The following is a 57,671-nucleotide window of genomic DNA, read 5'->3' on the forward strand; positions in this document are numbered from 1 at the left end:
GAAACCTCAATTTGCATAGGGGAACCTCGACTTTACAGGCATAGTTTTCCTTATTGTATAACCTGTAGGTTATTTAAACAACTTGTTTGTGTGATTTTGATTATAAACTGTAATAAATTCATGTGCTCAACCCAGTATTTTCCCAAATTCGCAAAGACAACTTGCGTATGAGAGTAGAGCTAGAAGGCATCCCACGCTGCGCATCCACGCCAAGAACTTGGAGAGTGCAGGGAGGCTAAGATAGCTAGTTTGAAACAAGTGAGATTAACTGGGGCGGAAAGATGCAATTGTTGCGCTAGGAGTGAGTGGAAAGTAGCTAACCCCCTGAGATGTTGTATTCCATACAACATTATTCGGGCTTTCAGGGCTAAATCGCCCATGATGTTGTATTCTGTACAACATTAGTAGGCGTATTGCCCGAAAGTAGACCAAATCAGCCAATAATGTTGCACAAAATGCAACATAGGGACCCAAATGAGCTGTTTTCCATCAATAATGTTGTACAAAGTACAACTTGCGCGCACGGGAACTAGGAACAGCAGATAATCAGACGGGTGAGGAGGGTGGCCTCTCGTCCACCCCTCCTCACAACAACCGCTGCCAAGCCCCATCACTCAGCACATAATGCCGAGCATAAGCTCCACCGCCTGATTGCTTGTGGAGGACTCCTTTCGCAACAAGGCTGCTAAGCCACTTACGGGCTGTGCGAAAGTTAACCTCATAACAGATAATGATATCCTTCGGCCGGATGGGTCTGCTGAGATTGATGGCAAGCCGAAGTACTTCTTTTTCTTCTGGAGTCAATGTCGCTCCTGATGTTTGCCGAATGAGATGGGGGCCGATCACCAACTGGAGCAGCATACGGCACACTTCGGGACGGTTCTGGATATCGTCGAAAGAGAAATGAATCATCCGCCAGCCCATCCCTGTAAGAAAGGTGTCGCGATTCAGCGCATAGCTAAACTTTTCGCGATCCATGTCTTTGATGTGACTCTGAAATCCGTCGCATTCAATCCCGAAACGCGTTGAGGGCGTAAGGTAAGCGAAGTCGAGAAATTGGGACTTTCGATTCCAATCGTAGATCTCATACTCAGGATGCAGGTTGTCCAAGCTTTCGAATAAGGGCCACCATACCTGCTGCAGGAACAGCTTTTCAGCATGGTTGTGCCCACGAAGTATGCGCCCTTTTCGTTCTCCAGCACGACGAGCTAGGTGATCTTCGATAAAAGCTTTATGAGCTAGTACAAATGACATATTGCGCTGTTCGCCTCCTTTTATAAACAAAAAAACGCCCCTCAGCCAAATTGGCAAAAGGACGTTCTTCGTCTAAAAATAGTGTAACATGATGGCTGAGCTATGAGCTATTATTATTCTAAATATAAGTAATTCATAGGAGCAACGGCTTTCAACTGGGGAACGGGCCCTACCTGACAGCCGAAGCGAGCATCGTCGGAAACACCGTCGTGGTGTGGCACCCAGATATCGCTAAGCCAACTAAGGCGCGATATGCTTGGGCCAATTACACAGAGGCCAATTCCGTCAATGGTGATGGTTTACCAGCGGGAACATTCCGCACGCACGCTACGCGAAAATAAATAAGAAAACATCCTGCCAGAGGCTTCAATCGCCCCGAACAGGATGTTTTTCATTGTTCAGCGACCGACAGGAATCTCGCTCCACGAGCTGACCGTAGATCGCGATTTTCGCGGGACTGCCGCCATAGTCAATTTTACGAATCAGGAAATCAACCGCTTCATAGCCGAGCTGCTCACGCTGCACTTGAATCGTGGTCAATCGCGGGAGTATCATCTGAGCCGCCTCAATATCATCGAACCCGACGATCGATACATCCTCAGGTACGCGATACCCTTTGGCGATGAGGATTTGGACAAAAGCAATCGCGATCCGATCATTGGCGCAAAACCACGCCGTCGGCATGGAGGTCATGGCATCCAGATGAGCGGAAAGCTCCGCTGGGTTGGAGTTCAGCATATCTAAGGGTGAGGCACTAATGATACAGTGACTTGGATCAATGGTTAAGCCTGCGTCCGACATGGCATTCTGGTATCCGGTCCAGCGCTCCTTGAAGCTTTTCGTCATCTCAATCGCTCCGATGAAGCCGATCTGCCGGTGTCCTTGATCGATCAGATGCGAGACGATTTTGAAGGCTTCTTCTACGTTCGCGGTTACAACGGCATCAAGCTGCAGGTTGTCGTAGTAGTGATCAACGGTGACAAGCGGGATCTCCAGGTCATAAATTTTGCGCACATAGTTGAGAGAGAGGACGCCGACGAGCAGGACGCCTTGAAAAATAATTTCGTTGTACAGCTCAGGCAGCGTTAATTGCTCTTCCATCTCTTGCGTGACACTGCACATAATAGCGGTATATCCGTTCTCTTTGGCACGTTTTTCAATGGACCAGAACACTTCATAATAGAATATCGTATCATTCCTTATATACTCAGGTAGTAAAACGAGAAGGTTGCTGCGCTTCTTTTTATTGGATTTCGTTTCGGTACGGTAATTCAGCCGATTCGCAGCTTCAAAAACACGCGCACGCAGCTCCTCGCTGACGCCCGCTTTGTGGCTCAGAGCGAGGGAAACGGCATTTTTGGAAATGCCTAAGTGGTCGGCGATATCTTGCATGGACGTTTTGGTGTTCATGGGGGACGCTCCTTGTGCCTTGTGAAAGTAGAATCATAGTTGAAATTGTATAGTTACAAGTTATTTTTGTAAAGTTAAAATAAAGTAAAGTCAATTTACGTTTACACTCGTGTAAATCTGTTGGTAATCCAGATCAAGACAGAATAAACTTCGCTAGCTCATCTTCTCGCTCATCCGTCAAAGACTCCGAATTATTCCAATACAGGAGAGATGAGGGTTCCATCCGCCAAGTAACCTCTCTGCGCTGCAGCGAAGAATGGAATTGCTCCCAATTCTCCAATTTCCAGACATCCAAAGCGGATCCTCTCATACGAATACGCTCTTGATAAGCTTCCTCACTTGGTAAATAAACATAAATCACTCTGACACTCACGTCATGCACCGTAGCACCGATCCGAGCAAGCTCCCCTTCCAGCCACAGCGGGTCCCCCTGTTCCTTGGTAAAAGGCCCGATCACGATGGCATCCTGATCAACTGCGAGCTGTTCGAGCGCAGCATCCAGTGTAATGCGATACCCCAAATCACGGCAGTGTGCTTTGTAAAATGGCGAATCCCGATCATTCGGATCTTGCCCGGCAAGGGTCATGATCGCTTCTGCAGCGGGGCGCAGCAAGGTATCCATATCCAAGAAGGCCCCGCCACGTCGGCGCACCCAGGCCTTCGCCAGTGTTGTTTTGCCTGCTCCTGCAGGACCGATGAAAAAGATTAATTTGCGCATAGGTAACCTCCGAGAAAATGCGGTTAAAGAATGGTTTCATTAATTGTAACATACGGAAGTCAAGAGGTTCGCATGATCCAAGGGGAAGGGTATGTTTCCATGCTTCCGGCGCTGGTCAGTCATGCAGTGCGCTTCCTGCGAAGGAGTTGAAAAAAACCATCAGTATGCGCGGCAATTTGGCGCAAGCTGATGGTTTTCTTGTCTGCAAGGTGTGATCTTACTTTCTTATCACCGGTATCCATATTTCACTTCGAAACGTAGGCGAAGTAGTATCCTTATCCGCATTCCACAGCATTTCCGGACCCGCTATTTGCTCATAGTTAGAGGAGGGGAACCACTCCGAGTAGATGCGTCCCCAGACATTTTGCAGCGTTTCAGGGAAAGGTCCGATCGCATCGAAAACCGCCCACGTTGAGGCAGGCACGTCAAGCTGTGTTAGGTTTTCTGGACACGGGTTCGTCGTGGCGACGCCGATATAGTGATCGAGCTCCCCTTTTTCCTCCATTCGGCCTTCGGAGAAGTTTGTAGATGCGCTAATCAGTCCAAGTGGCTCGACATTTGAAAGCTGCTTAAGGGTAGTGATGATGTCCATATTCAAACTTTGCCACATTGCGGCAATTTCTGGGTTAACGCCGTTAAAGATAATCGGAACTCTTTTCTGAATACCGACAATTCCAAACGCCTCTTTTTCCTCAATACGATAATTCATTTCATTTCCCCCTTGGATGGTGATTTGGAAGGTCATAGGCGGATAGGCTTTCAATGATTGCCCATTATTCCTGGCCTCTGAGGGTGTAACCCCATGTAAATTTTGAAAAGATCGCGCGAACGAATCGGGTGAGTTGTACCCATATTTGATCGCCATATCAATGACCTTAATGCTGCTATCTCTAAGCTCAAAAGCGGCAAGCGTAAGACGCCTGCGGCGGATATACTCCGATAGTGGAATGCCTGCAAGGAAGGAAAACATTCTTTTGAAATGATATTCAGAGCATAAGGCCAGCCGCGCTACTTCTTTGGCATCTATCGTGTTCGTCAGGTTTTCTTCAATATACTTCATTGCACCGTTCATGTTTTTAAGCAAATCCATCGTTCTGACCTCCTATAACCATAGAATAGCAGGCATGGAAAGCTGACGCCCGACATTTCGTGCACAAGTATGTAGGACTTTTCGAGGGGGACGAAAAGGGAATACTGGTAGTCCATGGAATTTATTCTATATAGAAATTAATTAACCTTATTAAATAGAGGAGTAGATACGATGGAGATTACATGGAATCAATTTGTCATCAGTGATAATAAAGAAAGACTAGATGTAGATGTAATCAAAGGCTTCCTCTCACGAAGCTATTGGGCAAATAAACGACCGGAGGAGAGGACGTTGCGCTCGATGGAGAACTCCGTATGCTATGGCGTGTATGAGGGGCGCAAACAAGTTGGCTACGCTAGAATCATTACGGACCACGCGACTATGTATTATTTATGCGATGTATTTATCGATGAAGATTACAGGGGAATGGGGATCGGAAAGAAACTGGTTGAAAGCTTGACCACCTCCGATGAATATAAAGATCTCATGGGATTGCTCGGCACAAAGGATGCGCATGAGTTGTATAAGCAGTATGATTTTGAATCGGATACGGAACGGTTTATGCGGAGAGTACCTGATTATATACGAAATATGAAAAGTACGACGTAGAAATATCTGATTTTAATATAGATAGAAAGCAGGTCAGATCACCTATGACTCTACCAATCAGAGAAGCAACCATCGACGAATCCGATCTCATTTACCAAGTCATGTTAGCATCTTTCATTGAATACGATGGCAAGCTCAATCCACCTTCAGGTGCGCTTTCCGAAACGGTGGAACACACGATCAATGTGTTCAAAATCGGCGGCGGAGCGGCACTCGCATGCGAAGGCGCTAGGGTGGTGGGGTCAGCAAGGTATAAGCCCGTTGCTGATTATATGTATATTGGCAGGGTGTCTGTGCTTCCCGAGTTTCGGGGAAAAGGCATTTGCAAAGCCCTTTTACAATTCGTAGAAAACAAAGCGCGAGATCAGGGCATTAAGGAAACAAGAGTCGAGGTGCGGCTATCTATTCCGGAGAACATAACCATGTACCAGCGAATGAACTACGAGGTCATCGAGCACAAATTTTATCCGGAGCGGATAGATAGTTGGTATGTGATGCGAAAGTGGTTGTAGCGGCGCGTGAAGGAGGAGATGAGGGATGGTATTTAGGGCTAGGTTAATGACATTAAGTATTCTATTCCTTATAAATATGCTACTGCTTGTGTGCATCCATCTTTTTACGTTTAAGCCGCACGCCCACCAAGGAACTTCGGGGAATGGTAATTTGGGACTCTTTTTTGATGTGCTACTAATCCCCTTTTATATCTGGTTTCTTGTTCTAGGCAGTATCTCGCTTTATCGAATGGTTCCAACACATCTGATTACGAAAAGGAATCTGGTAATAGTCTCGGTCATTCTCGGCGTGATGTTCGTTTTTGCGCTAAATGGGCAGGTTCAATTTTATCAGGAACAGATCGTGAGTATTGGCGGGGATACGAAGAATCCAAGTTCGATCATTTATCGGTACGGTGCCTTGAATCAATATACGAATACCCTATTTTTCAACGGCTATACGTTTGTCATGGGGGTTTGCTTGGCCATTTGGACGGTATGTTTACTACGCTATGTCAAATATACAACACGTAGCTGACAGGTGATTTAATGTTGGGTATTTCACTCATGAATTTGAAGGGAGTCGTGTGGCGACGGTTTAATAGGATACGACGCTTTTTTCTTTTCCTTCTCCAGATGTAGTAGAATAGAGCCACAGCAACAAGAAGGGGAGTAAAATCGTGACGACAAGAAGCTTTAACGATTATCAATTAAGCGAGGATATCACTCGTGCTTTAACCACACTAGGCTATACGCAGCCGACGGATGTGCAGCATAAGGTGATACCGATCGCGCTGCAGGAGCGGGATCTTACTGTCAAATCGCGTACAGGGAGCGGGAAGACGGCGGCGTTCGGTATACCCATCTGCGAGATGGTGGAGTGGGAAGAGAATAGGCCGCAGGCGCTCATCCTGACGCCAACACGGGAGCTTGCCGATCAAGTGAAGCAAGATATGACCAATATCGGGCGCTTTAAGCGGATTAAGGCGGTAGCTTTGTACGGGAAGCAGCCTTTTGCCAAGCAGAAGCTGGAGCTGCACCAGAAATGCCATGTGGTTGTCGGTACACCGGGGCGTGTGCTGGATCATATTCAAAAAGGGACGCTGGACGTAGAGCGGCTGAAATACCTGGTCATTGATGAGGCAGACGAAATGCTGCGGATGGGCTTCATCGAGCAGGTGGGAGCGATCATTGATGAGCTGCCGACGGATCGGATGACGATGCTCTTCTCGGCTACGCTACCCAAAGATGTGGAGCAGTTGTGCCATCAGTACCTGCGCAATCCCATCGATATCGAGATTGAGACGCCAGAAGCCGCGAAGGTTCAAATCGAGCATTCCCTCATCACCGTTCGAGAGAACGATAAGTGGCCATTGCTGCAGAATGTTCTCGTTATAGAAAACCCAGATAACTGCATTATTTTCTGCCGGACACAGGAGCATGTCGATCACCTTTTCCGCCAGCTAGATCAACTGGATTTTCCGTGCGATAAAATCCATGGCGGCATGGTGCAAGACGATCGCTTCCTCGTCATGAATGCGTTCAAGCGCGGAGAGTTCCGTTTCCTCGTGGCCACGGACGTCGCGGCGCGAGGGATCGATGTGGAAGACATCACACATGTCATCAATTACGATCTCCCGATGGAGAAAGAGAGCTATGTTCACCGGATCGGTCGAACAGGCCGAGCTGGCAAGACGGGAAAGGCGATTACGTTCGTAACGCCGAATGAGGACAAGTTCCTCGCTGATATCGAGGGTTATCTCGGTTTCGAGATTCCGAGGAAGGATGCTCCCGATTCGGAGGAAGTTGCCGCGAAGCAAGCTGCCTTCGATCAGAAGATGCAGGCTACACCTGTCATCAAGCGCGATCGCAGTGACCAATTGAACAAGGGCATCATGAAGATCTATTTTAACGGTGGCAAAAAGAAAAAGATTCGCGCTGTCGACTTCGTCGGCACCCTCGCCAAAATTGAAGGGGTTACCGCAGAGGATATCGGCATCATCACGATTCAGGATAATGTGTCGTACGTCGACATTTTGAATGGCAAAGGGCCGATGGTGCTCAAAATCATGAAGAACACGACCATCAAGGGGAAACTATTGAAGGTGCATGAAGCGAATAAGTAGTACAGAGTGGAACCAGAATGCCATTAAGGCGTTCTGGTTTTTTGCCGTGCCTCATCCCTTTTTCAAATAGGAATCCACCCCGCAGGTTAAAATATTACTCGAAAGGGTCAATTCTGTGACTTATCCGTGAATCGCTCACAAGGTAGACTATAGAAAACACGACATGGGGTGAATTTCATGGCTAACCATATACAATCACAAGCAAGTAGTATGCCAACAACCAAAGTGAAGACGAAGCGGTCGAAGCAGCAAATTCGAGAGAATTTGGCCGGATATGCTTTTGTCAGTCCCATGGTACTCGGCTTAGTTGTATTTACGTTATTTCCAATTATTGCGTCATTCTTCTTAAGTTTCACGAATTGGAACTTTGTTGCTGGGTTCTCGAAGGTGGAATTTCTCGGGTTGGACAACTTTACAAAGCTGATTCATGATAGCGTATTCCTCCTTTCACTCAAAAACAACATGATTCTAATGATTGTTGTTCCCTTAACGCTTATTATTTCGCTTGTATTAGCGGTTCTGATCGATAAGCAAGTGTATTTCAAAGGATTTTTCAAAGTTATTTACTTCATTCCTTACATCTCCAGTGTGGTCGCGGTGGCAATCGTGTTCCAAGTGCTTTTCCATCCAACCTACGGTCCAATTAACCAGACGTTAATGGACTGGGGCTTCGTGAATCCGCCGAAATGGCTAGCTGATCCTGATTATGCGTTGTACTGTGTGATGGGCCTCATGGTTTGGATCAACATCGGATACAACATGATTATTTTTATGGCGGGGCTTCAATCCATTCCGAAAGATCTGTATGAAGCAGCGGATATTGACGGTGCATCGAAATGGAAGCAATTTTACAGCATTACCGTGCCTTTATTGTCACCAACGACGTTTTTCTTGCTCGTATCCGGCATTATCGGAACGTTCAAAGTATTCGATGTCATTTCCGTACTTACGAATGGTGGTCCTGCCAACTCGACGAGCGTAGTTGTGTACCGCTTATACGAAACGGCCTTCATTAATCTGCAATCCGGCTATGCTTCTGCCATGGCGATTGTGCTTCTGATTCTCGTTCTCTTGATTACGTTAATTCAATGGTTTGGCCAACGTAAATGGGTCAACTATTAAACAAGAATGGAGGTTAACACATGGATAAGAATAAACGTTTCAAAAAGATGATTTTAACGATCGTGATGGCTCTCTTCGGCATCCTGTTCATGACGCCATTCCTTTGGATGATATCCGCTTCAATGAAGCCCGAAGCAGACGTCTTCATCTTCCCTATTCAGTGGATTCCAAAGCATTGGAACCTGATTGAAAACTATAAAGCCGTATGGACGACGAAATTTCCGTTATACTACTGGAATTCAATCAAGGTGTCGGTCATTACCACGGTCTTGTCCGTTCTGTTTTCATCAATGGCTGCTTACGCCTTTTCCAAAATTAAGTTCCGCGGTTCGAATGTGCTCTTCATTCTCGTTCTCGTTATTTATATGATTCCAAGTCAGGCGATTCTCGTGCCTCAATTTCTTTTACTCCGCTGGATGGGCTTGTACGATAGTCATTTGGGACTTATCCTTCTTGGGTCCTTCAGCGTACTCGGAACCTTCATGCTGCGTCAGTTCTATCTAGGTATCCATGATGAGTACATGGAATCTGCAAGGATTGATGGGGCAGGTCATGCCCGCATTTTCTGGACCATTTGTACGCCGCTTGTGCGTCCTGCGATTGCAACCTATGCGATCCTGCGCTTCATCTGGACATGGAACGATTACCAGAATCCGTTGATTTTCTTAAGAACGAAAACCTTATTTACGCTTCCGCTGGGGATTCACTCTTTTGCCGATTTAAATGGCGAGTTCTACTCCCTGATCATGGCGGCTTCCGTTTCTGCCATCTTACCTTTGCTTATCATTTTCATCATTGGTCAGAAGCAAGTTATCGAAGGTATTTCCATGGGTGGCGTTAAAGGTTAATCTCTGGTTCGCAAGCAAGATGTCAAAATAAGAGTACATGAGGTTAAAATATTGCCTCGTGTGCGCCAACTAAGTTTGTTACGATTCGTCATGTAAAGGTTTTCAGTGTTCGAAGCATTTATAAAAATATCTTCTTGGAGGGGTTCATATGAAAAAGAGTTTACTCGTATTCAGCGGTGTTCTAGCAATCAGTACTGCGCTTGCAGGTTGTGGCAGTAAAAGTGAAGATAAACCAGCTGAAACTGGTAGTGCAGCAACTGCATCAACAAAAGCGCCTGTTACGATTAAAGTACAAGCTTGGTACACAGAAGCGCAAGGGAACTGGAACGCGACGGTTGAAGCTTACAACAAGACTCACCCGAACGTAAAAGTCGTATATGAGAGCATGTCCGAGAAGGGCGATTCCCAAGAAGGTATGAAAAAACTAGATCTACTAGCTGCTTCCGGCGAGCAAATGGACGTTGTCATGTACTCCAGTGCATCTGATTTTGCACAACGTGTTGGCGCAGGCATTCTAGAGCCTCTTGATGAGTACTTGAAAAAAGATAACATTGTCGTAAAAGATGAATATAAACTTGATCCTATTGTTAATGGGAAATACTATGCGCTTCCTGGTAAAATGATTGAATGGTTTGTCCTGTTGAACAAAGACAAATTGGACGCAGCTAAGCTTCCTGTTCCAACAGAATGGACTTGGAATGACTACGCGGAATACGCGAAGAAATTGACTTCCGGTGAAGGCGCTGCGAAACAATACGGTTCCTACTTCCATAACTGGAAAGACTACGCACTACTTGCTTTGAACAACAATATGGACAACCCGTACCTGGTTAAATCCGATGGGACAGAAAACATTGATAACCCACAGGTTCGTTTCTCCTTGAACCTACGTAACCAAATGGAAAACATTGATAAAACATCCGTGCCATACTTCGAAGTTGTTTCACAAAAAATGGCTTACCGTGACGTCTTCTACGCGGGTAAAACAGCAATGCTAGCAACAGGTAACTGGATGGTTGGCGAACTTGCACAAAACGCGAAGTTCAACACGGTATTCGCTCCATATCCGAAATATGATGCGAAAGATACAAACGGTCTAACGGAAGTTGGCGCTGACTTCATGGGTGTAGCGGCGAACTCCAAAAACAAACAAGCCGCTTATGACTTCGTGAAATGGTACACAACAGAAGGTATTCAAACGCAAGGTCTATTCTTCTCAGGTTGGAAGAAAGCTGATATTAATGCAAACGTAGATGCTATTCTAAAAAGCGGCAAACCAGAAACAGTAGCTAAAATCGATAAAGCATCCTTGTTGTCCACATTGAAAGTAAACAAATCAACGAAATTGGTTGTTCCTCCAACGTATGCTTTGCAACAAGAGAAAGAATACACTACGCAAGTTGAGTTGTTTTTAACAGGTAAGCAAGATCTGGAGAAAACAATTTCATCGGCGAAAGCCAAAATTGAAGAAATCAGAAAAAGTAATGCGAAGTAATCGGTAACATCGATTCGTCTAGCTTTACTGGAATAATGTGTATAGGAAGCAAGAGGAGGCCATGGGCCCCTCTTTTTTCCCATTTTATTGGAAAAGGCGGGAAACGTTAGTGCTGCAATGGTTTCGTACAGTATCTCTTCGTAATAAATTAGTGCTAACGATTCTGATTTGTCTAGTTCTGCCTTCCATCGTTTCGATGAATGTGTCGAATCTGTTCACAAGGGATGCAGTGCGCTCGCAGGTAGCAGACAGCTCGCGGCAGTCGATGCGCATTGCGAATCAGATTGTTACGGGGCAAATGAAGAACATGGTATATATGATGAATTTCATTCAATTTGATGAGGATCTACAGGAGCCTATCCTGAATTTAAGTCATGCGGATGCAAACACACCCATTGGGGACATCTTTTTAAATCAGAAAACGATCAACAAGCGGATCACAACCGTGATGAATCCAATTGGGAATTTAAATTTGACCTTGCTCCTCCCGAATGGGCAGTATTATGCCACATACACAACGATTAATTTCGATCCGAAATCGTTCTTGAAGAAAGAATGGATGAAGGATGTTAACCAAGTAACGGGGTACAATGTGAAATGGATTGGCGCTGAGCCCAATTACAGTCAGGAGTCGAATCAACCCTATTTGTTAGCAGCAGCGAAGCCTCTCCGATTAAATGGCTCAACGTATGGCTATGTGATTGTTGGACTTGAGCCCAATGTTCTTCAAGATTTATTTGCACAATATCAGGATAATGAATCGATGGTTATTATTGATGAAAACGGCCGAATCTTGGTGGATAAGGATTCTAGTCAGATCGGAAAGCCATTTACTTATTTTGACCAGCTTCCTTCTGAGGAGGGATCCTCTTTTGTGAAGGTCGCAGGGGAAGAATATATTATGCAAAGTGATCAAATTACGCCAGAATGGAAGCTCGTGAATATGACGCCATACAAGGCGGCCGCACAGCAAATCGAGTCGTTTCGAAAGACTGATTTTGGGATTCAGCTGCTGTTTCTGATTTTGTTCGCGCTTGTGCTCCTCTATGTGGTAGGCACACTTACAAAGCCTATCGCGAAACTTGTTCAAACCGTTGTCCGTATCGAATCCGGCCAATTGAGTGAACGTTCGAATATTAGTGGCGGGGATGAAGTTGGTCGCCTTGGTTATGTGTTTGACCGCATGATTGATCGTATCGAGCTGACGCTCTTCGAGAATAAGCGAGAGCAAGAGCTTAAGCGCAAAGCGGAGCTGGCAATGCTGCAAGCACAGATTAATCCGCATTTTCTTTTTAACGTATTGAACTCCATTCGGTTGAAAATCATGATGAAAGGCGACGAGGAGAATGCGGAGCTGCTCAGCTCCTTATCCGCTCTTCTACGTATGACCATCAATCGCAACAACGCCTACATCACCTTACATGAAGAGATTGGTATCAACGAAAACTATGTGCGACTCTTAAATTCACGGCATGGCGATCAAGTTGTCCTGCGGGTATCCGCGGCGTCTGACACCCTTCTGATCCAAATACCACGCTTCCTTTTGCAGCCGCTCATCGAGAATGCGTATATTCATGGCCTTAAAAGTAAAGCAGGTGAAATAACGATTGCCTCCCGTATTGCAGAGGATGGCAGACTGAAGATCGTGATTAAAGATTCCGGTGTTGGCATGACGCCAGAGCGCTTATTGGAGCTTCGCGATCACTTAGAGGAAGCACCAACGATGGCTGTGGAGGAAGAGGCAAGTAGTCCTTCCCTATCAGGGATTGGTTTACATAATGTATTTGAACGACTTCGCATGATCTATGGACATCGCTTCGATTATGACATTGAAAGCAGACTGGGGCATGGAACTCAGATCAGCCTGCGCTTTCCACAGCAACCCGAGAAGGAGGTGTGACCATGTATACCGTCATGATTGTAGATGATGACATTCCTGTACTTGAATTTCTGAAAACCACAATGAAATGGGAAGAGCTGGGCTATCAGCTGATTGGCGTATATGCCAATCCGTTGGATGCGTTGAAAGCGGGCAAGCAAGCCAAAATCGATGTGCTGATCAGCGATATTGGGATGCCGGAAATCAACGGACTCGAGCTGATCAAGTCTCTCCGCGAGGAAGACCCAAACGTGAAGGCCGTCATTCTCTCATGTCACGATGAATTCCACTACGCGCAGGCGGCAGTTAAGCTTTCGGTTAGTGAATACATTTTGAAGGAAACGATGAATGTCAGCAATATTACCGAGGTACTGACTCGGCTCAAGGAACAGTTGGATGCGGAGGATCGGCAGCAGTTGAAGAGCCGTAAGCTGGAGAAAGAGGTCTCCCAACAACGGGGAGCATCAAAGCGCCAATTTATCCGAAGTACGGTAAATGAGCCGTTATTTGATGCTGCTGAATGGAGTGCCAAAGCGGGAGACTTCGGCATTCAGCTGAACAAGCACGCCGTACTGCCCGTATTCGGCTATGCCAATCGGGTGAAAGAGGCGAATAGCCGGTTTCAATCGACCGATTTGTTCGAATATACGATTCAGAATATCGTGGAAGAGCTGCTCGTGGATCAAAAGGAAGTAACCTTATTTACCTATGATACGGGAGAAATTGTCCTGTTATTTCCGCACTTCTCTGAGCTGCATGTGAACAATAGTCAGAAAATGGAGCAGACACTTCGGCAGCTCCAGACCTGCCTGCAGAAGTACGCGAAAATCTCATTTTCGTTCATCACAGGAACTCCAGTGAAGGATGTCCGTGCCTTGAAGGATCAATTGATCCGCATGGTCGAGGCTAGGGCGTTGCGATTCTATTTACCAGAATCCTCGATCAGCAAACTGGATCATTTGCGGGAGGGATTCGGAGACGGGGGAGAGCTGCTAGCTCAGTACGCGCAGGCGCTGGATGAATTCCGCAGCGTTGTTTTCGATGAGAGAGGGGATGCGATCGATTCCTTCGTCTCGAAGTGGGTCGATTACATCCAATACAACCGGTTCCGTCCCTTAGAGGTCAAGGATTGGCTGCTCAAAATGATCCTCGACGTGCGGATGCGCCTGAAGTCGTTGCAGCACTACCAGTCGACGTTTTCCTCGGAGCTGCTGCACCATGATGTGCACAAGTTGTCCTCCATCCGTGAAATGGAGCTGTGGCTCAAAGACTATCTGCAGCAGGCGATCCAGTGGGCGGGGCAAGTGTACAGGGAATCGCATAATCGCGAAATCCTGGAGTGTCAACGGTTCGTGTACAACCATCTCGATACCAAAATATCACTCGAAGATGCCGCGGCACATCTGCATTTGCATCCCAGCTATTTGAGCCGCTTGTTCAAGCGGGAAACGGGCGAGAACTTCATCGAGTACGTGACGCGGATGAAGATGGAGAAAGCGAAGGAGCTTCTGGAGATCACCGACAAAAGCGTGGAACAAATCTCTGACATGCTCGGCTACGAGAATAAGAACTACTTCGGCAAGCTGTTCAAAGCGCACACGGGCTTCGTGCCTAATGCGTATCGGGGGCAGACGAAGGGGAGTTCGTAGTCGTGAGGAGGATTAAGCCCGCAAAAGCATGCAAAAGTGCATGCTTGGGTCCGCAAGCACAAAAGCACAAAAGCCTTTGAGCAGGCTTTTGTGCTTTTTCCACGTATAAGTGTATCCTCGAGCAGCCCTGTCAACTATTGTTCAACACATTCAAGCAGGAACTGATGCTGAAGAGGAACGTAGATGCCCTATTTGTTCGATTTTTGAGGCATTGGGGCAGTTTTCGGACATATAAGGCACTCAGGTTCCCTCACTCTGTTCATTTAACTCAGTTAGCGGCAGATAGTGCATCCTCGTTCCCTCTAACGGTGGAGTGGCTTCATGTTTCTCTTTTGCAGTCGGTTACTACCCCATTCTCATTTCCCGGTAGAAGATCAAGCCGAAGAATCCAGTCAAACCCACGGTAATTCCATGAGTTTATTGTTTACGACAGCAGAGCTGGTGCCACCTACCCTTGATTGACTGCGCTTGAATCCATATAGAAGACTTCCCAAATATGCCCATCCACATCTTCAAAGCTCCGTCCATACATAAACCCGTGATCATACGGATCTGTGGAAATTTTCCCGCCAGCTGCCAGCGCCTTATCGACCAGCTCGTCCACTTGTTGCCTGCTATCCGCAGCTAGCCCAAGAATCGCTTCTGTGCTGCGGGATGCATCTGAAATTTCTTTTTTCGTGTACGCTTTGAAAAAATCCTCAACAAGCAGCATAGCAAAGATATGCTCGCCGATCACAAGACAAGCCGCTTTCTCATCGGTAAATTGAGCGTTGAATTCAAAGCCCATTGCGCTGAATAACGCCATCGATTTCTTCAAATCTTTGACCGGTAAATTCACAAAAATCTTGTCCATATTCACTGCCATCATCGATCACCTCATCATTTAATGTGTATGCTTTCATAAACATAGACACACAAGCCCCTGAATTTCTATCACGCTTGTTCAAATTATTTTTCGGTTACGTCGGGATGGTGCTCGTTTGTTCTTTCGTAAGCATTTAGAATGGAAATGAGCAGACCTGGGAATCTTTCTTCTAGATCATCCTTTCGTAATGACAAGAAGCGCTGGGTCCCATGCACGCGGACGTGTACGACGCCTGCTTCACGCATCGTACGCACATGGTGAGACAAGGTCGATTTCACAACGGTAACGTCTACGCCGCCGCAGGTGCATTCCCCAGATTTGTGGATTTCCGAGACGATGGATAATCGGACGGGATCGCTTAACGCATAGAGGACGGACGAGAGATGCATATCCGCTTTGTCCGGGTGATATAGTATTTTCAAGATGCTTCCTCCTCGTTAAAGCGTAGTGATTGCATTTTACCATACTGCATGTTATATTTCTATCGTTCGATAATAATCGAATAAATAAATGAATTAAGTGCGGGAACGCATGTCATAAGCAAGCCCTACAGAAAAAATGGAGTGGAGGAACAACTATGACGAATCCTAATACGAATCAAGCGACGAATTCCCATTCTGTCGATGTGTTATTCAAACCTTTTACGCTAGGCAATCTCAATTTAGCTAACAGAGTCGTGATGGCGCCGATGACACGAAGCTTTTCACCGGGAGGTGTGCCTGGAGCTGACGTGGTGGATTATTACCGTCGTCGTGCAGAGAATGGTGTTGGCCTTATCATTACAGAGGGTACACTGATCAACCATCCGGCGGCTACCGACGATCCTCGAATCCCTAACTTTCATGGAGAAGAAGCGCTCGCAGGCTGGAAACGTGTCGCCGATGCGGTACACGAAGCGGGAGGGCGTATCATGCCACAGCTCTGGCATATCGGAATGACCCGCAAGGATGGTTCGCTTCCGCATCCGGAAGTACCTTCGATTGGACCATCAGGACGTAATTTAGCGGGCGAACAGGTGAATGAACCGATGACGCAGGCGGAAATCGATGGAGTGGTGCAAGCATACGCCCAAGCGGCAGCCGATGCGAAACGCATTGGCTTCGACGGCATCGAGCTCCATGGTGCCCACGGTTACCTGATCGACCAGTTCCTGTGGGAGAAAACGAACCAACGCACGGATAAATACGGTGGTGATGTGGTGGCTCGCACGCGGTTTGCCGTCGAAATCATTGAAGCTTGCCGCCGCGCAGTTGGACCTGACTTTCCGATTATGATTCGATTGTCGCAGTGGAAATCGAGCGAATATACGGCCAAACTTGCCGCCACGCCAGAGCTGCTCGGACAAATGCTCGCGCCGCTCGTAGAAGCAGGAGTGGATATTTTCCACTGTTCAACCCGCAGGTTCTGGGAACCCGAGTTCGAAGGATCTAGCCTCAATTTTGCAGGCTGGGTGAAGAAGCTAACGGGCAAGCCTACGATTACCGTAGGGTCCGTTGGTCTCGATGATGAATTCTTGGGCTCCTTCAGAGGAAAAAGCTCGGGTACGACTGACATCAACGAGTTGCTTGTTCGTTTGGAGCAGAACGAATTCGATCTCGTCGCCATCGGACGCGCGCTGTTGGTTGACCCTGAGTGGGCTGAGAAGGTTCGCAACGGACGTTTCACTGAATTGCTTCCATTCTCCGTTGATGCATTAAGACGGCTATACTGATTATAATTATATCTCTCCACAAAGCAAAAAGAGATGGCCATAATGCCATCTCTTTTTGCTTTGTGGTTTTCCTGTCTTAATCGCTAGTTAGTCTATTTAGTAATTCGTACGCGTAAACGTCGCATCACTTTTCAACGTTGCCGAGCTGGAGGCTCTTTTGGAAAACAAGCTAGTTATTTGTCATTCAAAACAAATTTTCCATGTCTTTACAATAAAATAGCAAATTTCGCAATTGTCCTATGGTAAAATAAGGTGGTTCTAAAATAGCTTGTCTATCCGATAAGCTGGCGCTTATGTAGAAAGGTTTTGACTCAGCAAATAAGCTAAGGAGGAATTGTATTGAGTAAGCTCAAAGGATGGAAGACGAGATTATGGAAGACAACGTTGGCGTTGACATTGGCATTACCATTTCAAGTGCTGGCTACTAGTAGCTGGCAAGCGGCACTGGCAGAGGGGCCGACAGATCCGGCACCATTCATTGAAGCCAAAGTCGTGAACGGAAATGCAGGGAAGAAAGTGCTTTTCGACAATACACACGAGCAGACAGCTGGAGCAGCGGATTGGGTCATTGATGGGGCTTTTTCGGATTTCGGCAATGCGTTAGCGAATAACGGTTATTATGTAAAAGAACTGCGCAAAACGACGCCAATTACGTTGGCTGATTTGAGTGGTTATGATGTTTTTGTAGTAGCGGAGTCTAATGTTCCGTATAAAACAAGTGAGCAAAACGCCCTAGCCCAATATGTGGCGGCGGGCGGCAGTATTTTCTTCATCGGCGATCATTACAATGCCGACCGTAACAAAAACCGCTGGGATGGCTCCGAGGTTTTCAATGGGTTTCGCCGAGGTGCCTGGACGAATCCAGCAGCGGGGATGAGCACGGAAGAGGCGGCTTCCTCTGCGATGCAAGATGTTGCAAGCTCGGACTGGCTGGCGACGCAGTTCGGTTTGCGTTTTCGATATAACGCCCTCGGCGATATTAATGCGAACAACATCGTAGCGCCTGCGCAGGCTTTTGGCATTACGACTGGCGTCTCCAGTGTGGCGATGCACGCGGGATCCACGCTCGCGATTATCGATCCGACCAAGGCGAAGGGCATTGTGTACCTGCCGCAGACGAATGAGGCTTGGGCGAATGCGGTTGATCAAGGTGTGTACAATGGAGGCGGCGTTGCGGAAGGACCGTATGTGGCTGTTTCGAAAGCCGGCGCAGGGAAGGCAGCCTTCATCGGTGACTCCTCGCCGGTTGAGGACGCAACGCCGAAATATGTACGCGAGGATACAGGCGCGAAGAAGACGACGTATGATGGTTTTAAAGAAGTGGATGATGGGACGCTGCTCGTAAATATGGTGAATTGGCTTTCTACGAAAGAAAGCTATACCAACTTCTCCGAAGTGAGCGGCTTGCAGCTGGACCAGCCGACAACGTTGCTGCCTTTCGAAGCTCCAGCGGCATCGACGGAACCGCAAGCTGAGCCTTGGGCGGCGCCAAATGCCGGTTATAAATGGTACGACCGCTCGACCTTTAAAGCAGGCTCTTACGGTGGACCTGCAGCAACAGCGAATACCACGTACAGCTTCGTGCACCAAGCGGTATTGCCGAATGCGGCGGACTTCCCGGTCAGAGTCGTTGTGGATAACTTACCGCCTTCGACAACGGTAACTGGCTTCTCCATGGGGATCTATCTGGTCAGCGGTGGTTCCCAAATCGCCAAGGTGCAAAATACGGACGGCACCTGGCCGACAGCTTACGGGTACAGCTCGACATTCAGCGTGACTGCAGATGTCAACGGGCACGCGACGAAGGATCTGAATGTACGCGTTGTTCCGGGAACGACCGCTGCGGCAAATCTGCGCTTGCGTATCAATGGGTCGAATATCAAAACCGAGAGTGTAACGCTAGGAAACGTACCTGCAGAAACCTTGCCGGAAGAGCAGAATCCGATTCCTGCCAAGATCGCCATCTCTGACGCACGTGCCAAAGCAACAGGTACCTTGGTGACGGTTGAGGGTGTTGTTACGACGGAGCCGGGTGCTTTTGGCGGGCAGGCCTTCTACTTACAAGATGCGACAGGCGGCTTGTATGTGTTCCAAAGTTTGAGTGGCTTCCACCTAGGCGATACAGTAAAAGTGACGGCTTCTACAGCGCTATACAACACGGAGTTGGAACTCGCAGATCCTGTTGAAATTACCAAAACAGGCGTCGCTGCGCTTCCAACACCAACCCCAGTTTCCGCTGTAACAGCGGACAATCAAGGTCAGCTGCTTTCTCTTAGCGATGTGACGATCAGCAATATCATTAGTGCGACACCGGCGGGTTCCTTTGAATTCGACGCTGTAAAAGACTCCGTAAGCAACCACATTCGTGTCGATACACGAACTGGTTTGTCTTTAAGCACCTTCCCGTACACGGCGGGGCAAAAGGTGACAATTCAGGGTGTTGGCGCTATTTTCAAAGGTGTTTATCAATTGAAGCCAAGAGGCTTGAGCGATTTCAGCATGGCGGCAGATACGGTCGCACCTGTAACGACGGCAGCTTTATCAGGTGGTCCGAATGGAGCAGGTTGGTTCAAGGAGGATGTCACAGTTACTTTAACTGCTGTAGATGATCAGTCAGGTGCAGTGCTCACCCAATATGCCCTCAATGGCGGAACTTCCGCTGCCTACACAGCGCCAATCACGATCAGTACCGAAGGCACAACGTCAGTTAGCTATGCCTCCACGGATAGTGCGGGCAATGTAGAAACTGCGCAAGCTCTGGAAGTGAAATTGGATAAAACAGCGCCAGCAGCTGCCCTAACCGAGTCAGGGCATGCGGTAACGGATGTGACAGATAAGACTTCGTTGACATTCAACTTGGCAACCAGCGATGCACTTTCAGGTGTGGCAGAGCAATCCTTGACCTTGGATGGCAGTACCATTACAAGCGGTCAAACGATTGCCGCAGGCAGCCTGGCAGTAGGTGCACATACAGCGGCATACCTTGTAGCGGATGCTGCAGGTAACACGACGAGTGCGTCACAGGTATTTAACGTAAGTGCATACGTGTTCTTCAGCCAGGCAGCACTGACAGCCGATAAGGTCGCGCTAATCCTAGGGGAAACTACGGCTACGCATCTTACAGGTACGATGAGTAATGGTGCTTCTGCTGATCTTAGCGGGGCTAGCGTGATCTATAGCACATCGAATAGCGCTGTTGCGACAGTCAATGCTCAAGGTAATGTGAGTGCTGCGGGGCAAGGGACAGCGCAGATTACAGCCTCCGTCACGTTGAACGGAACGACGGTAGCGACTAATGCCGTGAGCATCACGGTTACAAAACCATTATCTATCGGCGCTCCTGGTCAGCCCGTTTTATCATCCAATAATGGTTATTCCGGTTTAAAAGACGGCAACTACACGATCACGATGAACATGTGGTGGGGGAATAATGGAATAATTTACAAACTGTACGAAAATGGTGTGTTGATCAGCACGAAAACCCTGGCAGATGCCTCCCCAGCGGCTCAAATCGCCAAAGTGGATGTTTCTGGTAAACCAAACGGCACGTACACATACACAAGTGAACTTATAAATTCCTTCGGAACGACAACTAGTCAGCCTCTCGTTGTAACCATCACAGACGCATCCCCAGGTAAGCCAGTCTTATCGCAGAATAATTGGGATGGAGATGGCAACTACCAAGTCACCACGAACATGTGGTGGGGCACCAACGCCACAGGGTATCGCCTCTACGAGAATGGTGTGCTCATCGATACCAAAAGCCTGCAAGCCGCTTCGCCTAGTGCTCAAAGCGCAGTAACAGCAATCGCTGGTCGCGCAATTGGTGTTTATCAGTATCGCGTCGAGCTATTCAACGCCGCAGGCGTGACAGCGAGCGACGTGTTGACAGTCAAGGTTACGAAGTAGCCGGAGGCACTGCATGTAATAACAGCCCTTCAGGTCGTAGACCTGAGGGGCTGTCTTATTTTCCGAACGAGGACGGGAAGTCCTTGTTGTTCGCGGCTCCTCTCGCGCTAGCGAGGATGTCTACCGCTCGCCCTTGCTTCCGGCGTTTTCGCACCCACCTTTCACACACCAGCCCGACCCGCTCGCACCCGCCTTTCACCCGACCCCCTCGCACCCACCTTCCACACACCAGCCCGACCCGCTCGCACCCGCCTTTCACACACCAGTCCGACCCCCTCGCACCCGCCTTTCTCACACACCAGCCCGACCCGCTCGCACCCGCGAGCACGCTCCCCCAGTGCACGCGAAAGGGAACGAGAGGACACTATTTCGCGAAAATCACAGTTTGTGGCGCGGTTGCGGAACGAGGGTACGCTATTTCCAAGAAAAGCGGCGATTTTGCCCCGAAATAGCACGAATAACGTATCTACGTTCCCTTTCGCTGCCGAAACAGCTATTTTATAAGAAATAGCGCACCTACGTTCCCCTTCTTGTCCCTTCACGGCTTAGAAGTGGAGCTTATCCCTTCTTGGGGAATCATCTAGACAAATCCAAATCCCAATGGTAGGTTAAATGAATTACTTAGGAAAGTTTGTGATCTCTTATGTCTATTGCTTCGCAATCCCAAGAAATAACGAGCGGCAGCCGATTATGGATGGTGCTGGTGCTCGGTTTACTCGCATCTTTTGGGCCGCTTTCTCTCGATATGTACCTACCAGCGCTTCCCGTGATTGCGGGTGATCTCCATACAACAACTTCACTGGCACAAATGAGTCTAACCGCCTGCATGCTCGGTCTCTCCGTTGGACAGCTTGTTGCGGGTTCTGTGAGTGATGTGCGTGGGAGGCGCATGCCTCTCTTAGTGGGTCTCTTGGTGTATGGCGTTGCATCCGTACTCTGTATGATTGCCCCATCGATCTGGGCATTCCTCATCCTGCGATTCGTGCAAGGGATGGCGGGAGCCGCAGGGATCGTGATTTCTAGGGCTATTGTTCGTGATATGTATGAAGGCGTGGCGTTGACGAAGTTTTTTGCGCTGCTGATGCTCGTTAATGGTTCAGCTCCCATCCTTGCTCCGATTATCGGGGGACAGCTTCTGCAATATACCTCATGGCGCGGTGTGTTCCTTGTGCTCAGCCTGATCGGTGTCGTGATGCTCATTATTGTTGTGCTTGGTCTAAAAGAAACGCATCCACCTGAACGACGCTCCAAAGGCGGGCTTACGAACACGCTGCGTATTTTCCGTGGTCTGCTCACAGATCGTTTGTTCATGGGCTATGCGTTAACGCAAGGACTCGTTTTCGCTGGCATGTTCGCTTATATTTCGGGGTCGCCGTTTGTTTTGCAGGATATATTTGATGTGTCACCACAAATGTTCAGTGTGATCTTCGCCGTGAATGGCGCAGGTGTGATTCTTGCCGGTCAAATTACGGGGCGACTAGCCGGCAAAGTTAGCAATCACCGCTTGCTTGCTGGCGGTCTCGTATTAGCCGTTCTTGGTGGATTGTTGCTGCTCGTTGCAACGCTTAGCGGGGCAGGGCTGTATCTGATTTTGCCAGCGTTTTTCCTCATCGTTTCCTGTATAGGTCCGGTTTCCGTATCTACGTCATCCCTAGCCTTGCAGAATCAAGGCCAAACTGCCGGCAGCGCCGCAGCCTTGCTAGGCTTGATGACCTTCGTCATCGGTGGTTTAGTGGCTCCCCTTGTTGGTCTTGGCGGCAGCCAAACCGCAGTTCCGCTAGGCATCATCATCGTCATCATGGAGCTAGGCAGCGTGCTTTGCTTCGTTCTTCTAACACGTAAAAAAGTATGAGAAGAGGCCGCTTTTTAGCGGAAATTCAAAGATTTTTCACAATTAGCCTTTATACTGAAGAAGAATCGACCAATTTTTGAAAAAGGTGGGCAACTCGCATGAAGCGCATTCATAAAACGTGGCTTATCGGCACACTCGCAGCTGGATTATTGATCAGTGGCGGCTTCGTACTTCAGCATAATCAAGCATTTGCTACTGACACAGGCACGACGACTCCTGCACCTAAGAAGTTTCAGGATAAACATAACATCGAGAAACGACAAGCTCCTAAGGGTGGTTTTGATTTTGGTAAAGGCGGTATTGGGGGCGTAATGGATTTTGCGTCCATCCTTGGCATCGATCAGAGCGTCCTGAAAGAGCAAGTCAAAGCAGGCAAATCGCTCGTTCAAATTGCGCAGGAGAAAGCCAATCTCAGTGAGGATGAGCTGCTTGCCAAATTGACGGAAGCCGAGACGAAGAGAATCGATGCAGCACTTAGCGCGGGCAAAATCAAGCAAGACCAGGCGGATAAGCTCAAAGCAGGTCTCGCCGATCGATTGAAAAAAACCGTCGAAACCACGCCGAAGGCGATGAATTTCGATAAAAAGCTCATGCCTCGCGGCGGTAACATGTCTATGCCCGGTGGTGTATGGGGCGATTCGAAAGAAATCGCTGCTATACTTGGTATCACGGAGGAAGAGCTAGCTGCCGAGCGTAAAGCAGGGAAGTCCCTTGCGGAGATCGCGGAAGCGAAAGGCATCACCGAAGATCTGCTGATCGCCAAGCTCAAAGATGGCATGACGGATAAGCTGAAAAGCTTTGTCGAGCGCAAAGGCGGCGATCGTCCAGTACCGCAGCCGCGCGGTGATGGCGGTTCGTTCAAAGGTAAGCCTGGCCGCGGTGAAGTGCACAAACCTGCAGCCACGGCGACGCCGTCGGCTACTTAATTCCTGGCTGGATGAGTAACATTTCGAAGTAGTTAACAACGTAAAGTAATAGCAAAGAGGTTGCCACTTTCGATGACATCGAGCGAGGGCAACCTTTTTGTGTCGAGTAGGGATATGGAGGGAATTGGCTAGAAGGCGTAGAAGTTTTTCGGGAGCATATTGTGGGGTATAGAGTAAAAAGAATAGTTTTGAAGGAGGAGAAGCCGGATGGAAGAGCTCATCGGACATTGTTGCACATGTAAGAAGCCAATTTATTGCAAAATGGGATTTCTGGACGGTATCGTGCAGGCGGATAAGTCTTTAGTATGCTTCGATTGCTCGGGTGAAGGACTTGAGGAGGAAGTGGCTTCAGGACCGCATAAGTGAAAGCCGGCACCTTCCCCCTCTCTTGACCTCATTAGATGGAAAAAGTGAATGCAAGGAAATGTAAGAATACCTAGGTTTGAAAAAGAATCATTTGGTGACCGGTTAGACTGACAGAAACGGAAGTGTATCCTTCTTCGTTCGTCCTATGAGGTATCATCGTCATCTCAGGCAGCAGCATGACTTGTTTAACCTTCTCATCCAATTTGATCTGTACGGAGATATCTTTTAAAGTTAGCACATCCTCGATGACCTGGGTATCTCCGCGCAAGATAGGAACGGCATAGAGCAAATGCAGCACGTAATCAGTCCCTTTAGATTGACGGGTCAAGTTTACTTTCCCAGCAGAAGGCAGATCGGTTATCACAGTTGGAGCTGAGATAATCTGTTTCACACACACAAGGAATAAGTCCCTATACAACTGCACGCCGTGCTTCCGATATAACCTAAATAGGGGTTGGGCGATATAGATGATATTGCCGTGTTTCACAACAGCTGGATAATCCGCTTCTTCTTTGGCCGGAGCATGAAGATGCGAACAGAAATGCCCGTACCTCCGGTTGAAATAAGGCCTGTAGCTCTGGGCCAATACTTCAGCTCTGTTCACCTGAACTTTGTAACCCGATTCATAATTGAGAAAAGGAGATCTCACAAGCGAATCGGTTAGTTGATCAGTGACTAGGGTATAATCCACATCCCACTCTGATTTCCCTTTGAACTCCACGCCTAGATCCAGAGCGAATTCAGGGCGGTCCGACCGAAGTCCGCTTTCTGCACTCAAAATCACATTTCCGCCGCCAGCTATATAATCTTCGAGTTTACGCTGTAAGGCATCCGATACTCGAATACAGTCGGGAAGTACGATAATTCGATAGGCGGAGAAGTTCATTGAGTCATCAATGATATCGAACAAATAGTGGCCTTCTTCAAGCATCATATAAGCACCCATATCGCTTGTACGGCTATCTTCAGCATCCGTTAGTGCATTGGCTGAAAGGATAGCAATTTCAGATACGCTGGTCGTATCCTTACACCACGGTTCTTTGGCTGCAATCCCATCGAAAGCTTCCCCAATAATCCGGTAGGTTTCTTCGTCCATACGTCCATCGGGGTGAAGCTGATCCCCAATACAAATTCTTGCTCCGAACGCTAGCATCTGCTGGCATTCATACTTCAGAGCTGCCGGATTTTTGAATCCGCCGAATTCTCCCCACGATTTGTGGAATTTCCCTGTCATTCCTAAATACTGAAAGTCTTGTTTGCGAATGTACCGAACCATGCTGGTGAAGTAATCATAACCCCATCCGCCTGTCGGCAGTGATTCGATGTCATAATGCGAATAGTAAGGGTAGTATTGTTTTTCACCCATTTTTTCCGTGCAGCAGTTATGATACAGTCTGGTTTCCGGGTTAAGGGACCAGATCAATTCGGATGTTTGCTGCAAGTAATTCAAATACACTTTTTTGGCCAATTGCTTGCGGTGATCCGGGTTGTTTTCGTCAAGACCCATTTCTTTGAGGCTGTCGCGGCAGTAAGAACATACGCAAGGATATTCTCCGACGATATCGTAAAAGATTCCAACAGGCTGGAATCTCTCCATGACTTCCTTCGTGTAGTCCAGAAGGTATTGTAAATACGGTGTATTCAGACATAGCATATGCCAACCGTCAAATCCGGTCGAACGGGGGGCATCTGGATCCGATTTCGGTGGACCGTAGGGGTCATCATCTTCGGGGGCGATCGCCACCCAATCAGGGTGCTCGCGGGCAGAAAGCTCGTTAAATCCGACCGTTATATAAATCGGAGCTTCGATGTCATTTGCGCTGCAAGCATCTAACATACGCGGCAGCAAATTCGTTTCCAAATGAGGATGAGGCTTCCCGACTTTCGTGTCAAAATAGCTCCAGCCATGATGGCACATGGCGAAGACGTTGATTGTATCCACTTGAGCACGTTGCAAACAAGAGATGAATTGTTCCTCATCAAAATTTTTACCAATGCCGGTAATGTGCTCGGACGTATGAAAGTCCAGATGAACTTGGCGGTAACGAATAGATTTAAATGATTTCATAGATTCACATTCTTTCTAAGTATATTGTTATTCCGTGTGAACCATCAATCTGGATGGAAACTCAAATTTAGAATAACAAAAGCGTTGTGAACTGTCTTTGAAGGAATGTGCTCAATTTGTACAAAACTATCCTAATCTTTTAATATCCCTCCCTTAAACGTTTACGGTAAGATGAGGGGGACTCGCCGAAATTTTGCGTAAATAATCTCGAGAAGTAGTGTATGGAACCAAAACCAAGGTCTTCCGTGATATCAGTGATAGATAGATTGGTCTCCCGTAGAATCTTCTTGGCTCTCTCAAGCTTGCATTTAATCGCATAAGAATGAGGGCTCATACCTATTTCTTGGATAAATAACTTATGTAGATAAGAGGTGCTTAACCCTAGTTGGGAAGCCCATTTCTCGATAGAAATATTATGCTGAGGAAATTCCTTCATTTGCTTCATGATCGATTGCATTCTTCTGTCACTTTTAAGGGTAGGGTTTCGCCAGAGATTCGCTAATTCTGAAACAAATTGCTCAAAGGCAGCCCTTCTGAAAAGTTTGGCATCTTCCTGTGTCTGTTCGATATTTTCGATGACATGAAGATATAATTCCATCCATCTCATCTGCTTGGGTGCGTGTACTTTGGTAGGAATCGTAGGCATATCCTGAAATTCGACGTTTGGCGAGCACGCGGAAGGATCACAGATCTGGTCTCCGAAATGAAACAAAGACATATCTCCCACTCGAGGTATCGTGTTGATCCAGTCAAAGTAAATCGAAGCATGAACCATCGGATGCTGGTGATCCGCATGAAACGAGTGAGGCAGGCCTGGCGGAATGTAAAATAACTCTTCACTAGTACAGGAATAAACGGTTGTTCCAATGGTTATTGAACCTTTGCCTTCGTATATGTATACAAACGAATGCACGAGCGATTTGCGAGGACCAATGCGTTCATTCGGACGAAACGGAAAGTAATCGGCTCGATATATTTGTGGAACAATGTTGGAAAGTTGTATCGTTTTCACTTCTAGATTCATGTATGTAATGTCACCTCGATCACCTTAATATTTGTATAATACAATACTTTATGAACGAATGAGATGCGTAGGTTGAAAAGTTTAACCACTTGTAAATTTATTCCATTGTCAAAAGAAGATAATCGATTTATACTATGAACCAGAAGTACAGATAACGTTCTGGTATCGATACCAGAAATCGCAGTAGTTATTCAAAGTGTCATCCATTTGGGTATTTATTGCGAAGCATGGTAGCGATACCAGATTGTTGCAATCTTTCACAGGAAGGTGGTTAGCCCCTGCAAACGAATCATAAATGACCTCTATTCTGGTATCGATACCAGAAATAATTATTCGAAGTTATGCTTATGCTAATGGGAAATCAAGAGGGCATCCTATATGGTTGGGGAAAGCTGAAATGAGCCTTGGAATTACAAATGTCTGATATGATTGTCAAATTTCGTTTAATCGGAGGAACAAGACTATGAAATTTAAAACATTGTCCAGTGTGCCATTAGCTCTTAGTTTGATTCTTGTCGTTTCTGCCTGTGGTGACCAGAATAATACGAGTACTTCGACGCAAAAACCAACTACGACGAGTTCAAATCAAAATGAAAGCGCTTCTAATCAAAAGGTTTCGTTAACGATGTGGTATTGGAATGGTGCGATATCCGATTCAACCATTGAAGCAGCTAAGAAAAAATTTCCGAATATTGATTTGCAAGCACAGAAGCTTCCGTCAGGAGGCGATTATGCGACCAAATTAAAAACGACGATCTCCGGTGGAGGAAGCGGGCCGGACATCGTGGCGATGGATAGCTGGATTACTTCCATGCTGCCTTACAAAGAAAAATTCGTCAATCTATACGATCAAGGCGCTAAGGACATTCAACCTCAGTACCTCGATTGGAAATGGAAAATGGCCGCGACAGCAGACAATAAATATTTGATCGGTTTGCCGATCGATGTCGCTCCAGTTGTTATGTACTACCGCAAAGATTTGTTTGAGAAAGCGGGAGTGCCGAGCACGCCGGAAGCCATTAAGAGTCAAGTGAAGACGTGGGGCGATTACTTCAATCTTCAGCAGAAAGTGAAAGACGCAACAGGATCGCAATTATTATCCATTGTAGATGTTTTCAGAAACATTATAGGCCAGAATAGCCAAGGTTATTTTACGGAAGATGGGAAATATATCGGTGATCAGGCGCATATCAAAGGTGCTTGGGATATGGCTGTGAAAGCCTACCAATCGGGCTTAACGTACCCAAATGTTAGTGATGCTGAGAAAAATGCAGCAACGAATAACGGCAAAGTTTCTTCTTTCATCGGTGCATCTTGGGCTGTTGGTGATTTGATTGGCGCAGCTCCTGACACGAAGGGGAAATGGCAGATTGCTTACCCGCCTGGTGGTGTTGGTAATCAAGGAGGATCTTTCTTCGGATTGTTGAAATCGACGAAAAATCCGAAAGAAGCTTATGAAGTTATTAAATTCCTTACAAGCCCTGACAATCTGGTTGCTGGATATAAGGAATTCGGTAACTATCCGTCTACACCGGAAGTTTACACGAAACCCGAAATGGTCAATAAAAATGAATTCTTCGGAAACCAAGATTTGAGTCCGATATTCGCTGACGCGGCAAAAGATGTAAAAATCGCACCTGTCGATGCAAGAGACGATATGGTCGGTACTTCTTTGACCGATGAAATTGGTTTAATTGACACGCAGAAGAAAGACCCAGAAAAGGCTTGGAAAGATGCGCAGGATAAAATTAAAAGGCAGCTTTCACGCTAAGCCGGATGTGGCAAGTAAATGAATGAAATAATGGATGCAGGTGAGGAAGGAGGCTTCCTCGCCTCGTCCAATCAGCGGAGGAATAGCATGGGAGGTCTTTTTAAAGAAATTTATAAGAGCAGAACACTATATCTATTTATTTCTCCATTTTATATTTTGTTCCTGATTTTTTCTGTATTTCCCATTTTGTTCTCGATGTACTTAGCCGTACATAAATGGGATGGGATTGGGGAAATGAAATATGTTGGATTCAAGAATTTTGATTATATGCTCCATGATCCGACTTTTTGGAAGGTATTAGTCAACAATATCGCACTTTGGATATTGGGGAACGCCCCGCAGCTTCTGTGCGCATTGGTAGTCGCTTATATCATCAATTTATCCATCGTAAGATTCAAGGGTTTTTACAGAATTGCCTATTTTCTTCCGAATGTAACAGCTATGGTGGCTGTTGTCATTATCTTTCAGTCCTTGTTCGGCAACGAGTACGGGCTAATTAACTATTTGATGGAAAAAATCGGCCTTCATAAGATAGCATGGTTAAATTCTGAATTTGGAGCCAGAGTCGTTATTGCAGCCATGATTTCTTGGAGATATATGGGGTATAACGCCGTCATCTATTTATCGGGCTTGCAAAGAATTCCAAAAGATCTATACGAAGCAGCTGAGTTGGACGGCGCTACATTATTTCAAACTTTCACTAAAATTACGATCCCCATGCTCAGACCTATCATCTTGTTCTCAGTGATGATGTCTACGATCGGCGGGTTTCAAATTTTCACAGAACCTCAAGTATTAGCTGGAAATCAACCGCCATACCCGGGTACCGATACGATTGTTCTCTATATGTTCCGGGAAGGTTTTAATTATCAGAATTATGGTTATGCAGCTGCGGTATCATGGGTGTTATTCATCATCATCGGCTTATTATCCGTCCTCAATTGGAAATTTTTCAACAGATCGGATGATTGATAAAAAGGAGAATACAAGATGACTGTTGAAGTGTTGACCAAAAAGATAATCGTAAATACTTTTTTGATGATCGGTGTCGTGATTTCTATTTTCCCGTTTTACTGGCTTATCGTCATGTCCACGAATGAGACAAGTGCGATGTTTGCTTTTCCTCCGAAGTTAACGTTCGGAACTAATTTAATGAATAACTTTCATCATGTATTAGAGAAAAGCAATTTTATTCGTGCATTCTTCAACACGGTTTCCATTGCCTTGATTAGCTGCACGCTTCAGTTGTTTTTCAATTCATTGACTGGATTTGCGTTTGCAAAATTTAAGTTTCCGGGTTCTAAATTTCTCTTTTTTGCCATGATGGCCACGATGATGATTCCTGCGCAAATGCTGCTCGTTCCGCAATTCATCATTATTAAGGAGTTCGGGTGGCTGGGAAGTTATAAGGCCTTGATTATCCCTGGCATGGCAAGTGCATTCGGAATTTTCTGGATCAGGCAATATGCGCTAGCGATTCATGATGATTTGCTCGAGGCTGCGAGAATCGATGGCTGTAATAAATTTGGACTTTATTGGCATGTTGCTTTGCCGATATTAAGACCTGCGCTTGCCTTTCTCGCTATCACGACGTTTATGGGCGTATGGGAAGATTATTTGTGGCCTTTGATCGTATTGACGGACACCTCCAAATTCACATTAATGTTAGCCTTACAGCAATTAAAATCAGCTCATACAGCAGACTATTCCATGGTCATGACTGGAGCGCTCATGGCTACTCTTCCATTGATTGTCTTCTTCCTCATTGTGAGCAGACAATTCATCGCTGGGATCACGGAAGGTGCGGTTAAAAGTTAAGATTTACATTGGAAGAGAACTAGTTTTTCAGAAGGTAGGGTGACAAGGTTGGCTCCGAAAATTAAGGATGTTGCCAAACAAGCGGGCGTTTCCGTAACTACGGTTTCGAGGGTGCTTAATGGAGAGAAGTATGTCAAGGATGATCTAAAAGCTAGGGTGAAAAGAGCTATTGACGAGCTTGGCTACGCGCCTAGTCATATCGCAAGGAGTCTGGTACGGAAAAAGACAAACCTTATCGGTGTCATTGTCCCAGACCTCACATCAAGTTTTTATTCCACCATACTAAGCAGTATTGAAGAAACGGCGAGCCTTAATGATTACAATCTTCTGGTGTGTAACATTATTGAAGATACCGATAAAGAGTTCAAATATTTAAATGTATTTAAAGAAATGCGTGTAGACGGCATTATTATTATGCATGAAAAATTGAATGATGAAATCCGGGCATTTTTGAATAAACTGGATATTCCGATCATTTTCTCAAGCGTTAGACCAGCTGATCAAAAGTTCGTATCTGTGATCATTGATGATTACGCGGCGGCCTTCGATGCTACGAATTATTTGATAGAGCTTGGACATCAACGAATTGGGTTTATTGGCGGCGATATGAGAGACGTGACTTCCGGCCAAAATCGCTACATCGGCTACTGTGGTGCTCTATCCGAGCGCAACATCCCAATCGTAGATGAGTACATTCGTTTCGGTGATTATAAAATACAAAGCGGATACAATCTCATGAAAGAGATTCTGGCTTGCGGTACCCATCCAACCGCTGTATTTGCGGTGAGTGACGATATGGCTGTAGGGGCTATGAATTGCATTCATGACCATCAGTTGAAAGTTCCGGACGACATTTCGATCATTGGATTCGATGGAAGCCAGTTGACGGAGTTGGTTCGTCCACAGTTATCCTCGATGGAACAGCCTATCCAGGATATGGGGAAAGTTACGGTGGAAACGCTGCTTGATTTGATTACAGGGGATGCGAAAACGCCGAAGGAAGATATCATTTTGAAACACAAGCTAGTTGTCCGTAATAGCTGTGGGACTTATCGTGAAGACAAATAAGCATAGAAAAGCATAGATATAGAGAAGCGTAAAAGCATAAATATGTATCTGGATTGAGAGAGGGAGAGTATATTGAAAAAATTTGATGCGGTGGTCATCGGTGACGCCAATATAGATCTCGTTGTGGCAGGACTTAATCAAATTCCTCAGCCTGGTCAGGAGATTTTCGTTGATAATATGACGATGCACGTTGGCGGGGGGGCTGCTTTGTTCTCGATTTCACTCGCTAAGCTAGGGCTTCATGTAGCTTTTAACGGTGTTCTGGGAGATGATGGCTATGGTCATTATGTCCGAGAGCAGTTTGGCCAATATGGTATCGATACCAGTTTAATTAAAACAAGCAAAACAAGTAATACGGGTATCACAATCGCGATTAATCCTGAAACGGATCGGTCCTTTATCTCTTATGCGGGAACGAATATGGAACTTCAAATTGGTCAGCTGGACTTGTCGCAAATCGCTCAAGGGAAACATGTCCACGTGACCGGATATAGAGGTAGACGCAACCACGAAGAATTCATAGCGATGGCCAAACTACTTAAGGAGATGGGCGTTACCCTCTCCTGCGATGTAGGCTGGGATGATTCCGGCGAGTGGTTTAAGGGTGTGTTCGATTTGATGGGTTACTTTGATGTGTTTTTAATGAACGAAACGGAAGCTTTTCATTACACAGGCTTCGATCATATAGAAGAAAGCTTACGCTTTATGGCAAATTACTCCAATCATATCGTGGTTAAACTCGGTCCAAAAGGGGCCGTAGCCATGAAGGATGGCCAGATAACGTACCACTCGGCATTTCCTGCAGAGACTGTAGATACAACTGGCGCGGGAGATTCCTTTAATGCTGGTTATATCTATGGACATTTGACAGGTCAAAATGTGGAAACATGCTTGCAGTACGGAAATGTTTGCGGAGCACTATCTGTCGGCGCTCATGGCGGCAGCACGGGTACACCGGACAAGGATGGGCTTGAGGCCTTTATCCTTCAATTCGGAAATCACATCAAAGAACGTATGGAGGCGTAATTATGAAATTGACCTTAATCGGAGGCGGCGGGGTTCGCGCCGTTTTATTTACAAAAAGTTTAACATTAAAAGCAGAAGATGCCGGGATTACTAAGCTTGTTCTTCACGATACGGATGAGGAGCAGCTTGCTGTTATTTCGAAATTATGCCAAATCGTAATTGATCGCAGCGGAATCAACCTTCAGCTGGAGACGACGACAGATAGCCGCGAAGCGATTAAAGGTGCGGACTACATTGTAACTACGGTACGTGTAGGTAAGGAATGGTCGCGGTATGTAGATGAGCAGATCGCTCTAAAACATGGCGTGATCGGTCAAGAAACGACGGGACCAGCGGGTTTCTCGATGGCGATTCGGACGATTCCAGTTCTGATGGAATATTGCGAGATTGCTAAAGAGCTTGCACCTCAGGCCTGGATCTTTAACTTCTCGAACCCGTCTGGACTCGTTACGCAAGCATTGCGACATGCGGGTTACGATAGGGTAATCGGAATCTGCGATTCGCCAAGCCATACGAAGCTGCGAATGGCGGAAGCGCTAGAGATCGATCCGAAGGAGCTAGAAGTTGAATTTTTCGGACTTAATCATTTGTCATGGATGACCAAAGTGATTTACCAAGGCAAAGACATTATGTCGGAGCTTAAGAATAATCCCGATTTTACAAGTCGAGTGGATGAATTCAAAATGTTCGACAGCGATTTACTGAAATCACTTCCTTTTCTGCCGAATGAATATTTGTACTATTATTACCACCGCGAGAAGGCCTTCGCCAATATTGTCAAAGCAGGAATGACGCGCGGCCAGATGATCGCTGAGAATAATAAGGAAATGCTGGGTATCTTACGTAAGATGGATATTGAAAGCAATCCGGATGAAGCTATTCAAACCTATTTGTACTATACGCAAAAAAGAGAAGCTTCCTATATGGCGATTGAAACCAACTCGGAATCGAAGCCTGTTCTACCTACAGATAAGCTGGAGCTTCCTAACTCACTTGGCTATGCAGGTGTCATGCTGGATTTTGTGGAGTCGCTGCAAACGGGTGAAACCAATAACATTGTTCTATCGGTACCGAATGAAGGCAGTATCGAAGGGTTCGCAGATGATGACGTCGTTGAAATTTCTTGCATAATCACGAAAGACGGGGCAAAGCCGGTTCAGATCGGTTCTGTGCCGGAGGAAATGAGCCTTCTGATGAAAAATGTGAAGCTGTTTGAACGTCTGACTGTTGAAGCTGTAAAGCATAAATCTCGTGATTTGGCTATCCAAGCACTCACTGTTCATCCGCTTGTTAATTCCTATTCCATTGCTAAGCTGCTTGTCGATGATTATTTGGAAGCCTATAAGGATATTCTGGGGGATTGGAAATAATGACCTTGCCTAAATCTGTCACTTCTTTGCTTGAAGAAGCGGAGATTAAGCTTGCAGGACATCCGAAACTGCGGGCCATGTTCAAGAACTGCTATCCGAATACACTCGAAACAACCACCAAGATTATGAAAAATAACACCGCATTTGTATTTACTGGAGATATTCCAGCAATGTGGTTAAGGGATTCCAGCGCTCAAGTGAGGCATTATATACCGCTTACGGCCGAAGACAAAGAACTGCAGGAAATAGTGGCTGGCTTGATTCGCAGGCAAATCGCTTATATTCATATCGATCCTTATGCCAATGCGTTCAATGAAGAAGCGAACGATAACCGATACGATCAAGATCTGACAGAGCTGAATCCGTGGATTTGGGAACGCAAATACGAAATCGATTCACTCTGTTACCCGATTCAACTGTCTTACTTGTTTTGGAAGGCGACCGGACGGACGGATATGTTTGATGATTCCTTCCGGGCAGCGGTTCATACTATCATTTCGCTATGGAAAACCGAACAAAGACATGCTGAGCAATCTCCTTACCGGTTCGCCCGTACAGATTGTCCGCCAAGTGATACGCTGCGAAATAATCGGATGGGAATGCCCGTTAATTATACAGGAATGACTTGGTCTGGATTTCGGCCAAGCGACGATGCTTGTACGTTCGGCTATTTGATTCCCGCCAATATGTTTGCGGTCGTGGTGCTCCGATACATCGAGGAAATTGCCCAGATCGTATGGGACGATCAGGAATGCGTACAGCTTGCGGCGGAGCTTCGCGAAGAGATAGACTTTGGCATTCAAACCTACGGTACTTATCTTCATCCCAAGTACGGAAAGATCTATGCCTATGAAACAGACGGATTCGGCAATTACAACCTGATGGATGACGCCAATGTTCCCAGTTTGCTGTCGATTCCTTATTTGGGTTACACGACCTCAGACGATCCGGTGTATCAGAATACGCGTAGATTTGTGCTAAGCAGTGACAATCCAACCTACTTTAATGGGAAATATGCCAAAGGGATCGGAAGCCCACATACGCCGGCAGGCTACATTTGGCCGATCAGTCTGGCGATGCAGGCCCTTACCTCAGAGGATGAAGCAGAAGTAAGAGAGCTTCTGGAGATGCTGCTGCGGACGGATGCGGGTACGGGGTACATGCATGAAGGGTTTGATCCGAATTCCCCGACCGATTATACGCGTCCATGGTTTGCTTGGGCCAACAGCTTGTTCGGCGAGTTGATCCACCGAATGATGGTAAAGGGTTACTTTATTTAATAGATGTCTTGACGAAGGAGAGAGTGGCCACATTGATTCGCATCAATCGATATTGGGAAGACTTAAGCGTTTTGCAGGTGAATAGGGAGGCTCCCCGAGCCCATTACATCCCTTATGCGGATGCGGGATCGGCAAAATCCGGAAAACGCGCGCGTTCCCCTTTTTATCAGACATTGAACGGAAGTTGGAAGTTCCAATATCATCGCAGTGTTAGGGAGGTAGAAGAAGCTTTCTACGAGGAATCGGCGAATGTCAGCGCGTGGGATGAATTAATCGTTCCATCATGCTGGCAGGTGAATGGTTATGATCAGCTTCAATACACCAATATCAATTATCCTTTTCCTTGTGATCCTCCTTATGTGCCGGATAACAACCCAGCGGGGCTGTATGTGAGAGAATTCAACGTCTCGGGTCACTGGGATAAAAAAGATAAATATATCGTCTTTGAAGGGGTTAACTCGTGCTTTTACCTTTGGGTAAACGGCAAGTTCGCCGGATACAGTCAAGGCAGCCGGGTACCTGCTGAATTCAACGTATCTTCCTTGCTCCGCGAAGGGAAGAACCGCATTGCCGTCATGGTGTTGAAATGGTGCGATGGTTCTTATCTGGAAGACCAAGATGCGTGGCGCTATTCCGGAATCTTCCGGGATGTGTATTTGCTTGCGCGCGATTCCGTCCATGTCCGAGATGTGTTCAATAAACAAACGTTCGAAGACGGTTTCCGGAAGGTTACTCTTCTGACAGAGCTGGAGACGACGGGGCAGGTTACGATCCGAGCAGAGTTGAAGGATACGAAAGGTAACATCGTGGATACAGACGAAGCTGTTGTCGATGGAAAAGGCACACTCCGCTTCGAGGTGACGGATCCGGTCTTATGGAATGCCGAGAAACCGAACCTGTACCAACTCTATGTTCATAGTGGTAATGAGGTGCTTCAATTTCCAGTCGGGTTCAGACAAATTACAATTACGGACGGCGTTTTCCAGATCAACGGACAGGCGGTCAAGCTAAAGGGCGTCAATCGCCACGATTCCCATCCGGAGCTCGGACAGACGATTCCGCTGAATCATATGATCAAAGATCTCAAGCTGATGAAGAAGCATAATATCAACACGATCCGTACCTCCCATTATCCGAATGATTCCCGATTTATGGATTTGTGCGACGAGTACGGTTTCTATGTCATCGATGAAGCGGACTTGGAATGCCATGGAATGGGGACGGCCAGTGAGGAGTGGGATGATGCGAATATCCATCTGCTTTCTCAGAAACCTGAATGGAAAGCTTCGTTTCTAGATCGGGCTATTCGTATGGTAGAACGAGATAAGAATCATCCATCCATCGTTATGTGGTCTATGGGCAACGAGTCTGGTTACGATGTTAACCATATCGCAATGGCTGAATGGACCCAATCTCGTGATGCGTCCATACCGGTCCATTATGAAGGTGCTGCTTCGAGTCAAGCTAATCCCGACGTGGAGAGTCTGGATATGCTAAGCCGAATGTATGCTTCCGTGCAAGAAATTGAAGCGTATGCCCAGGATGAGAAACAGAAGAAGCCGCTGTTCCTATGCGAATACAGCCATGCTATGGGGAATGGGCCAGGCGATTTGAAGGATTACTGGGATACCATTTACAAATATCCGAAGCTCATGGGCGGCTGTGTGTGGGAGTGGTGCGACCACGGCATCAAGACGGTGACGAAAAACGGTACGCCTTTCTTTGCTTATGGGGGCGATTTTGGAGATAAGCCTAACGACGGGAATTTCTGTATCGATGGTCTGATTACGCCGGATAGGAAACCGCATACGGGGCTGCTTGAGCTCAAAAAGGTGATCGCGCCCATTCGCATCGAAGCGCAAGATTTGCGAAAAGGTACGATCAAGGTAACGAACCTTTATGATTTCATCCATTTATCTCATCTAGGGTTTCATTGGAAGGTAGAAATGGACGGACAGATCGTCCAGCAGGGTCAACTTGAATCTATTGAAGCCGTACCGCATGGTCATCAAATGGTGACAATTCCCTATGATTTGCCGGAAACATCAACGGGAACCTATATGCTGACCATATCCTGCTGGTTGAAGGAACAGACAATTTGGGCGGAAGCCGGTTACGAAATTACATTTGAACAGTTTGAATTACCTGTGCAGCAACTGAAAAAATCAGGTGATAGCTTACGGCAGATGTCCTCTCTTCAAGCTTATCAGGAGGGAGACATCCTGAAGATCGAAGGCTTTGATTTCTGTCATACCTTTGACTTAGACAGCGGAATGATACAGCAGATTTCCAAGCAGGGAGTGAATATGCTCCAGGCTCCGACTGGCCTTAACATTTGGCGCGCTCCAACAGATAATGACATGCATGTGAAGGAAAGATGGTTGAACGCAGGTTATGACCGCGTATCGATGAAAACGTACCTTTGTGGATGGACGAAAATCGATGAAACAACTGTTGAAATCAAGAGTGATTTCTCCCTGGGTGGCGATAGTCGGTTTACAATCCTACATGGAGAAGCAATATGGAGAGTAGATGGCACTGGCGAGATTTCGGTCAAGCTGCAAGTAAAAGTGGGAGAAAAGCAGGTCTATCTTCCGCGTTTTGGCCTTCAGCTTACGATGCCTCAAGGTATGGAGGAAGTCGAATACTTAGGCTTTGGACCGCACGAGAGCTATATCGACAAGCGTCAAAGTGTGAAAAGGGGCAGATACCTGTTAACGGTCGATGAGATGTTTGAAGATTATATCATGCCTCAGGAAAATGGGTCCAGGTATGGAACAGAGTGGGCGATTGTTTCCAATGAGCAAGGGATGGGGATGAAATTTTCCTCTCCAGAGGATTTCTCATTGAATGTGGCCCATTTTACGCCAGAGGATTTGACAAGAGCGGCTCATAACTACGAGCTTGCGAAGAGGAAGGAAACGATCGTCCATCTGGATTACAAGATGAGCGGGGTAGGATCCAATTCTTGTGGACCGGAGCTTCTCGAGTCATATCGTCTTCACGAAAAAGAATTCACGTTTGAACTCCGTTTGATGCCAGTGTTTAAAGAGGATGAATAGAACGCTGGCCGTACTCTCTTTGATTGGGCGGTAATGTTTGAAGGAGGATTCAAGATGAAATATATGTACATCAAGGGCGTAGACAAACCAATTTCCCGATTGTTCATGGGAACGGGAGATTTGAGGAAGCTGGAAGAGCCAGAACGGATGATGCTGGATGCTTACATTCGTGCTGGCGGCAATGCCTTCGATACCGCTCATCAATATCGGGGGAAAGAATTGGTTCTCGGCCAATGGCTTGCGGAGCAGAAGAACCGTGAACAGGTAGTCATTCTAACTAAGGGCGCACATCATGATGACGGCAGCCCGGGTCCACGGGTAAATCCGCAAGCGATCCGTAAGGATTTAACGGAGAGTCTAGAAAGATTAGGAACGGAGTATGTCGATCTATATGCGCTGCACCGGGACGATCCGGACGTAGCAGTCGGACCGATCATCGAAGAGCTGAATGTACACCTTGAGGCCAAGCGAATCCGGGTAATTGGCGCGTCTAACTGGTCGTATAAGCGAATCCAGGAAGCGAATGAATACGCGGCCGCCCATAAACTCATAGGTTTTTCATTCAGCAGTCCGAATCTCAGCCTTGCCAAGCCAAACGTACCCCGATGGGAGGGCTGCGTTTCAGCAGATAAAGAAACCTGCGGTTGGCATTCGGTCAATCAGCTGCCATTGTTGGCATGGTCCGCCCAAGCTGGTGGATTTTTCTCAGGAAATTTCACACCAGACAATCGTGCGGATGAGGAAATGGTACGCGTGTATTATAGTGAAAACAACTGGGAACGTTATCGTCGTGCCGCGAAGCTGGCGGAAGAGAAACAGGTCACACCGATTCAAATTGCCTTATCATACGTTCTGAACCAGTCTTTCCCGACATGTGCAATCATTGGGCCTCGCAACCCCGAGGAGCTGGATTCCTCTATACAAGCTATGAATCTTCCCTTAACTGAGCAAGAGGTCGAATGGTTGGATTTGAAAAGGGAGGAGATTGCGGAATGATCAAACATAAATTGGCTGCGCAATTGTATACCTTGAGAAACGAATTGAAAAAAGATTTCCCAAGCGTCTTGAGAGAGTTGAAAAAGATGGGATGGGCTGCCGTCCAAATTGATGGATTGCATGGAAACCCCGCGAAAGATATTGCTGCGGTCATGAATGAAATCGGATTGCAAACGGCTGGTATGCATGTCGGTTTGGAGCGATTGAAGAACGATATGGACGCCGTATTGGAGGAAGCTCGCCTTTTTGATACGAAAGATCTGATCTGCCACTCCCTACCGGATGGTCTGCAGAATCCAGAAGGATATGCTAGCGTGCGTCAGGATTTATTACAAGCCGCTTCCAAAGTTAGTGGCATGGGATACCGCGTAGGGTATCATAATCACGATTTTGAATTTCATACGACAATCGATGGGAAATTTGCGCTGGAATACTTGCTTGAAGATCCGGCTATTTATGCAGAGATTGACACTTACTGGGTAAAAAAAGCGGATCAAGATCCGCTATCCTTCATCCAAAATTATGCTTTTCGTATGCCGATCCTCCATTTGAAGGATATGACTGCTGACGATAGAAAATATTTCGCTGAAATCGGAACTGGATTAATTGATTTCGCACCTATCCTGAAGTGGGGATTGCAAAATGGGGTGAGATGGTTCGCTGTTGAGCAAGATTATTGCCCGGGAAACCCGATGGATAGTTTGGCGTTAAGTTATACCAATTTGCGCAAGCTTGAGAAATTGATTCATTGAAATCGATAGGAGGAGAGATTCGATATGTTTTTTACAGAATCGAAACTGGAAGCGAGACTGCGCGAATTAAGCGAAACCCGGTATCGCGATGCGGTGCCTTTGGAGCGATTTTCAGCTACGGAAGACGAGGAAGGAACGATTGGAGCAAGGCCGCCAGTCACGCAGACTACATTTGAACTGAAGACGGGTGAGACTTGGAAAGGGCGCGACCGCTACGTGTGGTTATCGCGTACGATTGATATTCCGAAGGAATGGGCAGACAAAACCATTCTAGGGCGCTTCGATTTCGGTGAAACGGGCGGAGGCAACAATGACGGATTCGAATCCTTATTATATTGGAACGGTTCTCCTTTCCAGGGGGTCGATTCGAACCATCAAGAAGTATTTTTACCGGAAGAAGCGGTAGGTACGCAGGGGCGGATGGATATCCGCCTGTGGTCAGGACTCGAAGGTGGCGGGAAACCGCGCGAGAAGAAGCATACCGTGAAACGCGCTGAAATCTGCTGGCTGGATGAGCGGGTTGACGATTTCTACTACACAGGACGCGCTGTGCTGGAAACAATCCGCAGTCTGGATGCTAACCATCCTGAACGTACTCAGTTAGTTAAAGCACTCGATCGTTCTTTTAAGCTTGTTGATTGGTCGAATCCGCTCTCGGACGCCTACTATGAATCCGTATATAGTTCCCGTGAGCTGCTGCTTGAGGAATTAAATCAGATGGAGAAGAAGCATCCCGTTACGGTTACTTGTATTGGGCATACCCATATTGACGTGGCTTGGTTGTGGAGACTTAAGCATACAAGGGAGAAATGTGCACGCTCGTTCTCAACCGTGCTGCGTCTAATGGAACGATTCCCTGACTATGTATTTTTACAGACGCAGCCTCAACTTTACGCCTATATCAAGCAAGATTATCCTGATATTTATGAGCAAATTCTTGAACGTGTACGTGAAGGGCGATGGGAAGTTGGCGGAGGCATGTGGCTGGAAGCGGATTGCAACCTAACCTCCGGGGAATCGCTGGTGAGACAATTTTTACATGGAACCCGATTCATACGAGAAGAGTTCGGAGTGGAAAGTACCTATTTATGGCTTCCCGACGTATTCGGGTACAGCTGGGCGCTGCCGCAAATTTTGCGAAAATCCGGTTTTGATACGTTCATGACAACCAAAATCAGCTGGAACCAGTTCAATCGTATGCCTCATGATACCTTCAAATGGCGGGGAATTGATGGCACCGAAGTTTTGACGCATTTCATTACCACACCTGGCGATTGGGAAGAAGCTAACTCGTTCTTCTATACGTACAACGGTATGGTAACGCCAATGACGGTCAAAGGGACTTGGGATGCCTACCGTGATAAGGAAGTGAATCAAGAGCTTCTGCTTTCTTACGGGTATGGAGATGGCGGCGGCGGTGTCAATCGAGAGATGCTGGAGATGCGCCGTCGTTTGGAAGACATGCCTGGCCTGCCAAAAGTGAAAACAGGACGCGCAGACGAATACTTTGAGCGGTTACATGAAACTGTTGAAGCAACGGACCGTTATGTGCATACATGGGACGGTGAGCTGTATCTTGAATATCATCGCGGTACTTATACAAGCCAAGCCTACATCAAACGAATGAATCGTAAGCTGGAGCTTCTATATCGTGAAACGGAATATGTCAGTGCTTTGGCTGCTTTGTTGAAATCCGATTGGAGCGTTTATCCACAGGAGATGCTTAACAAGGGTTGGACCATCATTTTACGCAATCAGTTCCATGATATTATTCCCGGTTCATCGATTACAGAGGTCTACGAGGACAGTCGTGAGGAATATGCGGAAGCTATGTCTATAGGGACAGCATCGTGGAATGAAGCAGCAGCGCGAATTGGAAACCAGCAGGAAAAAGGTGCGGTAACGGTTCTGAACAGTGCTTCATGGGAACGCAGCGATCTTGTTGTAATCCCTGGGGAACAAGCTGCGATTGGCAGCGTTTGGACTGATCGGGAAGGCAACCAATTGAAATCACAATTCACGGATGGCCGCTGGATCATCGACACGCCTCAGGTTCCGTCTTTAGGTATGACGACGATTCACTTTACAGATCCATCTCAATCGGCGATTGCTGACGAGATTCCATTCAAACTGGAAGGACGCTCGCTGAAAACGCCTCATTATGAAATCGAATGGAACGAATCCGGTCAGTTAGTTCGCGTATTCGACCTGGATAATCGCCGGAATGTGCTTGCTGCAAACTCGCGAGGCAACGTTCTGCAAGTGTTTGAAGACAAGCCGATAGATTTCGACGCTTGGGATATCGATATTTTCTACCAAGAAAAAATGCGCGAAATTAACGATCTTGTTCTTGTTGAGCTCGTTGAAGAGGGACCATTAGCAGCAACTGTTGCATTCAAATGGAATTTTGCAAAGTCTACGATCTCGCAGTCGATGACTGTCTACGCAGGCAGCCGTCGCATTGATTTCCGCACCCATATCGACTGGCAGGAACGTCAGCAGCTGTTGAAGGTTGCATTCCCGGTAGACGTGCGTTCTACGGAGGCTACTTACGATATCCAGTTCGGTAACGTCAAACGTCCGACACATTGGAATACGAGCTGGGATTGGGCGCGGTTTGAATCCGTCGGGCACCAATGGGCGGACTTGTCCGAACGTGGATACGGCGTAAGCTTACTGAATGATTGTAAGTATGGCTACGACATTAAGGATAACATCATGCGCTTATCGCTCATTAAATCCGCGATTCATCCAGACCCTACAGCAGATCTTGGGGAACATACCTTTGTGTATGCACTTCTCCCACATGCCGGGGATTGGTATGCAGGCGGTACGGTACAGGAAGCATGGGCACTTAATAATCCGCTAACGAGTTATGGAGGTGCTCCAACGCAAGGTACACTTTCCATGTTCGAATTCTCTGCTCCAAACGTGATGGCAGATGCGATCAAGAAAGCAGAGGATGGAGAGAGACTTGTGCTGCGTATCCATGAGTTTGCTGGAGTCCGAACTCATGTGGACATCAAGAGCGATTTTAAAATTCGATCGCTGCAGGAATGTGATTTGATGGAGCGACCTATTGGAGACGTTGAGGCTGCCAATATTGAGCTTAAGCCTTATGAAATAAAGACGTTTCTTGTTAGTCTTGAAGTTTAATTGCGAAACCTAAATTCTCGAATAACAATGGACCTAGCGGTGATTTTCCGCTAGGTCTTTTGAGGTTTCTAGACTGTCGAATTCATTCAGGTATGCCTCCTTACAACTGGTATTGCACACCTCCTGGGCTATGGTGATCGAGCCCCGACAGCCGAAATCCGCGGCCGGGCTCCGCCCCGACCGCAACAACACTAGCACCGCGTCGAACAGCCGCAGCTAATACAGCACACGCCACAAGTAAAACGTGGCATAGGCTTCCCAGCCCTGCCAGCCCTCGGCTAGCTGGCGGATCTGGTCGAGCGAGGGCTTGGCTTCGAGCCCGAGCACATGCTTCAGCGCGTTATGAAGGCCGACATCGGCCAATGGGAACGCTGCGGGGTTGCGCAGACAGCGCATCAACACATAGTTGGCTGTCCACGGTCCGATGCCGCGAATGCGCAGCAGATCTTTTTCCATGGTAAGGAAATCGCTCATCGCAAGCAGCCCGGCCTTGGATAACGCTCCTTCCGCCATGAGATTGGCAACGCCAATGAGGTATTCCGCTTTTTTACCCGTGAATTGTAAAGCTGTTAAATCCTCTGTCGTCAGTGCAGCGATCCGCTCTGGCGTTGGGAACGCCCAATAGGTTCGTCCCTCCCAGTCTAGTGAGGTGCCGAAGTGCTCGACTAGACGCCTTTTGAGCGTATAGGCAAAAGCCAAATTAATCTGCTGCCCGATAATCCCCCAGCTCATGGCCTCAAACAAATCTGGAATCCCCATCAGGCGCAGCCCTCGGAACACCTCCGTTACTTGCCGCAGAATCGGATTTTCCATCTCATAAAATGCCGCCAAATCCGTCCCCAAATCAAACCACTCCCACACATAACGAGCGATATCTTCACGGACCGCAGAGGTTAGACTAGCACTACTATAGTGAACAATTTGGATATGAAGCACCTTGTCATCCTCACTGTGGACAGCGATAAGTGCCAGGTTATCCCCAACAGGTAGCAACTTATAGATGCTGGAGTTATCCACAACGAATAGGCACTCATTGATTGAGCGGCTTAAATAGCCGATATTGGGCTCGTATCGAAAAGGTTGAGGCAAAGCCAACGAGAGCGTGCTCGTTTGTTCTTGCCATTGTAGGCTGGACGGGTCAAAAGCTTGCAGGTGTGGCATCGTCATTCTCCTTATAGGTAGCGAAGTCGTACTGTCATTATCGCCGAGAGTGGCTTTTGTAATCTTGCTTTCTCATCCTCCAGCGCTTACAAGCGCTAGCCGCTTTGGGTATACTGAACTTATAAAAGGGACACAGAAGAGAGGGGCAATGGTATGCAGGAGCGGTTTTGGCAAGCGATTGTTGCGAATGATGCGGCGTATGATGGCACGTTTTATTATGCGGTGGCGACGACAGGCATTTTCTGCCGGCCTTCCTGCAAATCAAGGCTGCCGAAGCGGGAGCATGTGCGTATTTTTCATCACAGCCAAGCGGCGATTGCCGAAAGCTTTCGTCCTTGTAAAAGGTGTCGGCCTGACGGCGTAAGGCTTCCCGATGAGGAATGGGTGGCGCACATGAAGGCATATATGGAAGAGCATTTCGCTGAGCCGCTGTCGCTTGCGACGCTTGCGGAGCATTTTTACGCGAGTACGTATCATCTGCAAAGGACGTTTAAACGAATAGCAGGCGTGACGCCGCTTATGTATATACAACAGGTTAGGTTGGAGGCGGCTAAAAAGCTTTTGATCACCTCGGACATGGCTGTAAATGTGATCGGAGCGCAGGTGGGGATGGCGAATGCTGCCCATTTTGCGACGTTGTTCCAGAAGAAAACCGGGCTTACGCCAACGGAATTCCGTCAAAAGTACGTTCTCTAACCATAACCGACAGGTGTTCGGTGATGCAACTAGGCGGAGCGGCGGGATAGATAGCAATCGCAAGATGGAAAGGGTTGAGGTGAAGGGAATGGCTACAAAGACGGTTGCAGAGATCAAGAAGAAAGATACAAAAATACTCTACTGGGGAGTTGTTCGTCTGCAGGGGTGTAATTTTGTGATGGCGGCGACGGATGAGGGCTTGTGTTACTTACAGTTTCAGGAGGGGGATTCGGGAGATGATGTTGAAGAGGAAGCATGGCAGCTATTCACCAAGTGGGCATCGAAGCTCGGACGTCAGACTAACTTGATAAAAAATAACGAAGCCCTCATGCCTTATGTGAAGCAGTTGGACGAATATTTGTTGGGGACGCGGTCGGTGTTTTCGCTTGAACTCGATTTACGTGGAACGGATTTTCAACAAGCTGTGTGGAGAGGACTGAACGGTATATCACATGGTGAAACGGTGAGTTATTCACAGGTAGCCCAGTCGCTAGGGAGATTGAGTGCTGTGAGAGCTGTAGGTACAGCCATTGGTGCAAACCCAGTGCTCATTGTCGTGCCTTGCCATCGGGTGGTAGGGAAGGATGGTGCGTTGACCGGCTACCGCGGCGGACTTGCCAACAAAGAGAAGTTGCTGCGGTTGGAGCGGAATGGGAAGTAAGATGAGAGAAGCAGATGCAATAGGAGACACTACTGGAAAAACGGTTGTAGATAAAACAGAGGATTGTGCGGGGATGGGATGAGATAAGTTGGGCAGCAGTGGGGAATGTGGGAGGGGAAAAAATGAAGCAAAGAAGGGAACAACCCATGAAAGTCCATGTGCAGCGAAAGGAATCGAAGCAGCTACTGACGAAAGCTAGCGGCTTCCTTGAGGGCTACTCGCATACGTTAAATCCGTACACGGGCTGCGCCTTCGCCTGCTCCTATTGCTACGTGCGGCAGATGCCGGTGGCTTTGTTCCGCAGCGGCGAAGCCTGGGGCAGCTGGGTCGACGTGAAGGAGAACGCGCCCGCGCTCCTCGCCAAGGAGCTGATTCGGGCGAAGAGCAAAGGGCCCGTCAGGATCTTCTTCTCCTCGGCGACGGACCCGTATCAGCCGATCGAATACAAGGAGCGGATCACCCGCGCGCTCCTCGAGGTGATGTCCGTGCAGCAGCCGGACTTCTTGTTCGTGCAAACCCGCAGCCCGCTTGTGACACGGGATGCGGACCTGCTTCAGCTGCTCGGCGAGCGCGTGCGAGTCAGCATGACGGTGGAGACGGATCGCGAGGACATCCGCCGCGCGTTCACCCCGTCCGCGCCACCGATCGCGGCGCGGCTAGAAGCACTCCGCGAGCTCGCCGCTCGCGGGATTCCGGTGCAGGCCACGATAGCGCCAGCGCTGCCAAGCTCGGACGGCTTTGCCGAGCGGCTCTCTGGCATCGTGGATCGGGTGTGCATCGACGACTATTTCATGGGCGATGGTGGTGGAGGCAGGCGCACGGAACGCATCGGCGTGCGCGCGATCTATGACGCGCTAGAGCTGTCCGACTGGTACAGTCGGGATGCGTACTTGCGCGTGCACGAACAGCTCCTGCGGCATTTTCCGCAGGAGCGTGTATTTGTCTCTCAGGCGGGATTCCTCCCCTGAGGATCTAAGCTTGCTCTGTTTGTAGCACCATTTCTTCCTCGGGTTCCTGCGCGCGCTGTTGCTCATCCAGCAGCTCCGTCTTGTCACGCAACCGCAGCTTAAACTCCTTCGGTGAGCATTGATTATAGCGCTTGAATAGCTTGTAGAACTGAGCCATGTTTTGAATACCAGCTTCATAGCTAATTTCCATAATGCTGAGATCCCCTGTGAGCAGGAGGCGCTCGGCTTTTTTGATACGTTTGTAATTCACATAATCAATGAAGGATAGTCCCATCACTTTTTTAAAATACTTAATAAAGTAATGATAGCTCAGATTCAGAATGCGACACACATCTTCGACGGTAATTCGCTCTGTCAAATGCTCGTCAATATAATCTAGTGCAGGCCGCAAGCGAGAAATGCCGGAGTCTTCGGTTAGTCCTGCGAGATCACGTTTATCATTGCGCAGCAGAAGAAGCAGGAGGTGCTTAATGGCAGCAACTATGGCTAGTTCATAGCCAATCTGACGAGATTGTGACTCCTCATAAATTTGCCGGATGAGCTGGTAAGCGGTTGCTCGAACCTCTGCATTGGAACGAAAAAGAGCATTAAAAGGCTCAAGCGAATGTGTCAGCTCCGAAAATAAATGCAAATAAGCGAGTGTACTCAGGTCAAAATGCTGCGTAAGATCAATTTGAAACACGATTTGATGCAGGGGCGCTTCCGAGTATTTATGTGTGCGATGTGGCTGTGAGGAGCCGAGCAGCATAACATCTCCAGCCTCCATGATCGTATAGGCATCCTTGGTTTGGATGGCAAGCTGGCCTTGGGTCACCACCAAGAATTCCACCTGTTTATGCCAATGCCATGTCCAAGGCTCAACTATGCCGAATTGGGGGGAGTCATGTTTGATTTCCCATATTTTTAAGAAAAGAAGCGGGTTCTGGTACACAACTTCTTCATTTCTAATTTCTGTTAAGTTCGTAGGACTAAGAGTAGGGTTCATAGGTAAGAATACCTCACTAGGACTGGACATTTTTGAATAGACGATTGTTTAAGGATTATAAGATTTAATCCCCTTAAGTATAACATTGCTAGGCAGCAGATGACACTATTGAATAAGAAGTAGGCACAATTCTGCCTTTCCTTGATGCTAGGGAAAACCTATACTCAGAAGTAAGAATGAATACGTTATCTTGGAGGGCATGGAATGATGAGTAAACAATTAAAAGTAACCGTTTGGAACGAATTCCGTCATGAAAAAGAAAGTGAAATCGTTAGCAAAGCCTACCCGCAAGGTATCCACACGGCCATTGGTGAGGGCCTGAGCGAGTCGGTTCAAGTCACTTATGCAACGTTAGACGATCCAGAACATGGTCTGTCGGAAGAAGTCTTGAATAATACGGATGTATTGATTTGGTGGGGACACAAAGCGCATGATGAAGTGCAAGACGAAATCGTAGCTCGCGTTCAAAAGCGTGTTTGGCAAGGCATGGGCTTAATCGTCCTGCATTCGGGTCACTTCTCTAAAGTGTTCAAAAGCCTTATGGGTACATCCTGTGATCTCAAATGGCGCGAAGCCGACGAGAAGGAACGCCTATGGGTCGTTGCTCCAGGTCATCCCATCGTGGAAGGCATTGGCGAGTACATTGACCTTGAAGCTGAGGAAATGTACGGCGAGCATTTTGATATCCCGCAACCAGATGAGCTAATCATGGTCTCCTGGTTCGAAGGCGGGGAAGTGTTCCGCAGCGGTTGTACGTTCCACCGTGGGAACGGGAAGATTTTCTACTTCCGTCCAGGTCACGAAACATACCGTACGTACTACAATGAGCAAATCCGCCGCGTGATTAGCAATGCGGTTCATTGGGCAGCGCCATCCACGCGCGAGTACCCGAAATACGGGAATCACAAGCCTTTGGAAGAGATTAAAGCCAAGGTTAAAGCCTAATACACAAAGAACAGAGGCCTGCTAGATACAGCAAGCCTCTGTTCTATTTTATTAAAGTCGATGAATATTAAATTCAAACACCAGATCTTGATCAGCTTTGATCAGATACTCCTCGTGAACTGGTGCGCCCCAGCTGTCATCACCACCGACGCCCATCTGTCTGCCCGCTACCGTAACGACCGTATAATGAACGTTAGGCAGCTCGTAATGATGGTAGGCATTTTCCAACTCAAATGCGGTAAATGGTGAAATGTTGCATTCCACTGGCTGCGCAGCAGGCGCAGTGATTCGAATGCCGTGTCCAACGTCGTTCGAGATGCTCACGCGGCGGACGCCTGTGCGGTTCCCTGATTCCTGCGGCACAACATAGCCTGACACATTATCAGCAGCGTTATTCTTGAACACGCCAAGCCTTGCACCGAAAGCACGGTCGATGTAGTTCTCCTCTGGACCCATTGCATACCAATCCAAATGGGAATAATCGGCTGGGACCTTGAACGACAACGCGAAAATCGGCAAGTTCGGAAGCCCGGCTGCCCCCTCGTAGCGTGACTTGACGTTCAAGCTGCCATCGTTATACACCGTGTATGCAATAGTGACCAGAATATCAGCACTGATATTAAGCTTATAGCGAAACGTTACAGTAGCGCTTCCTGTTTGCTCTGTCAGTTCGACTCCGATACATTTGCGCGTGAGGCTCGCTGCCAACCAGGCGCCTGAATCAAAGCCTAGGGAGAAGCCTTTATCATTATCCGTTGTCGCACGCCAGAATAACGGCGCTGGCGGAATAGCGATCATCTCTCTGCCGGCATAGTTCAGTGAAATCAGGCTTCCCGCCTGCTTGGAGAACATGATGCTAAAGTCTCGCCCATGCACCCCTATGTTGACATCACCCTCTACGACTCTAAATGATGCAGCTTGTACAACAGGAATCTGTTCTTCAATCAGGAATAGGTGTTGCCCGAACGAAACCTCATAAGCGGCTTCTGCCCATAGCGTGCTCTCCTTCAAACGAAGGGATGCATGTACGACATATTCGCCAGACTCCTGAACGGTTGGCAGCTCAACCGGCACATACGCCTCGCTTTGTGCAGGAACGTCGATATGCCTTGTGTCTCGGAATATTTCCTTGCCTTCATGATGGAGTACGACGAGTAAATCATAAGCATCCGTACCTTCGAAGAGGTTCTCGTTCGTTACCTTCACACCTTTGCGATCTGGCACAAGCTTGATGTTCTGGTATAAGAATTTCACTTCTTGCATCTTCGGAGACAGCGTACGGTCAGCGTAGACGATACCATTCGTACAGAAATTGTAATCCGTGGCACGGTCGTCGAAATCTCCGCCAAAGGCAAGAAACTCTTTGCCGTAACGATCTTTTTTGACGATCACCTGATCGATATAATCCCAAATGAAGCCGCCCTGATACATGGCATATTTCTGTTCCAGCTCCGTATATTTATGCATGCCTCCTACCGAATTACCCATAGCGTGCATGTATTCGCAGCTTATGTAAGGCTTCTGCGGGTTATCGGTTAAATAGGCCTCAATCTCTGCCGGCTTCGCATACATACGGCTCTCCATATCACTCGTATCGTTATACTTACGATTATGAAATACACCTTCGTAGTGAACAAGTCGGCTAGGATCTGTCTTGCGGAAGTAGTTCGACACGTTTAGCAGTACTTCGCCCGCATAGGCTTCGTTGCCCACCGACCAGATGAGGATAGAAGGATGGTTCTTATCGCGTTCAACCATCGAAATTGCTCGATCCATGACGATGTCTTGCCATTCCGGTTTATTCTCCGGGATGTTCCAGGATGGTTCAACTGCGCCCATCTTCTGCCAGGATCCATGTGTTTCCAAATTCATCTCATCAATAACGTAGACACCATATATGTCACACAGCTCGTACCATAACGACTGGTTCGGGTAATGCGAAGTTCGAACGGCATTCAGATTGTTGCGCTTAAGTGTAGCGATATCCCACAGCATATCTTCCTTGGTAATCGCTCGTCCTCTGCGGCTGTTGAACTCATGTCGATTCACACCCTTGAACACGATCCGTTTGCCGTTAATATGCATAACCTTATTTATCATTTCAAATTTGCGGAAACCGACCTTCTGCGGAATAACCTCGACAAGCTTGCCTGATTCATCGAATACACGGATGTACAGCACGTACAAATACGGCTTCTCAGCACTCCACGGAGTTACCTTGCCAACGTCTATAGACAACGATACGGCATCGCTGCTCGGTAATTCCGATGTAGCTGTCCCCACTGTATGCCCTGCAGCGTCCTTCAATGCGAGAGAAATACGGCCTGCCTGCTTGCCTGACATTTTCAAATCTGCACGAAGGCTGCCCCTCGAATAGGTGGCATCAAGATCGGCATGAACAAATAGGTCACGAACGTGAATGCTTGGGACAGTATATAAATAAACGTCGCGGAAAATACCTGAGAACCGCCAGAAATCTTGATCCTCCAACCAGCTGCCTGTGCTTCTTTGATACACTTCTACAGCAAGCTTATTCTCGCCATCCTGCAGGAATGAAGTCAGGTCGAATTCCGCTGGCGTAAAGCTATCTTCGCTGTAGCCGACGAATTCACCGTTCAACCACAAGTAAAAAGCGGACTCCACGCCTTGAAACGATAGGTAGACGGGCTTGTCCCTCATATTGTCCGGCAGCTTGAAGTACTTCACATAGCTGCCAACCGGATTATGATCCTCCGGAATCGCAGGCGGACGAATATCGTTATGTCCATCCCATGGATACATCGTATTTACATATTGGGGCTTTCCGTAGCCCTGCAATTGAATGTGCCCAGGCACATCAATATCTCTCCAGCTACTGCACTCGTAATCGTTTTGGTGAAACTGTTCAGGACGATCAGATGGCCTCACGGAATTGCTGAATTTCCAACTGCCGTTCAGATCGTGACGCAGCGCCATTGGCGCAGTTTCCTCTGCTTCCTCGACGGATTCGTAATAACGATGATCAGAGTGCGCTGGCAAACGGTTTACAGCAAATACACTCACATCGGTAAGCCAGCCTAGGCTTGGTTTCATTAATTTCATTCGTTTTTCCCCCGTAAAGTTATTTAAAAGCCAGGCGTTACGCGCTGCGCGTAATACCTGACTTTCTGTATTTATTTCACTGATCCCGTCATACCTGCTACAAAATGCTTCTGCATAAGGAAGAAGACGAGTGCTGTAGGAAGCGTCGAAATCACGATGGCGGTCATAATAATACCATAATCAGGTGAATAACTGGATCCCATATTTGAAATCAGCATCGGGATTGTTTTTTTATCCGGTGATTGAAGGACAATGAGCGGCCATAAATAGTTGTTCCAGCTCGACATGAATGTGATGATGCCGGCTGCAGCGTATGTGGTCTTCATTGTTGGCATGAACACACGGAAGAAGAGACCTAATTCGGTCAAACCATCAATTCGGCCCGCCTCAAGGAGCTCCTTTGGAAACATCTTCGTACTTTGCCGAAAAAAGAAAATAAGAAATGCCGTAGTAAACGTCGGCAGCACAACAGCAGAGAGCGTATCTAGCCCAATAAATGGAATAACACTTGAGATGCTGGCGAACATTTGAAACAACGGAACCATAATGGCCGCGAAAGGAATCATCATCGACAGTAGTAGAATCGTAAATACAGTGTCCTTCGCCTTACTTTTATAAATTTCAAAGCCGTACCCAGCTAACGAGGCGATCAACATGGCAAGTACAGTTGTTGAAATTGAAATTTTCATCGAATTCAGCAAAGCATGTACAAAATCCGCAGAACTAAATAAATGACTTAAATTTTCTACAAGCTGGCTTCCGGGAAGCAATTTGCCCTTTGTTACATCAGCTGACTTATTTGTGGCGCTAACAATCATCCATAGAAAAGGAAATATGGAAATAAACGCGGCAACACTCAGAAAGATATAAATAAAGAGGCGTTTCAATTTATCCATTTTTATCACCTGCCACTTTAAACTGAATATACGCCAATATAATAATCATAATCACGATGGAATACGACACGGTTGCCGCATAACCGAAATCTGATGAATATTTGAAGGACAAATTGTAAATATACTGGGAAATAGACATCGACGCGTTACCTGGTCCGCCCTTCGTAATATTAACAACTTCATCAAACAACTGCAGCGTGCCGATCGTTGATGTAATGGAAGTAAACAAAATGATGGGCTTGAGTAGAGGCATCGTTATGCCAAAAAACTGTCTCGTTGACGAAGCCCCATCAATTTTGGCAGCTTCGTAAATCGATTGATCTATATTTTGAAGCGCTGACAAGTAGAAAATCATATTATAGCCTGTCCAACGCCATGTGATTGCAATAATAACCGTCACTTTCGCCCAATATGGATCCGTGATCCATTGAATCGGAACCGAAATAAGATGAATCTTGGTCAGTAGTTGATTAACCAAACCGTCTGAAGCAAACAAATATTTGAAAATAACGGAATACGCAACAAGGGAGGTAACAGCCGGCAAGAAAATCGCTGTACGGAAAAATCCTTTGAACTTCAATTTACTGTCGTTTAATAACACGGAAATAAACATAGCCATGACAATCATCACGGGAACTTGGATAATCAAATAAATAAACGTATTCTTGACCGCGGTCAGAAACGTTTTATCTTTAAACAGACGAACGTAGTTATCGAAGCCAGTGAACGATAAATTCGTTCCCTTACCAGTCTTGAAAGATAAGATAAGCGCTTGAATCATGGGATAGAAGTAGAATGACGCGATTAGAATGACCGCTAGAATAATAAACATCCAGCCGGTCACGTTATCTCTTTTACGAATATTTACGCTATGCCTCGCAGCTTTCACGTTAGCGCAACCCCTTTCTTTACGAAAATAAAACCTTGGGACTTCCTCCAACTCCTGTCAGCCGAATTTTGGAATGAGGAGTAGGGAAGCCCCAGGTTTTATTTAAAATATAAGCATTTAGACGGCGTAGCCGTTTATTTCGATTGCCGTATGATTACATTTATTTAACTTGTGTTTCCGCTTGCGTTTGAGCATCGCTCAACACTTTATCGAGATCTTTACCTTTTAAATAATTTTGCATCTCGACTACGAGGATATCTTCAATCGCATACGTATGCATACCATAGTTGACCTTTGGAATTTGCTCTGTCCATTTGGCAAAATCAGCAATTACTTTTTGACCGCCGAAGAACGCATCAGCTTGGGAATATGCTGGTCCGGATGCCGCGGCTTTTAACGTACCGATTGCACCAATCTCCGTAACAAGCTTCTGATACAATTCAACGTCAGATCCAAATGTCTGTTTCAAGAAATCTGCCGCAGCTTCTTTTCCATCGACGTTCATGACGTACCACGAACTGCCGCCAAGGTTTGATGCATGAACGGATTTTGGGTTGTTTGTCAGTTTAGGAAATGGTACGACAGCCCATTTGGCGGACTGCGACGCTTCTTTTTTAACCGAAGCCGTAATCCAGTTCCCCGTCGGAATGGAAGCTACATCGCCGCTGTTGAAGGCTGCAACGAATTGACTCCAATCAGAGGTTACCTTCACAATGTCCGCTTTCATTATTTCTTTATAGGTTTCTGCCGCTTCCTTCAAGGCCGCATTACCTGCCAAGTTAGGCGTCGTTCCATCTTCTTTTAAATACCATGAGCCTGCCGATTGAATCATCATGCGAATCAGCCCAAGATCATTCGGATCTTGCGTGAGCAGCTGCTTGCCTGTTTTGGCTTTCACTGCTTTACCAATTTCAATCAGCTTCTTCCAGTCGATATCTTGCAAATCCTCAACCTTATAGCCTGCTTGCTCCAAGTAATCTCTTCTTACGTACAAGCCAGCAACGCCGGAATCGAATGGAACGCCATATTGCTTGCCACCTACACTTGTAGGTCCAATTTTATAATCAGCGAAATCAGAAGCTTTAATCACACTCGATAAATCATAGAACGCATTCGGATAAGCTTGCAGGAAGCTTTGTGCGCGATAATCCTCGATCAATACGATTGTTGGCAAGCTTTTTGTTGTGCCTGCGTTTAAACCAGCGTTCAATTTAGAAATAATGTCAGCTTGTGCATTTTCCACAATGTTGACTTTTAAACCGGAATTGGGATTTTTGGCCGTGTAAGCTTCTTTAGCACGTTCCATGGCGCCAATATTAAATACTTTGTCCCATGCCCATACGGTAATTTCTTTGTTTGTTGCAGCAGCGGGAGTTCCGCTGGCAGTCGGACTAGCGCTAGGTACAATGTTCCCTTTGCTCGAGCATGCCGTTAACAGCACGAAGCTGGCCAACATGATAGCAAGAATTTTTTTCACAAATTCCACCCCTTTAATTGAATGACTGTAAACTCACTGTTGAAAGCTGTTGAAAGCGTTTGCCGGCTAACAGTATACATTATAACAATTCGTTAAAATGACTCGTTAGCAATATATTTGTGTTCATTCGTCATTTTATTGTTACCTTTTCAAGCGAAGATATGTAATTAGAAATAAATTTGTTAATTGGTATTTTTTTTAGATTTGGAGGAGAGGAATCTTTATTTTTACCCGCGTCCCCTCATTAGGGCTGCTCACAACGGTAACGCCGTATGGCTCTCCGTAAAGCAGTGTTATTCGTTCATGTACATTGCGAATGCCAATGCCCGAGAACAAATGGCTTGTCTGCTTAAAGCTCTGTGAATGATTCCCTTGCTCAAAGCCCTTCATGCCAATACCATTGTCAATGATCTCGCATACCAGCGCGTTTGCCTCGCGGGACACCAGTACGTAGATGTATCCTTCGCTTCTCTCATGAAAAGCATGGAAGAACGCATTTTCGATAAACGGCTGGATGATAAGCTTGGGAACGTGATAAGTCATGCAATCCTCCGCAGCAAAATAATTAACCTTAATCTGCTCCCCGTAACGCACATGATTGATATATACATAATTTTTTAAATTGACCAGTTCTTGCTCCACTGTAATCGTTTCACTGATGTTGCTGACCGTATTCTGAAGGAGTGAGATCAGCGAGTTAATCGTTGCGGCGGCCTTCTCCTTATTCCCTTGCTGAACCAAAATTTTAACGGAGGCTAGCGTATTATATAGAAAATGCGGATTAATCTGCATTTGCAAAGCCGATAGCTCTGCATTGCGTTGGTCTTTCTGCGTCTGAATCAACCTCTTGATATAGTCGTTCAGCTCATCCAGCATATAGTTGTATGCGTGGCCTAGCTCCTTGATTTCATAACTCCCGGAAACCTGAATATAATTATCGAAATTGTTTTCCGTGATGCCTGACATCTGCCTCGCTAGCAGGGTCAATGATTCTGTCAATCGTTTTGATATCAGAAAAACAAGGAGAAGCGCAGCCAACACAATAGCCATGCAAATAAACACAACTTTTTTGACATCGACCATCCGGCGGATCACTTGTTGTTTATCAATGAGATTGACAAGGTGAAAATCATAAGTGGGAAGATACTCCGACAGCACCAGACTATTTTTCCCCATGACGTTTACATCTTTTACATCCAGATTTTTTTGTTCAATCTCTACAGCATAGTCAAGTAATTCATGTGCTTCTGTGCCGATCAGCTCATGGCGATTGCTTGATATGACGAGGCCTGAACGATCTAATATAACAACGTCATTGCCCTCGCTGGTGAAATTCGAGTAAAATCGCTTAAAGTTGCTTTCTCGTATGGCAAAATAAAGAACCCCATAGGGGGAGCCGCTTGTTCGCTCCATTAGGGCCTTAGAAGCGACGATTACCGGATCTTCCGAAGATAGGTCAGTTACACGCTCATTATCCAATTGATAGATAAGCCTCTTAGGCTCTTCAAGGGTATTCTTGGTTAGCTTACTGTTTCTCAACTCACTCAAGGAGCTCGGCCAATAAGAACTATCTGTCGAATGACTTCTCTGATTCATTCCAGTGATCGTAATGGTAACGGGGTAGGCAGCCACATTGGACTGTATCCGTTTCATCTGCTGGCTGGCCTCATAATGACTTTGCACCGTTGAGAGCGTGTCCACATCAGAATTCGTCAGAAATCCTTTTAGAGTGCCGCTTTGCAGCACATTGCTTGAGGCTGTAACGATGGAATAATTAAAGGACTCGAAATTCGCTTGAATCTGACTAATGATTTTGAAGTTCGTAATGCTGAATGTATTCATGAATAGCCGCTCAGACATTTGAATCGTAACAAGCGATGTGAGCACCGACACAGAAATAATACTGACGACTGTAACAATAAACATTTTGATAAAGAGCCCGTGATACTTGAATTTGTCCAAAAAATGTCGCATTACCTAGTCCCTTTTCTTGTTGAGATAGTGTTTTCTGTAATGGCTGGGCGATAAGCCGCTTAATTTCTTGAACACTTTCGTAAAATAACTATGGTCCGAGTAACCAACCATTCCGCTAATTTCCGAGATGGAAGCCGTATCTTTTTGTAGAAGATCTGCTGCTTTTTCTACCCTTATTTTGTTCAAGTATTCGCTAAAGCCTTCTTTGTTATGAGATGCGAAATAGC

48 protein-coding genes (2 of these 48 cut by a window edge) are annotated in these 57,671 nt (G+C 46.9%); 30 read left to right on the plus strand and 18 right to left on the minus strand.

The genetic code is table 11. The annotated features are described in order from the left end of the window. Together AC58P7_RS15610 and AC58P7_RS15615 are read right to left on the minus strand one after the other, a co-directional pair. Positions 1-17, minus strand: partial view of an ArsR/SmtB family transcription factor gene (locus AC58P7_RS15610; protein ID WP_497344322.1) — the 5' end (the start) only. The gene continues 892 nt to the left of window position 1, outside the view; the window shows 17 of its 909 coding nt (coding positions 1-17); its start codon is at positions 15-17; its stop codon lies off the left edge, out of view. Between the two features lie 568 nt (positions 18-585). Continuing rightward, a complete protein-coding gene (locus tag AC58P7_RS15615; RefSeq protein ID WP_497344324.1) occupies positions 586-1,254 on the minus strand; it encodes a putative endonuclease domain-containing protein in 669 nt (222 codons plus the stop codon). A 209-nt stretch (positions 1,255-1,463) separates the two neighbouring features. Between AC58P7_RS15615 and AC58P7_RS15620 the strand changes: the two genes are divergently transcribed. Beyond that, complete coding sequence (locus AC58P7_RS15620; protein WP_497344326.1) at positions 1,464-1,595, plus strand: hypothetical protein; 132 nt, start codon at positions 1,464-1,466, stop codon at positions 1,593-1,595. A 25-nt stretch (positions 1,596-1,620) separates the two neighbouring features. On the opposite strand, the gene AC58P7_RS15625 is transcribed toward AC58P7_RS15620, so the two are convergent. From AC58P7_RS15625 to AC58P7_RS15635, 3 genes are all read right to left on the minus strand, one after another. After that, positions 1,621-2,664: a LacI family DNA-binding transcriptional regulator gene (locus AC58P7_RS15625; RefSeq protein WP_497344328.1), complete on the minus strand. Its 1,044-nt coding sequence runs from the start codon at positions 2,662-2,664 to the stop codon at positions 1,621-1,623. Between the two features lie 133 nt (positions 2,665-2,797). After that, a complete protein-coding gene (locus AC58P7_RS15630) occupies positions 2,798-3,382 on the minus strand; it encodes a P-loop nucleotide/nucleoside kinase family protein (RefSeq protein WP_497344330.1) in 585 nt (194 codons plus the stop codon). Between the two features lie 217 nt (positions 3,383-3,599). Continuing rightward, the gene (locus AC58P7_RS15635; protein WP_497344332.1) at positions 3,600-4,472 is read right to left on the minus strand and encodes an AraC family transcriptional regulator; all 873 of its coding nucleotides are present in this window, start codon (positions 4,470-4,472) and stop codon (positions 3,600-3,602) included. A 171-nt stretch (positions 4,473-4,643) separates the two neighbouring features. On the opposite strand from AC58P7_RS15635, the gene AC58P7_RS15640 reads away from it, so the two are divergent. From AC58P7_RS15640 to AC58P7_RS15680, 9 genes are all read left to right on the plus strand, one after another. Next, positions 4,644-5,081: a GNAT family N-acetyltransferase gene (locus AC58P7_RS15640; protein ID WP_497344334.1), complete on the plus strand. Its 438-nt coding sequence runs from the start codon at positions 4,644-4,646 to the stop codon at positions 5,079-5,081. A gap of 44 nt (positions 5,082-5,125) precedes the next feature. Continuing rightward, positions 5,126-5,593 (plus strand): GNAT family N-acetyltransferase, encoded by a 468-nt coding sequence (locus tag AC58P7_RS15645; RefSeq protein ID WP_497344336.1) that lies wholly within the window; start codon positions 5,126-5,128, stop codon positions 5,591-5,593. A gap of 46 nt (positions 5,594-5,639) precedes the next feature. After that, positions 5,640-6,110, plus strand: coding sequence for a hypothetical protein (locus AC58P7_RS15650; RefSeq protein WP_497344338.1), 471 nt, complete (start codon positions 5,640-5,642; stop codon positions 6,108-6,110). A 142-nt stretch (positions 6,111-6,252) separates the two neighbouring features. Continuing rightward, the gene (locus AC58P7_RS15655; RefSeq protein ID WP_497344340.1) at positions 6,253-7,698 is read left to right on the plus strand and encodes a DEAD/DEAH box helicase; all 1,446 of its coding nucleotides are present in this window, start codon (positions 6,253-6,255) and stop codon (positions 7,696-7,698) included. Positions 7,699-7,875: 177 nt separating this feature from the next. Further along, the gene (locus tag AC58P7_RS15660; protein WP_497344342.1) at positions 7,876-8,820 is read left to right on the plus strand and encodes a carbohydrate ABC transporter permease; all 945 of its coding nucleotides are present in this window, start codon (positions 7,876-7,878) and stop codon (positions 8,818-8,820) included. Between the two features lie 20 nt (positions 8,821-8,840). Then, a complete protein-coding gene (locus AC58P7_RS15665; protein WP_497344344.1) occupies positions 8,841-9,668 on the plus strand; it encodes a carbohydrate ABC transporter permease in 828 nt (275 codons plus the stop codon). Between the two features lie 148 nt (positions 9,669-9,816). Further along, positions 9,817-11,163 carry an ABC transporter substrate-binding protein gene (locus AC58P7_RS15670; protein ID WP_497344345.1) on the plus strand — a complete coding sequence of 449 codons (1,347 nt, stop codon included), beginning with the start codon at positions 9,817-9,819 and terminating at the stop codon, positions 11,161-11,163. 109 nt (positions 11,164-11,272) lie between these two features. Continuing rightward, positions 11,273-13,063, plus strand: coding sequence for a cache domain-containing sensor histidine kinase (locus AC58P7_RS15675; protein WP_497344347.1), 1,791 nt, complete (start codon positions 11,273-11,275; stop codon positions 13,061-13,063). A 2-nt stretch (positions 13,064-13,065) separates the two neighbouring features. Beyond that, positions 13,066-14,691 carry a helix-turn-helix domain-containing protein gene (locus tag AC58P7_RS15680; RefSeq protein ID WP_497344349.1) on the plus strand — a complete coding sequence of 542 codons (1,626 nt, stop codon included), beginning with the start codon at positions 13,066-13,068 and terminating at the stop codon, positions 14,689-14,691. 448 nt (positions 14,692-15,139) lie between these two features. Here the strand turns inward: AC58P7_RS15680 and AC58P7_RS15685 are convergent, their stop codons facing one another. Both AC58P7_RS15685 and AC58P7_RS15690 read right to left on the minus strand, forming a co-directional pair. Further along, entirely contained in the window at positions 15,140-15,556 is a 417-nt protein-coding gene (locus tag AC58P7_RS15685; RefSeq protein WP_497344351.1) for a VOC family protein, read from the minus strand. Between the two features lie 83 nt (positions 15,557-15,639). After that, positions 15,640-15,978 (minus strand): ArsR/SmtB family transcription factor, encoded by a 339-nt coding sequence (locus tag AC58P7_RS15690; protein ID WP_497344353.1) that lies wholly within the window; start codon positions 15,976-15,978, stop codon positions 15,640-15,642. Between the two features lie 155 nt (positions 15,979-16,133). Between AC58P7_RS15690 and AC58P7_RS15695 the strand changes: the two genes are divergently transcribed. From AC58P7_RS15695 to AC58P7_RS15715, 5 genes are all read left to right on the plus strand, one after another. Next, entirely contained in the window at positions 16,134-17,267 is a 1,134-nt protein-coding gene (locus AC58P7_RS15695) for an NADH:flavin oxidoreductase (protein ID WP_497344354.1), read from the plus strand. A gap of 339 nt (positions 17,268-17,606) precedes the next feature. After that, a complete protein-coding gene (locus AC58P7_RS15700) occupies positions 17,607-21,176 on the plus strand; it encodes an OmpL47-type beta-barrel domain-containing protein (RefSeq protein WP_497344356.1) in 3,570 nt (1,189 codons plus the stop codon). Positions 21,177-21,819: 643 nt separating this feature from the next. Beyond that, on the plus strand, positions 21,820-23,028 hold the full coding sequence (locus AC58P7_RS15705) for a multidrug effflux MFS transporter (protein ID WP_497344358.1): 1,209 nt from the start codon (positions 21,820-21,822) through the stop codon (positions 23,026-23,028). Between the two features lie 98 nt (positions 23,029-23,126). Further along, entirely contained in the window at positions 23,127-23,954 is an 828-nt protein-coding gene (locus AC58P7_RS15710; protein WP_497344359.1) for a hypothetical protein, read from the plus strand. A gap of 207 nt (positions 23,955-24,161) precedes the next feature. Then, positions 24,162-24,320, plus strand: a complete 159-nt coding sequence (locus AC58P7_RS15715; protein ID WP_497344361.1) for a hypothetical protein — start codon at positions 24,162-24,164, stop codon at positions 24,318-24,320. 70 nt (positions 24,321-24,390) lie between these two features. On the opposite strand, the gene AC58P7_RS15720 is transcribed toward AC58P7_RS15715, so the two are convergent. Both AC58P7_RS15720 and AC58P7_RS15725 read right to left on the minus strand, forming a co-directional pair. Beyond that, positions 24,391-26,388, minus strand: coding sequence for an alpha-amylase family protein (locus AC58P7_RS15720; protein ID WP_497344363.1), 1,998 nt, complete (start codon positions 26,386-26,388; stop codon positions 24,391-24,393). Positions 26,389-26,527: 139 nt separating this feature from the next. Beyond that, on the minus strand, positions 26,528-27,412 hold the full coding sequence (locus tag AC58P7_RS15725) for an AraC family transcriptional regulator (protein ID WP_497344365.1): 885 nt from the start codon (positions 27,410-27,412) through the stop codon (positions 26,528-26,530). 463 nt (positions 27,413-27,875) lie between these two features. Between AC58P7_RS15725 and AC58P7_RS15730 the strand changes: the two genes are divergently transcribed. The 11 genes from AC58P7_RS15730 to AC58P7_RS15780 all read left to right on the plus strand — a co-directional run bounded on the left by AC58P7_RS15730 (position 27,876) and on the right by AC58P7_RS15780 (position 43,711). Then, complete coding sequence (locus tag AC58P7_RS15730) at positions 27,876-29,183, plus strand: ABC transporter substrate-binding protein (RefSeq protein WP_497344367.1); 1,308 nt, start codon at positions 27,876-27,878, stop codon at positions 29,181-29,183. Positions 29,184-29,201: 18 nt separating this feature from the next. Beyond that, entirely contained in the window at positions 29,202-30,155 is a 954-nt protein-coding gene (locus AC58P7_RS15735; RefSeq protein ID WP_497344369.1) for a carbohydrate ABC transporter permease, read from the plus strand. An 18-nt stretch (positions 30,156-30,173) separates the two neighbouring features. Continuing rightward, positions 30,174-31,001, plus strand: a complete 828-nt coding sequence (locus AC58P7_RS15740; protein WP_497344371.1) for a carbohydrate ABC transporter permease — start codon at positions 30,174-30,176, stop codon at positions 30,999-31,001. Positions 31,002-31,049: 48 nt separating this feature from the next. After that, positions 31,050-32,069, plus strand: coding sequence for a LacI family DNA-binding transcriptional regulator (locus AC58P7_RS15745; RefSeq protein ID WP_497344373.1), 1,020 nt, complete (start codon positions 31,050-31,052; stop codon positions 32,067-32,069). Positions 32,070-32,141: 72 nt separating this feature from the next. Further along, positions 32,142-33,095, plus strand: coding sequence for a carbohydrate kinase family protein (locus AC58P7_RS15750; protein WP_497344374.1), 954 nt, complete (start codon positions 32,142-32,144; stop codon positions 33,093-33,095). 2 nt (positions 33,096-33,097) lie between these two features. Continuing rightward, positions 33,098-34,465, plus strand: a complete 1,368-nt coding sequence (locus AC58P7_RS15755; RefSeq protein ID WP_497344376.1) for a family 4 glycosyl hydrolase — start codon at positions 33,098-33,100, stop codon at positions 34,463-34,465. Continuing rightward, entirely contained in the window at positions 34,465-35,745 is a 1,281-nt protein-coding gene (locus AC58P7_RS15760) for a glycoside hydrolase family 125 protein (RefSeq protein ID WP_497344378.1), read from the plus strand. The genes AC58P7_RS15755 and AC58P7_RS15760 overlap by 1 nt, the downstream gene beginning before the upstream one ends. After that, the gene (locus tag AC58P7_RS15765) at positions 35,673-38,807 is read left to right on the plus strand and encodes a glycoside hydrolase family 2 TIM barrel-domain containing protein (protein WP_497344380.1); all 3,135 of its coding nucleotides are present in this window, start codon (positions 35,673-35,675) and stop codon (positions 38,805-38,807) included. Before AC58P7_RS15760 ends, AC58P7_RS15765 begins: the two co-directional genes overlap by 73 nt. A 54-nt stretch (positions 38,808-38,861) precedes the next feature. Further along, positions 38,862-39,803 carry an aldo/keto reductase gene (locus AC58P7_RS15770; RefSeq protein WP_497344382.1) on the plus strand — a complete coding sequence of 314 codons (942 nt, stop codon included), beginning with the start codon at positions 38,862-38,864 and terminating at the stop codon, positions 39,801-39,803. Beyond that, positions 39,800-40,555: a sugar phosphate isomerase/epimerase family protein gene (locus AC58P7_RS15775; protein ID WP_497344384.1), complete on the plus strand. Its 756-nt coding sequence runs from the start codon at positions 39,800-39,802 to the stop codon at positions 40,553-40,555. The genes AC58P7_RS15770 and AC58P7_RS15775 overlap by 4 nt, the downstream gene beginning before the upstream one ends. Positions 40,556-40,579: 24 nt before the next feature. Beyond that, on the plus strand, positions 40,580-43,711 hold the full coding sequence (locus AC58P7_RS15780; protein ID WP_497344386.1) for an alpha-mannosidase: 3,132 nt from the start codon (positions 40,580-40,582) through the stop codon (positions 43,709-43,711). 100 nt (positions 43,712-43,811) lie between these two features. On the opposite strand, the gene AC58P7_RS15785 is transcribed toward AC58P7_RS15780, so the two are convergent. Further along, positions 43,812-43,946 carry a hypothetical protein gene (locus AC58P7_RS15785; protein ID WP_497344388.1) on the minus strand — a complete coding sequence of 45 codons (135 nt, stop codon included), beginning with the start codon at positions 43,944-43,946 and terminating at the stop codon, positions 43,812-43,814. Beyond that, positions 43,928-44,872, minus strand: coding sequence for a DNA-3-methyladenine glycosylase family protein (locus AC58P7_RS15790; RefSeq protein WP_497344390.1), 945 nt, complete (start codon positions 44,870-44,872; stop codon positions 43,928-43,930). Before AC58P7_RS15790 ends, AC58P7_RS15785 begins: the two co-directional genes overlap by 19 nt. Before the next feature lie 153 nt (positions 44,873-45,025). Here AC58P7_RS15790 and AC58P7_RS15795 point away from each other — a divergent pair, with 153 nt between their 5' ends. The 3 genes from AC58P7_RS15795 to AC58P7_RS15805 all read left to right on the plus strand — a co-directional run bounded on the left by AC58P7_RS15795 (position 45,026) and on the right by AC58P7_RS15805 (position 47,197). Continuing rightward, positions 45,026-45,568: a bifunctional transcriptional activator/DNA repair enzyme AdaA gene (locus AC58P7_RS15795; protein WP_497344392.1), complete on the plus strand. Its 543-nt coding sequence runs from the start codon at positions 45,026-45,028 to the stop codon at positions 45,566-45,568. Further along, a complete protein-coding gene (locus AC58P7_RS15800) occupies positions 45,489-46,229 on the plus strand; it encodes a methylated-DNA--[protein]-cysteine S-methyltransferase (protein WP_497344394.1) in 741 nt (246 codons plus the stop codon). The genes AC58P7_RS15795 and AC58P7_RS15800 overlap by 80 nt, the downstream gene beginning before the upstream one ends. Before the next feature lie 146 nt (positions 46,230-46,375). Beyond that, a complete protein-coding gene (locus AC58P7_RS15805; RefSeq protein WP_497344453.1) occupies positions 46,376-47,197 on the plus strand; it encodes an SPL family radical SAM protein in 822 nt (273 codons plus the stop codon). A gap of 4 nt (positions 47,198-47,201) precedes the next feature. Here the strand turns inward: AC58P7_RS15805 and AC58P7_RS15810 are convergent, their stop codons facing one another. After that, positions 47,202-48,182, minus strand: coding sequence for a helix-turn-helix domain-containing protein (locus tag AC58P7_RS15810; RefSeq protein ID WP_497344396.1), 981 nt, complete (start codon positions 48,180-48,182; stop codon positions 47,202-47,204). A gap of 207 nt (positions 48,183-48,389) precedes the next feature. Between AC58P7_RS15810 and AC58P7_RS15815 the strand changes: the two genes are divergently transcribed. Beyond that, positions 48,390-49,127: a ThuA domain-containing protein gene (locus AC58P7_RS15815; RefSeq protein ID WP_497344398.1), complete on the plus strand. Its 738-nt coding sequence runs from the start codon at positions 48,390-48,392 to the stop codon at positions 49,125-49,127. A 51-nt stretch (positions 49,128-49,178) separates the two neighbouring features. Here the strand turns inward: AC58P7_RS15815 and lacZ are convergent, their stop codons facing one another. The 6 genes from lacZ to AC58P7_RS15845 all read right to left on the minus strand — a co-directional run. Next, the gene (lacZ, locus tag AC58P7_RS15820; RefSeq protein ID WP_497344400.1) at positions 49,179-52,208 is read right to left on the minus strand and encodes a beta-galactosidase, LacZ type; all 3,030 of its coding nucleotides are present in this window, start codon (positions 52,206-52,208) and stop codon (positions 49,179-49,181) included. 71 nt (positions 52,209-52,279) lie between these two features. Beyond that, positions 52,280-53,104 (minus strand): carbohydrate ABC transporter permease, encoded by an 825-nt coding sequence (locus tag AC58P7_RS15825; RefSeq protein ID WP_497344402.1) that lies wholly within the window; start codon positions 53,102-53,104, stop codon positions 52,280-52,282. Next, entirely contained in the window at positions 53,097-53,936 is an 840-nt protein-coding gene (locus tag AC58P7_RS15830; RefSeq protein WP_497344455.1) for a carbohydrate ABC transporter permease, read from the minus strand. The genes AC58P7_RS15825 and AC58P7_RS15830 overlap by 8 nt, the downstream gene beginning before the upstream one ends. A gap of 217 nt (positions 53,937-54,153) precedes the next feature. Continuing rightward, on the minus strand, positions 54,154-55,470 hold the full coding sequence (locus AC58P7_RS15835; RefSeq protein ID WP_497344404.1) for an ABC transporter substrate-binding protein: 1,317 nt from the start codon (positions 55,468-55,470) through the stop codon (positions 54,154-54,156). A 198-nt stretch (positions 55,471-55,668) separates the two neighbouring features. Further along, positions 55,669-57,444 carry a sensor histidine kinase gene (locus tag AC58P7_RS15840; protein ID WP_497344405.1) on the minus strand — a complete coding sequence of 592 codons (1,776 nt, stop codon included), beginning with the start codon at positions 57,442-57,444 and terminating at the stop codon, positions 55,669-55,671. Between the two features lie 3 nt (positions 57,445-57,447). After that, a protein-coding gene (locus AC58P7_RS15845) for a response regulator transcription factor (RefSeq protein ID WP_497344407.1) crosses the window boundary here: on the minus strand, positions 57,448-57,671 show its final stretch. 1,354 nt of this gene lie beyond the right edge of the window; 224 of the gene's 1,578 nt are visible here — the last part of the coding sequence; its start codon lies off the right edge, out of view; it ends in the stop codon at positions 57,448-57,450.

Source organism: Paenibacillus sp. J22FR5 (genome assembly GCF_059691975.1).

Coding starts and splice junctions, on each gene's coding strand:
- AC58P7_RS15805 (WP_497344453.1), top strand. CDS start 46,376: ATGAAAGTCCATGTGCAGCGAAAGGAATCGAAGCAGCTACTGACGAAA.
- AC58P7_RS15735 (WP_497344369.1), top strand. CDS start 29,202: ATGAATGAAATAATGGATGCAGGTGAGGAAGGAGGCTTCCTCGCCTCG.
- AC58P7_RS15710 (WP_497344359.1), top strand. CDS start 23,127: ATGAAGCGCATTCATAAAACGTGGCTTATCGGCACACTCGCAGCTGGA.
- AC58P7_RS15790 (WP_497344390.1), bottom strand. CDS start 44,872: ATGCCACACCTGCAAGCTTTTGACCCGTCCAGCCTACAATGGCAAGAA.
- AC58P7_RS15720 (WP_497344363.1), bottom strand. CDS start 26,388: ATGAAATCATTTAAATCTATTCGTTACCGCCAAGTTCATCTGGACTTT.
- AC58P7_RS15705 (WP_497344358.1), top strand. CDS start 21,820: ATGTCTATTGCTTCGCAATCCCAAGAAATAACGAGCGGCAGCCGATTA.
- AC58P7_RS15815 (WP_497344398.1), top strand. CDS start 48,390: ATGAGTAAACAATTAAAAGTAACCGTTTGGAACGAATTCCGTCATGAA.
- AC58P7_RS15825 (WP_497344402.1), bottom strand. CDS start 53,104: ATGGATAAATTGAAACGCCTCTTTATTTATATCTTTCTGAGTGTTGCC.
- AC58P7_RS15775 (WP_497344384.1), top strand. CDS start 39,800: ATGATCAAACATAAATTGGCTGCGCAATTGTATACCTTGAGAAACGAA.
- AC58P7_RS15680 (WP_497344349.1), top strand. CDS start 13,066: ATGTATACCGTCATGATTGTAGATGATGACATTCCTGTACTTGAATTT.
- AC58P7_RS15645 (WP_497344336.1), top strand. CDS start 5,126: ATGACTCTACCAATCAGAGAAGCAACCATCGACGAATCCGATCTCATT.
- AC58P7_RS15840 (WP_497344405.1), bottom strand. CDS start 57,444: ATGCGACATTTTTTGGACAAATTCAAGTATCACGGGCTCTTTATCAAA.
- AC58P7_RS15740 (WP_497344371.1), top strand. CDS start 30,174: ATGACTGTTGAAGTGTTGACCAAAAAGATAATCGTAAATACTTTTTTG.
- AC58P7_RS15625 (WP_497344328.1), bottom strand. CDS start 2,664: ATGAACACCAAAACGTCCATGCAAGATATCGCCGACCACTTAGGCATT.
- AC58P7_RS15685 (WP_497344351.1), bottom strand. CDS start 15,556: ATGGCAGTGAATATGGACAAGATTTTTGTGAATTTACCGGTCAAAGAT.
- AC58P7_RS15715 (WP_497344361.1), top strand. CDS start 24,162: ATGGAAGAGCTCATCGGACATTGTTGCACATGTAAGAAGCCAATTTAT.
- AC58P7_RS15640 (WP_497344334.1), top strand. CDS start 4,644: ATGGAGATTACATGGAATCAATTTGTCATCAGTGATAATAAAGAAAGA.
- AC58P7_RS15795 (WP_497344392.1), top strand. CDS start 45,026: ATGCAGGAGCGGTTTTGGCAAGCGATTGTTGCGAATGATGCGGCGTAT.
- AC58P7_RS15800 (WP_497344394.1), top strand. CDS start 45,489: ATGCTGCCCATTTTGCGACGTTGTTCCAGAAGAAAACCGGGCTTACGC.
- AC58P7_RS15780 (WP_497344386.1), top strand. CDS start 40,580: ATGTTTTTTACAGAATCGAAACTGGAAGCGAGACTGCGCGAATTAAGC.
- AC58P7_RS15630 (WP_497344330.1), bottom strand. CDS start 3,382: ATGCGCAAATTAATCTTTTTCATCGGTCCTGCAGGAGCAGGCAAAACA.
- AC58P7_RS15650 (WP_497344338.1), top strand. CDS start 5,640: ATGACATTAAGTATTCTATTCCTTATAAATATGCTACTGCTTGTGTGC.
- AC58P7_RS15695 (WP_497344354.1), top strand. CDS start 16,134: ATGACGAATCCTAATACGAATCAAGCGACGAATTCCCATTCTGTCGAT.
- AC58P7_RS15770 (WP_497344382.1), top strand. CDS start 38,862: ATGAAATATATGTACATCAAGGGCGTAGACAAACCAATTTCCCGATTG.
- AC58P7_RS15810 (WP_497344396.1), bottom strand. CDS start 48,182: ATGAACCCTACTCTTAGTCCTACGAACTTAACAGAAATTAGAAATGAA.
- lacZ (WP_497344400.1), bottom strand. CDS start 52,208: ATGAAATTAATGAAACCAAGCCTAGGCTGGCTTACCGATGTGAGTGTA.
- AC58P7_RS15635 (WP_497344332.1), bottom strand. CDS start 4,472: ATGGATTTGCTTAAAAACATGAACGGTGCAATGAAGTATATTGAAGAA.
- AC58P7_RS15760 (WP_497344378.1), top strand. CDS start 34,465: ATGACCTTGCCTAAATCTGTCACTTCTTTGCTTGAAGAAGCGGAGATT.
- AC58P7_RS15755 (WP_497344376.1), top strand. CDS start 33,098: ATGAAATTGACCTTAATCGGAGGCGGCGGGGTTCGCGCCGTTTTATTT.
- AC58P7_RS15765 (WP_497344380.1), top strand. CDS start 35,673: ATGGTTTGCTTGGGCCAACAGCTTGTTCGGCGAGTTGATCCACCGAAT.
- AC58P7_RS15670 (WP_497344345.1), top strand. CDS start 9,817: ATGAAAAAGAGTTTACTCGTATTCAGCGGTGTTCTAGCAATCAGTACT.
- AC58P7_RS15615 (WP_497344324.1), bottom strand. CDS start 1,254: ATGTCATTTGTACTAGCTCATAAAGCTTTTATCGAAGATCACCTAGCT.
- AC58P7_RS15725 (WP_497344365.1), bottom strand. CDS start 27,412: ATGAATCTAGAAGTGAAAACGATACAACTTTCCAACATTGTTCCACAA.
- AC58P7_RS15830 (WP_497344455.1), bottom strand. CDS start 53,936: ATGTTTATTATTCTAGCGGTCATTCTAATCGCGTCATTCTACTTCTAT.
- AC58P7_RS15665 (WP_497344344.1), top strand. CDS start 8,841: ATGGATAAGAATAAACGTTTCAAAAAGATGATTTTAACGATCGTGATG.
- AC58P7_RS15660 (WP_497344342.1), top strand. CDS start 7,876: ATGGCTAACCATATACAATCACAAGCAAGTAGTATGCCAACAACCAAA.
- AC58P7_RS15730 (WP_497344367.1), top strand. CDS start 27,876: ATGAAATTTAAAACATTGTCCAGTGTGCCATTAGCTCTTAGTTTGATT.